This window comes from Paenibacillus sp. FA6 (assembly GCF_051550225.1).
Classification (GTDB): Bacteria; Bacillota; Bacilli; order Paenibacillales; family Paenibacillaceae; genus Paenibacillus_AQ.
This window is the reverse complement of record NZ_CP188820.1, coordinates 1499454-1557124: the sequence shown is the minus strand read 5'-3', so window position 1 is coordinate 1557124 and position 57671 is coordinate 1499454. Positions and strand designations below refer to the sequence as shown.

The window sequence follows — 57671 nt, the reverse complement described above, 5'->3', positions numbered from 1 at the left end:
TTCAATTAAAAAAACAGGAAGAGAAAGAGGAACAAAAACAGATTCGAGATCAAATACGTGAAGAAGCCAAACTTCAAAAGGAAATTGAGGAAACTCGCAAGACAGTCGATAAAGAAAAGAAACATCACTCTAATGCACTTGATAAAGCAAAAAAACAACTGGAAGCATGCGACTCTATAGAAGAACGTACCTCCATTCAAGAAAAAATTGACGAACTAAATCTAAACTTAATAGAAATTGATCGTCAACTTAAAGATATTGATTATCGCGAAGCGAATCAGAGAGCTGGCTATGTTTATGTTATTTCTAATATCGGTGCGTTTGGCGAGAATATATTTAAAATCGGGATGACTAGAAGACTTGATCCATATGATCGTGTATATGAACTAAGTGATGCCTCTGTTCCTTTCAATTTCGATGTGCATGCCATGATATTCTCAGATGACGCACCGAAACTTGAAAATGCGTTACATAATATGTTTGAAGACAGAAAAGTAAATGCAATTAATTATAGAAGGGAGTTTTTTAGAGTCACCCTTGATGAAATCGAAGACGTTATTAAGAAGAATCACGATAAAACCGTAGAATTCATCAAAACTGCAGAAGCAGAACAATATAGAGAATCCTTGTTAATTAGACAACGAAAGTCAGCTGCTACTTTTGAAATAGAACAAGCATATAAGGAAGCGGCTGTTACAGTAGAAAATTATTAAATTAATCCCCCAAGCCAGAAATGGCTTTTCTTTTCACCACAAAACAGAACATACATTCGAAAATCAGAGGTTTTCACCATATATAAGCACTATAAAATGACTGCACTAGAAGAGTTTCTGGAGGATATATATCTTCAATGCAACATTATCGAACCCCATCAAATTACGGTTGATGAGATTTCCCATCGCTTAAATGTTTGGGTTCATTATATGGACATTAGAAGTCGAGCTTTAGAGTCAGTTGCAGGTATGCACAGCATGTTCCTAGATGGTCGAATACCGTCAGAAGAACAACATCTAGAATTCCTGCACGAGCTGTGCCATCTTCTACGTCATGCTGGTAATCAAACGGTACTCCCGGAATTGTTTACTCAAGCTCAAGAGGATGAGGCGAATCTGTTTGTTATGTATGCAGCTATCCCCTTCTCGATGTTTGCAAAACTATCAATTCCAGATCAGCGAGGGGAAGCGATAAACTATATAGCCCGCAAGTTTCAGGTCACTCATGAATTCGCAGAGCAGCGACTGGATCAGATTCAACGTCGCGAATTACAGGGGCTCTTTGATGCCGTAATGAATGAACATGCCCTACACAACGAAGTGGCAGCCACAAGCGAGAATCTTAACAATGGATTGGCTATCTATGCCTACTATGATCCAAACGGAAATTATGATGCACCATCACAAATCATCGTGAATGTTGACCATGATTTGTTAATTAATCAAGAAGAGTTACTCTTCTCTCCTAATGGACCGTTTATACAAATAGAAAAGGGTAATATCCATGACTTCATTGGAAAGCCTATCTTTTCAGATGATATCGAATTTAGAGAGAATCATATCGTTCTAAATCTACGCGGTATCGCTGAACGATACAGGTACAATGCTCGGAGATTAGTGCTCCAATTTAGCGATATAGAAAATGTCATGGATTTTGAAAAGTCATATTTTTAGGAGGAGATCAATGTGGCTAGCTACACTAAAATCCCTGCAAACAACAAGCAGGGGTATAAATGGATATGTACAATTGATGGTCCCCCCGATCCGGTCACGGGCAAGCGCAATCAGATACCTCGCCGAGGGGATACAAAGAAAGAAGCAGAGCAACGCTGTCAGGATGTTTCAAATAAATTGTTAGGACACGGAATCGACAATAAGAAATTTAAGAAGATGACATTCGAAGATGTCGCATGGGATTGGCTTAAAACTTATTCAAAGGGGAACGTGAAGGACAGTACGGTAGACGCAAGGACAACGGAGATAAAGATACTATTACGATACTTTGCTAAAGTTACTATAGATAAGATCACGCATAGACAATATCAAAATTTTATTAATAATTTGGACGATGAGGAATACTCCAGGAATACTATTCTAGGCGTGCACAGTACCGCGAACATGATAATGAAACATGCCATCAAACATAAGATGAGATTAGATAACCCTTGTATCGATGTTGTGATTCCTGTTAAAATGCTAACCGTCGAAGAAATTGAGAGTGCCACTATTGAAGAAGGTTACCTTGAGAAATCAGAGTTGGCTGAGTTTTTATCTGCAACGCTAGAACATGGGGAGCCTCAAGACGTGGAGATATTCTTCACGCTCGCTTTTAGCGGAATGCGCTCGGGAGAACTTTGCGCCTGGAGATGGCCCGATCTGAGTTTTATAACCAATATAGTGCGAATCACCAAGACGATATATAGTCGCACAAATAATATGCGAAAATACAAGTTGACTCCCCCGAAAACCACCGCATCGATTCGTGATTTTGATTTAGATGATAGTATTATGAGACGGCTTGAAAAACACAAGAAGAATCAAGCTGAAGCTAAGCTAATAAATAAAACCTTGTTCTTAGATTACCACGATAATGACTTTGTATTTGCCCGTAAAAATGGGTACCCGTTTTTTCAAGGAAATATACTATCTAAAATGGAGAAAATACTCAAGAAAACAAATATAAAGAAGAGAGCAACCCCTCATATCTTTCGGCATACCCACATTAGTATGCTTGCGGAAGCAGGAGTAGATCTAAAGACCATCATGAAACGGGTTGGACATGACGATGCAAAAACCACCCTAAAGATCTATACACATGTCTCCGATAAAATGAAAAAGAGTACCACAGAAAAGATCAAAACTCACTTTGCAGATATTCTTAATTTTGATTTCTAGCAGAGAATGTGATTTTTATGTGATTTAATCAAATAAGGCTACCTCTCGGAAACCTTATAAACACTGGCATTTCAAGGGTTTTGATGTATTACTTATAAGATTGGTCCAATCTTACAGAAATAAATAGACGATTGTCAAGTTAATCTCTAACCCAGCCATCCTCAATAATTAGTTCTCGAATCACTTTCGCTGGACTTCCTCCCGCCAATACATTGTTAGGAATATCCTTATTCACGGTACTCTTCGCGGCAATGACAGCGTTATCTCCGATCGTAACGCCCGGAAGTATAGTACAATCCGCTCCAATCCAAACATTATTGCCGATGACTATTTTTTTGCTGAGTTCACCTTTGTCCGTAGAATCCAAACGATGGTAATTGCTATCAAAAATGCTCGTTCTTGGACCAATCTTGACATGATCTCCAATGATAATTTCTTTATTAGCCGCGATTCCTACTCCTGCATTAACGTATACATGATCCCCGATGGTTAAGGTAGCACCCTTGGTACTCGTTATTTGAACCGCCCATGGATGTCCTACTATGGAGAGATTCTTTCCAACTCGGATTTCTCCCATTTTATTAACGAATACTTTCCCTCGTATCTTTGACGATATATCACCGAATTTGTAAAACCCTTTAAATTTGTACATTACTCCCTTTAATCCCATATAAACATCTAACCCTTCCAAATAGTTCGCTTTACGAACAGTATAACAGATATTACATAGATTTTCGCATTAATATTATTCGTTTTGAATAACTTTTCAAGAGGAAACGTAGTAGAATACCACAAACATCTGCAAGGTGCACAAGGTCTTGTACGTTGAATTATTTATACACTTACAACACTTTCTTATGTCTATACCAGTATGTATATTGCTCTTTATAGTTTAGTTTGTTATATAATTGGATTGCAGAAATGTTATTCTTAACGACTAATAAATAACTTTTAGTTGCACCGATCGATTTGGCCCAATGTAAAATGTGTAGTATCAATTGTTCTCCATACCCTTTATTTCTGTATTGTTTATCCGTGACAACGTCATATAATCCTACATAATCCCCTTCTACTACACCTAGTCCACAGGCTACTGGAATTGAATTATTATACAATGTAAAATAACCTCCTCTCAACTGAGAACCGGCTATTATCTTCTGAGTAATTAACTTGTTACACTTTGAGAGTCCATTCATTTCTGACATGATTCCGAGCCACTTATCGTTCAATCATTCAGCAATCTCAACATCTTTAACAGATGGCTCTTTAATATCAGTTAAGCTTTCTAATGTTTGTACACTTGAGGGGTCTAGAACGCCATATCCCCTATCCTCCAACGCTTTATCTAACGATTCTGGTACAAAGGGTGTTATCTTAAAAATGACATCTAAGTTAGATCTTGAATAGATCTCTTCACAGTTCATGATTTTCTTCTTTAGATTATCATCGATTCCGTTATATATTGCATTTATGGAATTGGATCTTTTCGTATATACATCAGCAAACCGCAATAGCCAGCCATCTTGAATAAGTGTCTGTAATGCTGGCCAGGCGTTTAATGAGTATTCTTCAATTGTTTTGTTCATTCAAACAAATCTCCCTTAACTTTAATATGCATAAATATACAATATATTTAATATATATTCAATATCTAAATAAAAATATTCATCCTATTCTGCAACTCTTTATAGGAAATTTGGCGACGAATACGTGGTCTTTTTTTTCTCAAAACGGAGATCTAATTTCGAAAAACAAATCCAACTATATTCTTTTGTTTCTAGTTATAATGTTGCTATTCTCAAATAAAAAAGGTGGCCCTTTCTAAAGAGGCCACCTCACTTTGCTTATCATTTCATATTTTTAGGTATTAGCAAATCTTGCACTGTTGTATTGTCGTTGAGCCAATTAGATATAAGATTTTTTGTATACTCCAAATCTTCTGGATCAATATCATAATACCAACACGTAGTACCCCTCACCATGTAACATATAACTTTCAAATGTCGGCTGGTTATCTTTTAAATAGATATTCTCTGAAAGATTAATAATAAAATCCGAGTCCATGTAAGTTGCACAGTTTTCTTGGGAGACATCTCCGTTTACCTTTATATGTTTCCTAATTGTTATAATCCCACAACATGTACAAGATCCATAAGATTTGAAATGTTATATTTCGGCTTAATCCCTTCAGGTAACATGACATTGTGGCGATTGTAAAAACAAAAATCGATTCCTGAATTAAGAGCACCATGATAGTCATCTTGTAGTGAATCCCCTATAAAAAGGACTTCTTTGTTACCAAGTTGGAAGTCATTTAAGGAAATATCAAAAATTTCTTTGTGTGGTTTTCTAATCCCTACTTCATCAGATATGACTAGGCTACTAAACAAATGATCGATATTCCCTGCTTTAAGCCTTTTTCTTTGAGATACACTTATACCATTTGTAATGATCCCTAGAGGATATCTATCTTTAAATATGGACAATATTTGTTCTGCCCCATCCTCGAAATAACAGGTATTGCAGAAATAGTTCCAGTACGTGTCTGATAATTTATTATGTAGTAACTCCTCTAGATTGAGAGAATCTCTAAATGAAAACCTTAATACATCCTCGATGGATTTTATCTCACCACCATTGACAAAATCCACCCAATAACGAAAATTATGACCTGAGAAATCATTCCAAAACAAATCCCATGCCATTACATCATCCATAAAAAGCTGGTGATCATTGCACGTTTTTTTCATGGAATCAACTTCACATGAACTAAAATTTAATAGGGTATTATCCAAGTCAAATATAATGGCCTTATACATCGTTGTTCGCCCACTTTCTTCGTTCATTTCCACAATCTCGTTACATTAGATAATTCCAGTCCTTCAAAATCCATCTTATATATATCCGGCATCGTGGTGGATCCCCAGAAAAAATAATCGTATTCTGCATCGAAGTGGTTCATCATTAAGGTCATGATGTCTCCATGTGTGCCAATTGCAATCCGCTTTCCTTGATAATAATTAAGTATCTTCTCAATAATTTCTACCCCTCTTTTTTGGGCCTGTTGACTTGATTCTCCATTTGGGAAGGTATAGTTGAAGTCTTCGTACACTTTTCTTTTCGCTTCTTTAAAACCCCAATTCGAGAAATCTCCTATCACTCTTTCTCTCAAGTCCTCTTCGATTAAGATATCCGCAAAAAGTTCATCAGCTAGGTTTTGAATCGTTTGTATAGCTCTTTCATATGGGCTTGAGACCCATACGTCAATTCCTTCGTTGATCAACAACTCTTTAACCTTCATTGAATCGAGCATGCCTTTATCGGATAATCCTCTCGAACGCTCTTCCCCCTCAATAAAGGGTGATTCTGCATGTCTTACGAAGTAAATCCTAGTCTGATTCACCATTTCTTAGATCACTACTTTCTTAAATACTAGACTCTCATAAGAATGCCTTTGTTCCGTCTAAGCCCTTTCTTATCTTGAGCATATCAAATAATCGGCCCTCATTATCGATAGCACGTATTTCCAAATCATCGGATACCTTTACATATTGACAATAAATGATCCGGTTTGCGATAGTTGCCTTGATATCCGCTATGTATTCTTTCTGCTATATACACTTCCACTTTGGAGACCGCTTGCTCTGATGTCTCCCACATGAATGTCATACTGTTCTCAGTTGGCCATTGCAAATAGGGTCCCTTCATGATTGTAAACACATTAATCCCTCCGTTCAGGTAAAATATCTCAATCATTGGCATAGTGTGCACTACGGAAGTTAGGGGACTTTGCCATCTATGTATGAAATGGATCCATCCCTTTCTTCAATCCGTGTTTAATTTCCTTTGAGATGTTTAGCCGTATTGGCTACGCCAGTAATAGCAAATAATAACGCGACGAATCCAAAACCATAGGTGAATTTCCAATTACTATGATCTGAGATTACCACGGTAACAACAAAAGCAATTGCCGCCAAAAAATTAAAAATAGCAATGGTCAAATAGTTAATTCCTTTCAAACTAGGCCCCTCCTTTCATAATTATAAAGACAACAATTATTTAGAAACTTCTATTATTATTTAATTGGTAGTTCTATTATATCAATTAGTACAGCAACTGTAATCTCAATTGACAAGTAGAAACGGCTATGCCGTCCTTTTTCAAAGACGGCACCCGTTTCAGCGGAAATATAAGGAATAGAGTATCAAGAATCAATTTCATAATTACGCAACCCGATTTAGCTGCATCGGCGATTATGAAATTGATTCTAGTGAAACTTATACTTTCTTATATTTTAAATAAGAGGACTATTCCCTCGCAGAAGAAACTCTTCTCGTGGGATAGTCCTCTTTTCGTTGTGACACCGCTCACTCAGCGGGTTAGCAAGTACAGAAAGTAAGGAACACTTAGCATCGTCACAATGATGCCCGCTGGAATATCCGCGCCAAAGCTGACTGTGCGAGCAATTGTATCAGCCGCTAGCATGATCAAAGCACCAATAAGAGCCGAAGCTGGAAGAAGAAGCTTATGGTCAGGCCCAACCAACTTGCGTGCTACATGCGGACTGATTAATCCTAAGAAAAAGATGGAACCCCCCACTGCCACACTGCCTGATGCAATAGCGACAGCGGCGATCGCCAACCCAAGAAACTCTTTTTTTACATGAGTACCTACTCCTTTAGCCATTTCGTTGCCAAGGTTTAATACATTAAGGACCAACGATTTGTTCCATATATACAAAAAAAGAAGCAATACCCATGGAGCAAGGAGTGCAATATACCTCCATTCATCTCCCCATAAATAACCAGCTTGCCATTTCTGCGCAAATGAATACTGATCTTCATCCAGCTTTAACGTTAGAAACAAAGTTAATGCGCTAAGACCCACATTCATTGCTGCACCTGTTAGCACTAGCCGTGTTGGAGAAGGGCCGCTTCGTTTCCTGTAGGCAAGAACGTAGATCAGTAATGCCGCCAGCAAGCCACCTATAAAAGCCATAAGTGGGAGAATAAATGCAGAGGATAACCCAGATAGTCCATGAAGTGATATAAATAAAAGGACCATTAGCCCTGAGCCAGCATTTATGCCGAGAATACCTGGATCAGCCAGATCGTTACGAACAAGTCCTTGCAAAACAGTTCCCGAGAGTGCCATTCCCATTCCTACGAGTATGGCAAGCATGATACGTGGTAACCGAAACTCGAACACAACAAGATTTTGCTTATCTGTTCCTTGTCCTAGAAGTACATTCAACACTTCATAGGGGTGAAGGGCCATCTTCCCTATATTCATGCTAAGAAGAACACTAACGGACAGAAGTAGCAGCAAACCCACCAACAATAGCCATCTTTTCCTTCTTATTATTTCATAATTCATTCAAATGCTCTCCCTTCCCTGCGAGAAATGAACAGAAAGAAGGGTACGCCGATGATTGCAAAAATAATGCCAAGTGCCATTTCATTCGGACGATTAATCAGGCGTCCCGTCAGATCCGCGATCAGCATAAAAACGCCACCGTATACAGCCGAGGCTGGAATGATATACCTATAGTCCACTCCAACCATAAACCGCATCATATGCGGTACGATCAAACCAACGAACCCAATGGGACCAACGAGCACAACAGATAGACCTGCCAATATGAGCACAGCAAGCATAGACAGAAGCTTGACGAGTAAGGTTCGCTGTCCTACACCTCTTGCGATCTCCTCACCCAGGCTCAGAATTGTAATCGAGCCAGCCAATCCGATGGATAGTACTAGCCCAGCTAGAAACCAAGGAGCTACCAATGCAAGCTCCTTCCATGTCGCTCCCGCAACACTTCCTGATGTCCAGTAAGCCAACGCTTGTCCAACCTTATATTTAATCGAGATAAATGTACCGATTGCTCCAAAAAGCATCGTAATAGACATACCTGCAAGTACTAAGCGCTGCGGCGTCATGCCCTTTCGGCTAAGAGATGCCGTCAAGATTGTCAGAGTTGCTCCAAATCCGGCTCCGATAAAACATACGAGTAGCAAAGTCGTATACGAGCTCCCAGGGATAAATGCCAAAGCGATCGCCATGGCCAGTGCAGCTCCCGTTGTGATCCCCATGAGTCCAGAATCTGCTAGTGGATTGCGGGTGCTTCCTTGCATAATAGCACCTGCTATCGAAAGGCTTGAGCCAACAATAATATCAGCAATCGTTCGTGGGAATCTCAGAAAGCGAATAATTTGATGTTCGATGAGATTCGAATCAAATGAAAAGATGGCTGTCCATGCCGTTGCTATTTCCATACGTGCTGCGCCGAATGATATGGATGCTGCAGCCGTCAGTAATAGAAGTACGAATCCCACCAGCAGAAAAGTAACAAAATACAGTTTTGGATGCTTGTTTTCTGATGATAAGGGCTGTTTTTTTATACCAATCATGTCGGACTAGCTTTTCGTTGCTGTGGCCAGCAATTGCTCTACGATAAAGTCGAGTTGTTTATCAAGAGAGTAGATGTCACTGTAATAAGATAAGCTAAAGCTGAGTTCAATCATTCTACCTTCTTTTACAGCTGGAATGCTGTTCCAAATCGGATTTCCTGTTAAATCATCCATACCTTCATAAGAAGAACGGAATACATAATCTCCGATATATTCCGGAAGCACCTCCATAGATACGCCATTTCCTGATCCATCTGTTGCTACATCAATTTTTTTCTGAATGATCTCTGGCGCCTGCATACCTAAATATTCATAAATGATCTGGGACCCGCGTCCATATTGCTTGCTAGCTATGACGGTCATTTCTTTTTTGCCGCCTTCGATAATGGTTACCGTTTTGTCCTTCAGACCTGCTGCTGCCAGCTTCTCTTTACTTTCTTCAATCTTCATATTGAAGTTATCGAGAAGTGTCTGCGTTTCCTGCTCTTTATCGAAGGTTTTACCCAGCAAAGAAAGTCTTTCTTCCGTTGTCATTTTTTCATAGGGAACGTAAATGGTTGGTGCAATCTGTTTCAGTGCATTATACGTATCCTCAGAAGGAACAATAATGAGATCTGGATCCAGTGCCATGATTGCTTCTGGATTCGGTTCAAACCAAGTTCCCAACCTCACTATGCTCGCAAGCTCCTTTTCAAATGCAGCTCCTTCGTACACATCGGAGACACCAACAGGCTGAATTCCCATAGCAACGACATCACCTAGCAAGTAGAGTACAACCACCCGTTTAGGATTAGCAGGCACTTCTATGTCCCCTTTGACAGTAGATACGATTCGCGTTTGCGATTCGCTTGCTTGATTATTATCAGCTACGGACGTTGCAGTCACGTTCCCCGATGAAGTTGTAGTGCTTCCATTTGAACTACTGCTATTCGTTCCTCCAGTTGAACAAGCTCCCAAAAGAAGTGTCAAGCTCAGTATTAAGCTCACGGCTAAACCAGATCTAGTATTACTTCTCATTCGTATAGTACCTCCACGTTTATATTGATAATGATTATCATCGTCATTAACAATATAACATCCCATTTCTCCCGTTCCAATGGATAATCCCGATATTCTGAATGGATGATCTTCTGATAGCCGCCGTTGTCGCTCCGCCTTCTGGAAGCGAACCGGTGATAATCCCGTATATTTTTTAAAAATACGACTGAAATAATAGACGTCCGAATAGCCAACCGCCTTTGCTATATCTTGCAGGGTTGCATCCGTACCGACCAGCAATTCAATGGCTTGATTTACTCGTACCTGGATCAAATAATAAATTGGACTAGCTCCAGTCTGCTCCTTAAACCGCATAGACAAATGTCGGGGGCTATAATTCAGCTTATCCGCAATTGATTCTAGCGTGATACTCTCCTGGTAGAACGTATCCATATAACGGATAGCCTGAGATACAAGATCCGGCTTAAGTGTTACGATCTGCTGGGCCTCAAGCTGCCGTAGCAGCTCATAAATAAACTGGTAAAAGAGCCCCTTGATATGAAGTTTATCCAGATTATTTGAACCTTCCCATATCTGTCCCATCGAGGTCAAGTAGCGAATTAGCAGAACCGGCTCATCGGGTCGGAAGCCGTATTGTAGCGAGAATGGATTGTACTGATGCATTAGCCTCGCAAGCTCCTTCCTACTAGGAAAGACATACACTGCTCTGTAGAATAAAAGATAGTATTCGAATTCTTCCTTCGCCTCTATATCTAATCGCATTCCCTTGCCTCCATGTAGCACATGAAACTGCCTTGCTTCATGCCTAACCCCATCCAATTGGAGGCTGGCCGAGCCGCGTACACCATAAATAAAGCTACTAGCCGGCAAAAGATATGTATCCAGAAGTTCACCCTGATTCATGATGTTGTGACGTATATCCAGTATTTTTATAGCTGCATGATTCCATAATAATATATGATCTTCCAATTTCATTGCTATATCATCTCCTATCCGTCTTCCCGAAACAGTTCAATCGTACAAACGGGCAAAAGTAAGTAAAGGCTATACGATCCACTCATTATAAATGATAACCATTCTCATTGACAGTTAAATATATTAACTACATAATTAGACCTAGACAAAGTAACTTTATATAGAAAGCGGCTATAGAGATTCATATTTTCGCTATAAGCCTGATCATCACTTAGGATAATTGAAGAACGCCCATGAAGATCTGACGTTAAGTTTCCCGCAGTAAAGAATGACCATGTGTACATATGGCCAGAGGACCGTTCGTGGTATTATGACCCCATCGCTGTTCTGTCCCAGACGGAGGAACTGGTAGACTGGCTTACACACGAGAAGTAAGGTACACAAAGATATTCATGAATTAGAACTTGAAAGAGAAACAAAGAACCATCAGGGTGGTCCTGACGGTTCTTTGTCCTCTTCTATTCTATAATCCGGACTCAATTCCCTTATTCTTCTCAACAAAGCGCTCATTATGAGAAGATACATATGCCACCTTAGGAGCCTCAGGATCAATATATAATTTAGCACTATTCAAAGCCAATGCTCCATCGACGAAAGTTCCAGCAATCAGTCTTACTTTACTAGCATGACTAACAAAGTCTCCTGCAGCAAATATTCCCGGAATGTTCGTCTCCATCTTCTCATTTACCACAAGTACATCATCTTTAATATGAAGTCCCCATTCAAGAATTGGACCGTAATCACATCTCATCCCATGATTGATAATGACGTGATCAACATCAAGTCTGACGGTTTCCTCTGTCTCCATATGCGTAACTGTAACCTGATCAATCGATGTTCCATTCCCATGTAACTGAGTCAATGCGTATGGTGTACGTACATCTACAGAGGACTGCTTCATCTTATGTACATTCATTTCATGCCCACCGAATTTATCCCGACGATGTACTACCACGACGCTTGCAGCGATTGGTTCTAATTCATTCGCCCAGTCAACAGCTGAATTTCCCCCTCCTGAAATAAGAACACGTTTCCCACGAAACATCTCTAGCTCTTGGACTGTATAGTGTAAATTTGTTACCTCATACCGATCCGAACCTTCGATATCTAACTTCTGCATTGTCAGAATACCATAACCAACCGTTAGAATAACCGTTCGAGTCAGATGTGTCTCCCCAGTTGCGGCAGTCAACAGAAAATTCCCATCAGCTTGCTTATGGAGTTTCGTTATCTGCTGGTTTAAGCATACTGTTGGGTCAAAAGTTCTTGCTTGCGCATCCAGCTGTGAGATCAACTTTTCACCTTTAATAGGTGTAATCCCTCCAACGTCCCAGATGATTTTCTCAGGATATATAAGTATACGTCCCCCGAGCTCAGACCCGTAATCAATCAATTTTGTTTTTAAATCGCGCATTCCGCTATAGAAAGCGGTATACATTCCTGCGGGACCACCACCAATAATGGTAACATCAAATATCTCTAATTCGCTTGTCATGACATCTCCTCCAGTATGAATAAATGATCTATAAGCTTTTTTACTATACCTTCCTGCTAAATAATCATCTAAACTGCGAGAACTCAACTAGTTCACTTTTTTTATTGAGTAACCGCATCAATGTCTTCTTATCCAATCATCATGATACTGATAATCATTATCATTATCATTATCAATGTTACCTATATTATCTTTAATTCACAGTCTTGGCAATGGACTATCTCGCACATTTTCTTTTTCATGTTGCAGGTCATTCCATTTACATATTACAAACTAAAAAAGCCACTAATGTGGCTTTCCTTTTACTTAATTGGATAGATATATAGCGTTATTCTGGCCATCCCATACGACTTCAATTCCGGACAATTCTAGTATATTCCGCAGCGGAAGCATCACTGTCGTACCTTGATATCTTGATGGCGTAATCGTGATATCGTTTCCGTTAACCGTTGCTTTGTCTGTGAGTGGCTTATGGGTAATCGTGCGATCTCCAATAGAGATCGTTGCCATCTGATTCTGATTATTCCACTGTACAGTGGCTCCCAACAATTCTAAACACTCTCGCAGCGGAATGTAAATACGAGAATCTACCATCTCAAGCGAGTTCTTTAATTTCTGTTCCACACCATTAATAATCACTTTTCCCTCAAATACCTTAGAACCTAATGGGTATCCGTTCTTCACAGCTATTTCTTCGAACGTTAAGTCAGATGTAGTGATAATAGCATAAGAGTTTACTTTCACTTGAGTAAATAGCCAATGAACCTCATCATTGTGCATCCGAATACAACCGGCACTTACATACTTTCCGATTGAGTTCTCATTACTATTGCCATGAATCGCATACGTCGTTCCTTGTGTCCCATTCACCTCAAGCCCAATCCATCGATCCCCTAGTGGATTCCGAGGATCTCCACCCGCAATTTTTTCCTTGTAATAAGGTCTATTCTTGATTTTGTTCACAATTCTGAATTTACCTTCAGGGGTTAGACTTGGGCTTTTACCCGTACCAACAGCAAATTCCTTTACCAATTTCCCATCTTTGAAATAAGCCAATTTGTTCGTCTTCTTGTTCACCACGATCAAGTCCGTATTTACCTGATCGGCATTCGCCTGCTCAGCAAATAAGGGCATCGCAATGAGTAGAAATACAACCGTGAGTACAATATAGCGTTGAATAGAATGAAGCAGTTTGCAAAACCTCCTTTATAACAAATATATTAATGAGATGAATGTCCTACGACATATAAATGAACGAACAATCTTTTTTTATATAAGCCCTTTCCTACTTTATCGTCATAACCTCAATATAAATGGAGATACTACTTCCATATTTTCAAATGGAGGTGTCAAGATTGACTACAAAGGAAAATACGCTGTCTATTGTTGCTCTGGGCGGCGTGAATGAAATCGGGAAAAATATGTACATGCTTCAATATGGTGACGATATCATCGTTATTGACTGTGGCTCCAAGTTTCCTGATGAGAGCTTATTGGGTATTGACCTAATCATTCCTGATATCTCTTATTTACTGGAGAATAGCGACAAAGTTAAAGCCCTCATTGTCACCCACGGACACGAAGATCACATCGGGGGAATTCCTTATATTCTCAAACAGTTGAATATCCCTATCTATGGAACACGCTTAACTCTGGGATTAATTCAAATTAAACTCAAAGAACATGGTCTTCTCAAGAGTACAAAACTAATCACAATCGATTCTGAATCAAGCTTTAATTTAGGCAAGATAGGTTTAAGTTTCTTTAGAATAAATCACAGCATCCCTGATTGTGTCGGTATCGTATTCAATACCCCAGAAGGCACTGTTGTACATACAGGAGATTTCAAATTCGATTTAACACCTGTAAATGAACAGCATCCAGATCTATACAGGTTGGCAAGCATTGGTAACAATGGTGTCTTGGCTCTTTTGTCTGAGAGCACCAATGCGGAACGTCCCGGGTTTACCCCATCTGAACGTCTCGTAGGCGCACACATCGAAGAGGCATTTATGAAAGCCCAGCAGAAAATATTCATTTCCACCTTTGCTTCCAACGTTCACCGTCTACAGCAAGTCATTGATGCGGCGGTAAAAACAAATAGGAAAGTAGCATTACTGGGTAGAAGCATGATTAATGTCGTAACCATTGCTACAGAACTAGATTATTTACAAATTCCTGAAGGTATGTTAGTTGATGCCAATGAAGTTAGCAAAATGCCTCCACATGAAATAGTTATACTCTGTACTGGAAGCCAAGGGGAACCCATGGCCGCTTTATCGCGTATAGCCAGTTCCAACCATAGACAAGTAGAAATTCTGCCTGGTGATACGGTTATTCTAGCTGCTACATCCATCCCTGGTAATGAACGCAATGTATCAAGAATCGTAGATAATCTATTTCAACTGAAAGCCAACGTCATTTATGGATCAGGAGCGGCAACGGGAATGCATGTATCCGGTCATGCTAGTCAGGAAGAAATGAAGTTAATGCTTGCTTTTATGAAGCCGAAATACTTTATTCCTATTCATGGTGAATTCCGCATGCTTCATCAGCACCGTTTATTAGCTGAAACGATGGGTGTAGCCAAGGATAACATCTTTATTGTTAATAATGGTGATGTTGTCGATATTCGAAACCAAGAAGCTCATCAATCTCGAAAAATTACGAACGGGAATACCCTTGTTGACGGGTTAGGTATCGGTGATGTAGGGACTATCGTCTTACGTGATCGAAAGTTACTATCCGAAGATGGCATTCTTATTGTGGTCATCACACTCAGTAAAATGGACGGTAAAATCTTATCTGGTCCTGATGTTATTTCGCGGGGTTTCGTGTACGTTCGTGAATCAGAGAAATTGCTAGACGAAGTAAGTCGCATTACAGTAACAACCATCAATCAATTACAAGAAAAGAACATTACGCAATGGGGTATTTATAAACACACCATTAAAGAATCGGTTGGAAATTACTTGTATACTCATACTAAAAGGAGACCCATCATCCTTCCCCTTATTATGCAGGTCTGAGTGGGGTGGTATCGGGAGATCATTGAATTAGGGAGGTGAATGAATTGGATTTATTCAAGAGTCAAGAATCGTTGACAACTGTTGAATGGGTTTTGAGAGCCATCGTTAGCTTTGTCTTTTTGCTACTTGTAACGAAAGTAATGGGACAACGTTCCATTTCTCAATTAAGGTTCCTCGACTTCATCATTGCCCTGACACTCGGCAATATTATCGCCCATCCACTTTCAGATGAGAGATTAGGTGTAAAAGGTTCTATGCTCACTACCGTCACTCTCATCATTTTATATGTTGCAGCGACGTGGTTGAGCTTAAAATGGCCGTTATTCAGACGATATCTCGATCCGCTGCCGATTACACTCATTAGAAATGGACAAATCCAATTTCATAACCTTTCAAAAGCAAGAATTTCTATTGATTTTCTGTTTTGTGAGCTCCGAAAAGAAAAAGTAGTGAATATAGAATATGTATCCCTCGCAGTATGGGAACCGGGAGGAACCATTTCCGTGTTCATGGATACCCAATACCAACCGCTTACCCCAGCAGATATGAAGCTTGAGACCCAACCGTTTACCCTCGCAAGACCGATTATCATTGAAGGAAAAGCCAATGCATCCCTTCTTAAAGAAATCGGGAAAGACCATAACTGGCTCACAAAGAAGATATCACCTGCTTATTCAGAAATCCGAGATGTCATATTAGCGACTGTTGACGACAACGAAAATGTGCAGGTATACACTATCCCTAATGAGTCATGAAGTTTTATCGAAAATGACCACTTCCCTATCTATTCTAGGGAAATGGTCATTTTCACTTACTTTAAATCAATTGTTTCCCTTCTCATTGTGGATACATCAACTCAAGTAATCTCGCAATGATAACAGCACCCTGAGCTCTTGTAGTTGTTTCCTTCGGCTCGAAGTACCCATCTTGCATACCGACGATAAGACCTCTACGTTGCATGAAGGCAACAGCTTCTACCGCATAAGAAGAGATCTGTCCTTGATCCGTGAATGGTGTTATCTTCTTCTGTTGCTCTGGAAGTTCTAGATCCAAATGCAGAATGACTTGATGAAGCATAACAGCCATATCTTCTCTAGTGATACGCTCGTTGATACCGAAGCTTCCGTCCGACTTGCCCTGCACAATATTTAGCTGCTGAGCACTTGCTACGGCTTCGTTATACCATGCTCCTACCTTTACATCACTAAATTGATTTACTGCTTCCGTATCTATTAAATCCGTAGCTTTGATTAGCATTTGAACGAATTCTACTCTGGATAGGTCGTTCTGGGGATGGAAGAGTTCACCACCTACTCCTTGTACGATTCCCTTAGATGCCAACTGTTCAATCGCATCCACTGCCCATAATAAATGTCCAGTATCGCTGAACGAACGTTGCACATAGGCTGCAGCATATTTACTGAAATGCTTCGCTTGGAAGGAAATGCTGTTAGATACAGCATCATATTTAGCGCTCTTCACCACTTCTAACTGCCCGTTATCATTGATGAAATATACGATAACATGGTTTGTATTCTGTCCAGACTGCAATTTAAAGGGTAAGTTCACCTTAACTTTGGTCCCTTGCCATTCTAATGCTTTCCCATCCAAACTCATGCGGAAATCATAGACAGGCTGATCTCCAATAGCCTCTCTAACGGATTGGGATAGCTTACTTAATTCAGTCTTTTCAACGGATAATTGAAGCTTTGATGACGCTCCTACTGATAATCCTCCAACGAGTACGTCTGCTGAAATGATCACAATTACTCCGTTTATTTCCAGACTGATCATCTCTACCTTATGCAGCTGTAACTCTGCTAACCATTGGGCTGGAAGTTGAACAGTAACCTGATTAGCTTCTGCTGGCGATTCGACACGAATACCCACTTGCTGTTCAGTTGTACTCTTCATTAACTTCCGCAACATATCTAAGCTCAATGAAATATTCAACTTCCCATTTTTCACTTGGTTTGCTTTTACTATTAACGTTGATCCTTCTATCGACTCCACTATCGTTTCAAGCGTCTTAGCTGGAACCGATTCCGTTGGTGTTAATATAACCGTTGGGACTGATGGTGATGGTGTCGGATCTGGGTTAGGTTCTGGATTAGGTTCTGGAACACCATTTACACTCAGGCTAAACTGAGCTGAAGCCCCACCATCTACAGCGATCGCACTAATAATCGCCCGTCCCGGCCCTATTGCATTCACCGTAACTGAAGTGATACCCGTATCTTGTTCATATACGACATCCGTTACTGTTGCAATTTGCTTATTATCAGATTCAAAAATAATTGTTTTATCAATCGACGCATCAGGTTGTACCCATGCATTTAGGATGATGGACTGACCAACTTCTAGCACACCCGCAGATTTGTCTAACTCAACAATCGTTGGAGACACGCCTACAATTAGATTACTGAGCGCAGCTTCTAAATCTGATATTAAAGTGTATACTTCGTCCTGTGTAGCTTCTTTGTTATTGTTCACGCTCATTGCAGCTGTTAACGTAGCCTCCACGCGCGACCAGCTTAATTGAGTATACGGTGTATAATCCATCATCTGCACGGTCGCTACCATGGTAGCAAGCTTCGTTTTATCTGCCATATATACACCATAAGCTGCGAACTCACTAATTCCAACCCAATCGGTTGGACCGTCAGTAATCGTCACTTTGATATATCTAGCTTCTGTATAATCCGATAGATTATGAGCCGGTGTTGTCGTCGTAATGACATCACTTGTCGTATCTATGATGGTAGAATAATTCACATCATCATCGGATATTGCAATCGTATACTTAATTCCTCCGCCCCAGAGTAGCATCTCTATTTTCTTCAAATAAACCGGGACTCCCATATCTAACTTCCACCAACTCATATGCCCTTGATCTGTTCCCCATGAGGTTGTTGTGTTATGATCAATAGCTCCTTCTGGAGCGTTCGATTTACCCCCGCCATTTCCAGCATTACTTGAAGCTGACGTGGTCTTCCCCAGTGATAGCTCTGTCAATAGCACCAATCTATTCACTGCGGATTGTAGCTCAGCTAAGGCTTTATCCACTTGAGATTGTATAGCGTTTGGGTTCTCGTTAACTACGCTCGCTTCAGCAAGCGCAGCAATTAATTTAGACCAGCTAGTTGCAGTATATCCCGAAGACTTATACGTCTTTACGGTTGATATAAACTCCGCTAGCCTAGATTTATCGACGTTAGATACCCCTTGTATCGCTGTCTGTAACGCTCCAATAGCAAGGTTCACATCGGTCTGAGTCGCTCTAGAATTGTCATTCATAGCCCTTGCAGCTACTAATGCTTTCTCCACCACCGCCCATGTCACCGCTGTCCAATCATTCGGATTAAGCTGTTCGGCTTCGGCTATTACCGCTATGAGCTGCGTTTTATCCGCTGCAATAACTTCCAATTGGTCAATGACCGCCTGAAGAATATCCGCTGCACTGTCAACTTCAGATTGCGTTACTCCATTAACTCCGTATGCCTTGGAATATACTTGTTCTGCTGTAATGATGCTTGGTTGGAGTGTTGCCCAACTATCTGGAGTGAAATCTGTCGCAATCAACCCCTTGGCATTTCCGATCACTGCGGCGAGCTCCATCCGATCCGTCGGTATAGCTGCCAATCCTAGTTTAAATACATCCAACGAATCTAAAGCATATCCCTTATATCCATAGCCTCCATTCGCAGGATATTCATCATAATCAAACATCGATTGATTCTCCCATGCATCTCCTTCCTCATCAATCCAGCCTACATTTGCTGGAATCCAAGCTGGTTCCCAGTAGAAGAATCCTGCACCTTTTCCATTTGGAACATGACGTAGTGCATCCATAACGGCTTTCATAGCATCATATTGCCCTTGCACGGTCGCTGGAAATGTCGCACCGCCAATTAATTTAGAGTCGTCGTTAAGCACATTCTCATGGGCATCCCCATTCTTATAAGAAAACGGATAGGATGTTTCTGCGATGACGACGTCTTTGTCGAATTCCGCCGAAATTCGGTCCATCGTATTCTGAACATCGGCATACGTTCCATGCCAGAAAGGATAATAGGATAAACCAATCACATCGTAGTCCACATTCCGACTCTTCAGTTCACTGAAATACCAGTGGAACAGATCATATTTACCACCTTCAGCTAAATGAATCATAATTTGGATCTGATCACCACCAGGAACCTGTCTGACTCCTGCCACACCACTCTTAAGAAGCCTTGCGTTCTCATCAAAGTTAGGAGTTGACTTCAAGCCATTTAATAGACCGCTATTAATTTCATTCCCTATCTGAACCATGTCCGGCATAGCACCTTCAGCTTGCAACTCGCTGATTATTTCATAGGTATAATCATGAACCGCCTGATTCAATTGATCTTGAGTATAATCTGCCCAAGCTACCGGTCGAATCTGCTGTCCAGGGTGCGCCCATTCATCTGAGTAATGAAAGTCCAGAAGAAGCTTCATCCCTTTTTCTTTGACACGCTTGGATAGCCTTATAACATCCTCTTTATTGCTATAATATTGATCTTGATAATAATTCGTCTTGGTAGGATTATTCCAAAGACGTACGCGAACATAATTCACTCCACGGTCTTTTAGAATATCCAGCAGATCCCTTTCGGCTCCATTACCATCATAGTACTTACCACCGTTGTCTTCGATCGCTGTTAGCGTTGATATGTCCACTCCACGGATCATTTCGTCATCGAAAGCATCCACTGTAACTTGAGCAGAAGGCTGTATGGAAGCCCCTGTTACCGTTCCTGCCACAAGAAATGTCCCCGCAGAAATAATCTGATCCAATGAAATAGTTTCCCAAATCACATGTACCACCCCGTCAGTACCATCGTTATAATGTGCCGTGATCTCACTCGGAAGAGTCGGTTCTGCACCTATTAAAGTCAAAATGTTGACCGCATCATAACTAATAATATCGGTTGGGTCTTTCAACCTCGCTTCTTTCCAAATTTTCCATTCATTTATTCCCGCCCAGTATCCAGTCCCACTGTAACTATCGATGGTTACCCGAACATAACGAGCCTGATTAGCGGATGCAGTATGGCTCACTTTCATATTCTGTGTGCTATTTGCTGTCTGATCCACCCATGTTGTCCATGTTGTATTATCGGGCGATGTCTCGATATGGTACTTCACAAGAACATCATCCTTCCACTCAATATCTGTTCCAGATAGATCATACGATTGACCGAAATCAACCATAAGCCAGTGACCATCATCCGAATTCGTTACACTCCATTTGCTATATATATCTCCATCTACAGCATTCTCTTTCAATCCGCCCCACTGCGTATCCTCATCACTTGCTGTAATGAACGCGCCCAACGCAACATTCGTCTTTGCTTCTGCTGCTTCGACACGAGGTTGAATGACAAATTGCGATAATAATAGAACGATCACTAATAGCAAACTTACTCTTCTGCTCGCATCCCTCATTGAACGATATTCCCCCTTAATGGTTATATACATGTTATCTCTCATACATTGTAGGCGTTATCAGTCCGGGGTTGGAAGAATACAAACACAACATAATTGCTGTTTATTTAACCTTTTTGGCCTAGAAGATCTTTTAGGATATTTACAAATTAATAGGTAATGCTAACTACATCCAATTATGGATAACTCCATAAGATGTTTGCCTTGATTATGGACATTCAAATAATTAGTCTATACTTAAGATTGCTAGTTCTTTTCCAATCATAAATACTTTAAAATCCATAAATAATAGGGGCAGATAGCAATTATGATCTTTCACATCACTTACTTATCCGATGGATTGAAGGTAAAAGGTTACCTTAGCTTACCGCATGGGTATGACCTACCTACCTCAGAGTTGGAGTCCTTCATTGCTCAATCATATGGTTCAATGAAGCTTCCAGTAACAGAATTGGCTAGCTCTATTCATCCAGCACTTCAAGATCTTCGTTCTCGACAATGGCCTGTCTTGATTTATTGTCGTGGAGGCGTCGGTAAAGTCGGACGAGTCAAGACAGACTGGCTTGAGCAATTCTCAAATTACGGACATATCATATTTGCTCCTACCTATCGAGGAAATGAGGGTGGAGATGGTCGTGACGAATTCGGCGGCAGCGATCAAGAGGATGTTCTATCCGCTTATCGTCTTCTAGAGGGTCTTCCTTTTGTAGATGAGAATCGAATTTCTGTGATGGGCTTCTCTCGTGGCTCAATTAATGCTACACATACCGCAACACAAATACCTAAAGTACATAAATTAATCCATTGGGGCGGTGTATCCGACCTTACCCAAACCTATGAAGAACGAGTAGATCTCCGTAAAATGTTGAAACGCGTCGTTGGTGGCTCCCCCAATAAAATACCTGAATCCTATCAATTGCGCTCTCCTATCTTCATGGCGGACAAAATTCAGTGTCCCGTGCTTATTATGCATGGCACCCAAGATACCCAAGTCGATTTCAGTCACGGGCTCAATATGTACAACAAGCTTGTAGAGGCAGGAGTACCCACTGAGTTCCATCCATATGACGGGCACGACCACCATCTTCCACTCGATACACATTTAGTCGCCATTAAACGAATGTTTCAGTGGATTGAACAGTAGGTTTGCTATATGAAAACATACGTTCGATTATCTGTTGACATTTTCCATATTAAAGGATAGACTAAGTTTAAATTTAACATGTTAGCGAGCGAAGCACCTCGCAAGATTAGGCGTATTAGCCTTTCTTGGAGGTGCTTTTTCTGCGCTATAAATTTTATGGAATGGAGTTGAATTTATTTATGAATAACGCAATGGTTAGAGGAATTCGAAGTTCAATATTAATCATTCTTGGTCTATTGGTTATGTTCCAAAGTAATGTCTCACAAGTGAGTGCAGCAGATCATTGGGATAATGCATTGAGTCATGTTAACAATATTTACGATGATTTGACAGTTCTTAAGGTGGATATTTCGTCTAAAAAAAAACTTATTCAAGAGCAACGTGCAATGAATAATGATGCATTGAAGCAAGTGAACGTAAAGATCAATAACATCGACCTAGAATTAATAAACAGACTGCAAATCCAATATGATCAGACTTTACGTAAGCATTCTCCTGTTTTAGAACAATACACAGCATTAAGTAAACAAGCTACTGCAGCTAAGCAGAATAAAGATAAGAAACTCGCTGATATACTGGATCTAAAGCGCAATAAGATGCTAACTTCTGTGTTAGTTGCTCGTTCCGACGTGAAAGCTACCAAAGATACACTTGCTTCCGCCAAAAAGCAGCGTTCCATAAAGTTGAAGAAGATTAAGGAGGTACTTGCTCCTGTACAGAATTACAAAAAAATGATTACTGCGGAGAACAAAACAATAGCTACTACAAAACAATCTTATTCAGCAGCAGAGAAACGTTATAAAGCAAGTGTCAAGCAAGGCAATGCCATTACAGCCGCTGAAGATATCACGCTTATGTATAATGAAATGCAAGTCATTCAAACTTCTCAACAACATATATACGTCTGGGAGAAGCAAATTTCACAGATCATACTACTGATCGAGTCCCAGATTCCCAAGTAACGATTATCGTTAAGAGGTTGTTCAAAAATCCGACTTTTTGAACTCTCACATTAGGTACAAATGTACAAACAAAGAAAAGGACCACTTCTGTGGTCTTTTCTAATTAATTCGATATATTAATGGAATTATTTCTGTATAATATAATAATAACTAATACAATGTACATAAAAATTGGAGTGAATAGGAATGAAATCAATATGTATTTTTGCTGGATCTAATCTTGGAGAGCGTCCGGACTATCAAATCAAGGCTGCTGAGCTTGGTAATTACATGGCTCAAGAGCAATATCGTTTAATCTATGGTGGATCCAATATGGGGCTGATGGGTGTGATTGCGAATACCGTTATGGCACAAGGTGGCGAAGTGATTGGCGTCATGCCCAAAGGATTATTTAAGGGAGAAATCGTGCATCAACAACTAACTGAATTCATTGAAGTTGAAGGTATGCACGAGCGCAAAGCTATGATGGGTAAATTAGCAGATGGGTTTATTGCTTTGCCTGGTGGATTCGGAACGTATGAAGAGCTATTCGAGGTTCTATGCTGGTCACAGATTGGAATACACCATAAGCCGATTGGGATATTAAATATTTGCGGTTACTTCGATCCACTGTTGAACATGATTAATTATGGTGTTCAGGAGGGTTTCGCTAACCAATCAAATCTGAGTCTAATTAACGTATCTAGTGATCCAATTGACCTTATCCAACGTATGGAGAGTTATGTTCCACAAGTGATGGAGAATAAATGGAAACAGCTTGATTAAACAGCAAGCTCATTAAATCGTCGATCTAATACGGGCTTCATCCAGTCTGCATATATGACTTTCACTCTTTAGTTGATACGTTGCTCATCGCACAAAGATAAGAGGTACCCGCTAGGGTACCTCTTATCTCGCTCTTGCTTCAACTGTTCGGATATTAGCAGTAAGATGATTACTTATTTTGTTTGCTATTGCATCAGCAATTTCAACAAAACCGTAACAGCCTCAGCTCTAGTTGTATTGCCATTCGGGACAAATTTGTTTGTAGCTCTGCCTTCTATAAGACCAAGCTTCTTCAGTTCTGCCGCTGCGCCTTTTGCCCACAACGGAATGTCTTTGTCGTCCGCGAAGCCGGTTACAGCATCCATTTCTTTCGATAGACCGAGAACATTTGCCACCATAGTCGCCATCTCCGTACGGGTAATGGTCATATCCGGGCGGAAGCTACCATCGGCGTAGCCTTTAATAATGCCTGTTTTTACAGCTTGCGCTACTTCTTTTTTCGCCCAATTCCCGATCTTTGTTGTATCTGTGAAAGTCAACTCCGCTCCCGTTTCTTGAAGCTTCAGCGTATTGATCAGCATGACCGTAAATTCAGCACGAGTCACGGCAGCACCAGGATTAAACGTTCCATCCGGATATCCAGTAACAATTCCATTTTCAATCGCCTTTTTGATGTTTGCCTCAGCCCAGTGTCCAGAGATGTCACTTAAGTTAATCTCCGGTCCCGTGCCTGTAGATACATCGGGAGCTTGACCTACAGCGAATACTGCATATTTTGTAAAATGATTTGTCTCAATCGTAATGTAATGACCATTTATCTTGCCACCGATTTCCACCCATTCCTTCTTCATTTCGTCAAAGTAAAATACTACTGCCCTTTGGTTGTCCTTCAAGGCTGACGGATTGAAAGCAAAAGTCAGCGTGACGGGTTTACTGAAATTCTCCGAGAAATTTTTCATAATCTCAAAGACCGGGCTGGCTAAAACATCCTGATCCGATAAAAGATTTTGTATCTCCAGCAATTTTTCTATCGTTAATTTCAATTCTTTATTTGTTGCATTGGCCGGAATAGAAATCGTGACTTCTTCTCCCAAACTAACCTTTCCAGTTTTACCTGAAGGAAGAGTCAGTTTACCATTCGTTGAGGTAATTATACTATTCGTCAAACCGCCTCCATTATTTGAACCTGAACCTGAACTTGATCCCGAGCCTGAGCCTGAATCACCACTTTTATTGCGCGTCACTTTAATCATATACGTCTTCGAATTTCCCGCTTCTGTAACAACTATCGTGATTATCCTCTCTGTTCCTGCTGTTAGTGCAATGGCCTCTGAGGCTGTACCACTAACGACTACCGTTCCGTCTATCGTTATTGTTCCACTTCCTGTAGGTGTAACAGTGATGCTAGTTACTCCATTTTCCACCGTTATTCCGTTGTAAGTATAAGTTCCTCCTTCAAAGGTATAGTTAGCAGCGTATCCGCTTATCACTATATTCTGCAAGTCGGCGGTTACTGGTGGATTTGGAGTGATTACTACCAGTAATTCCAGTAATTCATTTAATGCTGTCACTGCAGTATCTACGTCATCTTGTGTTGCATTGTTGTTGTCTAATACTGCTTGTGCTATTACAATTTCAGCATTCAATAATGCGATAGATTCAGCTGAGTAAACATCGATTTTTGCTGCTTCATCAATCGCTAATGTAATTGTAGTTTCTAATGCAGTTTTATTCACTTGATTCCCATCTGAAGAATTTGGTACATCTGCTTTATACATTGTTAAATGGTCCAAGTTCACATTACCAATGCTGTCATTATCAATACGATAACTGATTACATTTGCACCTGCTATTAATTCCAAACGTTCAGAAGCCGTAAACCATTCATCCCAGTTGATTTCTGTTTTATCTGGTGCAATGGTTTTTACATATATCCCATTTACGAATACATTGATTTTTGCTCTTCCAGGCAATTGCACCTTAGAATTATCTGTATATTCGCCACCGACTTTCACACCATAAGCATATCTCACACCTATGATATAATCACCGCCTTCTTCTGCATCAACAACAAAACTTGCTTCAGTACCAGATTTGTTTGGCAAGTTAATATAACCAGTTCCTTGATAGCCTTTAGCAGTTGCACCTTTTGTAATACCACCATAATGAATAGCATCTTCTGCTTGATACATATCTCCCTGTCCCAAATCACCAGAAGGATAACTCTGCCATTCACCTGGAGAAACAGGACTGCCAAAGTTAGGCGTTCCATCTTCATTCCAATCAAATTTCTTAATATTTACTTGACGCCACGAGTTACGTTCAGTCCCTTTATATACACGTGAATGATAAATCATCCAGTCTTCCTTACCATCTGCTGATTTTACAAAACCTGCTCTAGCAGGACCAGACACATCACGGGTAGAAACGAAAACATCATCTGTACGAGTCCAAGAATCTTCGTTCAAGAAATCTCCATCTGTATTCATAAAATAAGATAAACGATAACCATCTGATTGATAGTCACCTTCTGACATTGTGACAAACACTTTTCCATCTTTTTGTAATACACGTGGACCTTCCCCACCACCGACTTTATTTAAGAAAGAACGATCATTTGTAATCGTATAAGGGTTATCCATTTTAACAATTGCCGGACCGATTGGTTCTCCAGAGCCTAGAGTACCCCAAATAGCATATATTTCTTCGTTATATTCGAATACTGTAAAGTCGTTTGCTTGTTTGTACTCACCATTTTCACCAGCATATAAGACACCTTTATACACATATTCCCCTTGCGGATCATCAGTGACACCTTCCAGTACCACTGGCATATGTCTATACCCATACTCATCTACGTCAGCACAGTAATAAATATACCATTTGCCCTGCAAGAAGAAGATCTCCGGAGCAAAGATGCGTGTTTGTGTTCCTTGCGAATCAAATACCATTACCTTTTCACCTTGGTCTGTCAGGGTACGGGATTTGGATACATACACTTTATTGTTAGAATCTAAATTACTTGAAGATACATAGTAATAAAATCCGTCTTGATAAGCTACAAATGGGTCTTGTCCTTGATATAGTGGATTGTTAAATTTTTCGGACACTGAAGAACTTGTGACTCCCATTTCTTTCATAAACTCGGCACGAGCAATAGATAAAGGCTCAACCGCAACTGTTAATTCATCTACTTTTTCTTGCTCACTAACCTCTTTGTCGTCAATCGTGGCAAGTAAGTCCTCTGCAACTCGTTGTATTTCTTTGAAGTTGTTCAAAACGCTTTCTGTTACTTTGTCAGCAAAGTTTTCTGTTAAATAATTTATTTTTTGCAGCTCTGCCTTTACATCAAACTTTTTATTTTGAATAATACGTTTGAATGACGGATAAAGTGCTGATTCTGGAACGACTTCTCTGTTCTGGTTTGCACTTTCCCATTCCAAACGGAGCCATGCACCGCCCCAGCCTTGTAAATATTCTATTTCGATCTCATATGGCACTCCTGCTTCCAATGAGATAATTTCACTGGATTTTGGAATTTCATACTTTAGCTCCCAAAAATCAAGAATCATTTTCCCGTCAACCCATAGCCTGAATCCATCATCACCTTCCATATGGAAAGTATAATCCTCTGTAAATTCTGGTACTATAGTACCTGTAAATCGTGCCGTATTATAATCGCCTGTACCTGAAAATTGATTGAAAATCCCTAAAAAACCATCACCATTTAAATTTCCAACCATTTTTGCCCCTTTAAATTTAGCCTCGTCGAAATCAAATATACTAATATCATTTCGATCACCGCTCGGTTTCATTTTAAAGAATTCGCCCATCAATCCGTGACCATCCATCGTTGGATCTGCTGCATGCACATCCATAGGTATGTTAATCATGCCTGCAAAGAGGATGATTGCCATAAGTATTCCTAATACTCTTTTCATAATGTTTCCTCCTTATCTTACTGTCTGCTTCAAGGTTAACAGCTTTTATAAATTATATATTTGTAATATCCCGATCTTTTTTATAACTTTCTATCCTTTTTTTCTGGCTTGTGGGAATAGTACACACCACATATGTGATGTACTGTGATGACCAAACTTATATATTATAATCAAAACACTAAAGAGACCTTACTAATGTAAGGTCTCTAAGCGCGTAATTGTTCGGTTGGGTAGCGAATTTCATGAATCTCACGATATCATTCTATCCGTGGTCAGATATTCTATCTGTAGCAACAGTACTGCTACAATGCCAATGAAGCTATGGAGACTAACGAATGTAGATCTAATTGCTAATATAGCTAACCGCATGGAACTCCGGCCTGCTGATCTACATAGAAAGAACCCAACAACATATTTAAATCTTGAAAGTAAAGCTTCACATTATTCGACATAATCTCCATCGCATTGTGATTCAGATCAATCACTTGTTCTTTCATCGAACTGGATGTAGATTGATACGCAATAAGATTAGATAATACAAATGGAACCACGGTTGCGAACAGCATACCGATCAGCAATTTGCTAAATATACTCCGTTTAAGCCAACCCATATACTCCTCCTAAATTAGAAAGACATCTGCTACTCCTGTTATTGTTGTAAATCCTACACAACAACACACGGTATAAACAGATGCAAACATCACCATTGATATGTTCTATAGAATCAACATCATAACTTCAAACTCTAGGTGATCTACCTTCATTTGTGCTCTCATCTGTTCTTTAATAGTATCACTAATTTTGCTTATATATCCTGTCTTGTGTAAAGGGCGGATCAACGAGAAAGATTCTAGCTCATTATGTATCAACTTCTTGGGAAATATCAATGTCGATCCTTAAATATATTTAATCTTACTGCCAACCTCCAGTTGCTACATACGTCAACGCGTTAAAACAAGTACTTGCATCACTTCACATCTCATGCATATAATGATCTAAATTTCATGTACATTACAGACCATGATGGAGATAAGTAATCGAATGCAACCTAACAGGGACGGTACGCCACAGATTGAGAGCGAACCGACAGGAATTGCACAGATGAATTCACTCCAGAGTCGATTTCCTGAACCGCACCCGGGTTGCAGTAAGGAAGTCCGGCACACGCCGTTATCGTGTTGAGTGAGAACCAGAACATTTTGGCTGTCTAACGAGGGTGGTACCGCGGATTTATTTCCGTCCCTCGAGAGACAGCCTTTTACTATTTTATATGGAGGTTATGGAGAAATGAATGAACAATTAGAGCAATTAAGAAATGAGCTAAACGAGGTAAATAGTGAACTATTGGAGTTATTGAATAAAAGAGCACGTATTAGTCAAGAGATTGGACTTATTAAGGAAAAACAAGGGGTACCCAAGTTTAATCCAATTCGTGAGAAAGAAATGCTAGAGCAAATTGTGACCAATAATCAGGGTCCATTCAACAACAGTACGATTAAACACTTGTTCAAAGAAATATTTAAAGCTTCGCTTGGCGTCCAAGAGACAGAACATAAGCGTACGTTACTGGTCAGCCGTAAACAACACCAATCCAATACGGTTATCCCCCTAAAAGGAAATACCATTGTCGGAAATGGCTCCCCAATTATGGTGGCTGGTCCCTGCTCTGTTGAATCGATGGAACAATTACGCACTGTTGCAGCCGCCCTCAAAGCGGCAGGTGTTACGGTCATGCGTGGGGGTGCGTTTAAACCCCGTACTTCTCCGTACGATTTCCAAGGTCTAGGTATAGATGGACTAAGAATGCTTAAGGAAGTTGGCGATGAGTTCGGACTTTCTATTATTAGTGAGATTGTCCACCCTGCCCATATGGAGATCGCAGCCGAGACGATTGATGTTATTCAGATTGGTGCTCGTAATATGCATAATTTCGAGCTATTGAAAGCCGCTGGGGAAGCCAAAATTCCCGTTCTACTGAAACGTGGACTTGCCGCAACGCTTGATGAATTCATTCATGCTGCAGAATATATTCTTTACCATGGTAACTCACAAGTGATGCTCATCGAACGAGGAATTCGGACCTATGAGAGAGCGACACGTAACACCCTGGATATTTCAGCAGTGCCATTGTTGAAACAAGAAACACACTTACCTGTCTTAGTAGATGTAACACACTCTACAGGTCGTAAAGATATTTTCCTTCCTTGCGCCAAGGCAGCTCTTGCTGCAGGGGCCGATGGAATTATGGTCGAAGTACATCCCGATCCGCAAACTGCTCTATCTGATGCGGATCAACAGTTAGATATTCCACAATTCAACGACTTCTGGAGTGGACTTCTAGGATCAGGTTTGTTTAATCCATCTAAATAATAAATAACCAGGCGTCCTAACGGACTGCCTGGTATGTTCATTCAGAACTATAATTCAATCTTCTCACTCATCATCCGAGAACAACATATCGAAATATCGTTCACGATGATTCAGGAAATCTCGAGTCAAACTGTAGTGTTCCGTCTCTTCGTATTCAATAGGATCAATAGAGCTTTCCGAAAAATGTAGAATTTGAGCATTCGGGTACGCCATAAGCATCGGGGAATGCGTCGCAATAATGAATTGAGCCTGTCCATTCTGTTCCATCTCCCGAATCAACCTCATAAAGGCTAACTGACTCTGCGGCGACAAGGCCGACTCTGGCTCATCTAACAAGTATAGCCCCTTCTTATCGAGCCGATTGTTAAAAAACGTTAGAAATGCTTGACCGTGAGATCGTTCATTTAAGGACTTCCCACCGTACGGACCATAAGCAGACTCACCAATAAAAGGATCATCTGCTAGCTCATCGATATAGTTCGCAAACGCATCAAATGTCTCAGCACGGAAGTAAAAGCCGCTATTCACCTTAGGCATCCAGCTTAATTTCATGATAGATGCGAGCGATACATTATCCTTTTCCTTCTGGATAACAAGATCTTTTCCCCCAATAATACTGAAACCACAACAAAGTCCAATGGATTCCAACAATGTGGATTTACCTGAACCATTCTCTCCTGTTAGAAAGGTCACGTTACTCTCTAAGTTTAAGCTTCTCAAGCTACGTAGCGCAGGGATCTGAAATGGAAATTGGTGTTCATCTTCATGCGATAAGTTATCCCAATCTAGATTTATCTTCTTTAGAAAAGGCATAGTACCTCCCCTTTCAAGTTCAAATAAAGAATCCCCCCACAAAAGTAGGAGGAATGTCATCATGTACAGTCAAGTAGAAACGGCTTCGCCGTCCTTTTTCAAGGACGATGCCCGTTTCAGCGGAAATATAAGGATTAGAGTATCAAGTGAAACTTATACTTCCTTATATTTTTAAATATAAAATTCGTCCGGAATTCTCCCGAATTTCCTTTTATGATATAGGAGCGGTTCTTTATTGTCACTTTGAATATCTATGATTTCACCTATCAAAATAGTGTGATCTCCCGCTTCAATCGTTTTAAACGTCTTACATTGCATCACGCCAGAAGCTCCGGCAATAATCGGAAGATTATGTTCGGATAGCTTCCATTCACAACTTCCGAATCGATCAATATCTCTACTTGCAAATAGGGAACAAATATCGCCTTGATCACCAGATAGTACGTGTACAGCGAATTTGTCTGTCTTTATAAAAGTCTCGTAAGTTGAAACTCTTTTGTCGATTGACCATAAGATAAGTAGTGGATCTAACGATACAGATGCAAATGAATTAACTGTAAGTCCTAGAGGAACTCCTTGTTCATTCACTGTTGTTACGACGGTCACTCCGGTAGGGTAATTCCCCATTACTTCTTTGAAGCGTGATACATTCGTGCTGTTATCCATATTTAAATCCACCTTTCAACGTATAGAGGTAGTTCAAAAAGTCATCTTTTGATCACGAAGATTACCAAGAAGCTTACTCGACATCGAATATTGAATTCAGCCGATCCTTCCGGTGCTGAAAATCCGACTTTTTGAACTCGAACTTATATACAATAGTCATTTATTTATCAATTATAACTCAAACAACAAATAAAGACTCGAAATTTTAACAAAACATTAAAATAGGAAAATCAACCGACAACAACCTGGGCTCAAAACCATCATAAGCGCTTGACAAAAACTTATGTAGGAAATCGCTGCGATGACAGATTGTTCTTACGATCGCGGTTGAAATCCGAGGGTAAAGCATATGCTTCCGAAGTAGCTTTCCTTAGGAAATCTTGTTGGCGAACGCTACCGCTTCTTCAGAACAATTCCGTCACCCGTGCTACTTCGTGCTTGATCCAATCCCTCTTATTAGGGGCTTAAGATCACGGAATCAGAAGGAGACAATCGTCTTATCTACTTGTTTAGATTAGTGTCATCTTCCTGCGAAAGCGCAGGTTTTTCTTTCGAAACCAATGATATAGTGAAGATGCCTGCAATCATGCAGATATTTAATCATAAATAGTTGGGTTTGTCCCTTTAATAGGCTATAAGATGTATTATCGTAGGAATATGGAGTGAATCGATAGATAAAGCAGAAAAAGGATGTGCAATTGCAGGCTTTATACCTTTCGACGTTAGCTCTAGAGAACAGCACTGGTTTTGAGGCTGAGTCATAATCTTACCGTTTGATTTTTCTTTGAAAAGGCATCCACCAATTCATTCGCCCGAGAAGTGTCATTAATGAAGGAACAAGGATCAATCGAATGATCGTAGCATCGATGAATATAGCTGCTGCAATTCCGATTCCGAGTTGCTTCACCCCTACGACATCTGCGAAGGCGAATGGCAAGGTGACAGCAATCATAATAGCAGCAGCCGAAGTGATGATCCGACCGGTTGAAGTTAATCCTGACGTAACGGCAACGAGGTGATCACTCGTACGTTCGTATACTTCTGACATTCGGGATAACAGGAACACACCATAGTCCATACTGATTCCAAATACGAGACCAAATACAAAGACCGGAATCATAACCGCAATAGGACTAGCCTCTAATCCAAGTCTTCCTTTTTCAAATATAAAGACAAGAATACCGAACGCTGCACCTAGACTTAATAGATTCATCACAATGGCTTTAAGTGGAATAAGAATGGACCGGAACGCAATGCATAGAACAATAAAGTTCGTCACTCCAATAAATAATAGAATAGAACCAATATGACTTGAGATCTCATCGAATATCTCCTGCTGATACTTTGCCTCTCCCCCAACGATCAGTGGTAGTTCCGCCGAAGCACCTTCCTCCTCTAAATTCCGTAACCAATCCGAAGCGATCTTCGAACCGACCGCACCCTGTATAGTCATCCGAAAGAGCATTCTATTATCCCTTAGCACGGATTGTAATTCCGGTTCCATCTTGTTCATAAAAAAGGGATTCTGAAGTATACGAAGTGATTGTTGCTCCGATAACTTCGGAAGGTGATCAAACACAGATTCAATCTTAATCACTCCCGGATCTTGGTTCAGATGCTTCACCCATTGATAGGCATGGAGCCAATCTTCGGTTGTGAATGTGGGATTCCTTCCTTCTGCGATCACAACAACCTCTGAACTGGAAGTCGAAGTAAATTGAGCTTTATACACTTCCATCGCTGTTCGTGACTCATATCCCCTAGGGAGTGAGGTAGCATCCGGTATGCTTATGACCATATGACGTAATGGTAAGAGACAACTCAACAACACGATAGAAGCAAGCAGTACCGATAAGAAAGGTCTTTTCATAATGGCGAGTGACCAACGATCCCAGAAGCCTAGTGTTTTGAACTTCTCGGATTTCTGTTTTTTAGGAACTATTCTTTTAGCAACAATAAATGGAGCGAGGATACTAAGTAGCGCCGGGAGTAACGTTAAGTTAAGTAAGAGAGATATGATTAGAACAACCATTGCACCCCATGCGACGGTTGTAAAGATGGGTAAATGAATGAACTGAATCGCTACTAGCCCTAGAAATACACATGCTCCCGAGAATACCACGGCTCGTCCGGCTGTACTCATCGACGTTATTAATGTCTGCTCTACATTGCTTCCATGAAGTTCCTCCTGAAATCGACTGATGATCATAAGTGCAAAATCAATACTCAGCGCCAATCCAACCATAGGAATCACACTTAACACAAAATTGGAGAGATCCATCACTGTGCCGAATAAAGCCATGATCCCTAGTGTGCCTACAACACCAATAATCCCTATCACAAGCGGAAGCAATGCAAATAAGACTCCTCTGAACGCAAATAACAGTATCACGAATGCTATCGGCAAGCCGATCAATTCCGCTGTCTGCAATCCTTGGCGACTCGCTTGATTCACATCGTATTGAATAACGGATTTCCCTGTCACACCCACCGAAATATGCGATGAAATAGGAGTTTTCTGTCTAATCTGTTCTATTACAGGTCCGATCTGGTAGGCGTGCTGACGAAATCCAATAAGTGCATAAGCTACATTCTCTTCGAGCATCCCTTCCCTTTCAAACGGAGATACTTGTGAAGAAAGACCATCGATGTTCCCCATACTCAATAGGACACTCTCAATATACTGATGAAACTGCTGTGTTGTTACCGATGTTTCTTTTTCAAAAACAAGCATAATAGGCTCATCAGGTATTCCAAATTCTGAAGATAGTATTTTTTGAACATATGTAGAACTCCCGTCAGATACTAACCCATGGCCTCTGAGTACCGCTGGTAGTTCAGCAGCATAAGTACCAAAGACGACAAAGAATACCGTCCACAACACAATGATCCATGTTGAGAAGCGATGTGAAAGAATAGCAAGCATGCGGTATCCCATAAGCAAGCCTCTCCTATATGAAAATAGTTAACCTTTATAAAGGAAGTTCAAAATGTCATCTTTTGAACTCTCACGTATATGATTTCAATCGGGTAGCCTTAACGAGATACTTTCCAATGGGCGGGCAGATCCTTACTACGGTTGGGAACCAGCGCGTAATCCTAGGCATCGAACACAATACATGCGCAATCCTTCCACGTCTGATAAGACCACTAAATTCATGCTCAATCGCTTGAGTATATTCTTCTTGCCATCGAGAGAGTGATATCTCTCCACGCAGATAACGATCAGCGAAAGCACAACAAAGGATGGACGAACGCAATGCAATCGACATGCCATCTCCGCAGAGCGGCGGAATCACCACTGCTGCATCCCCTAGATGTGGAATGACATGCCATGCTAGCGGATGATGTGACAGATGGACTGGAGCGATAGACACTTGTGTACCCTCAACTGGGACAGCATGTTTCATTCTCTCAACCAACTGATGATTCTCTTTTGAAGCTGATTCAAGTATGACAGGTATTGTCGTTCCCGCGCCCTTGACGACTCCTTTTTCCAATAACGCAGCCACATTCGAATAACCATTCTCAACAGGAGAAATCCCAATATACCCACCTTTCACGAAATATAACTCCGTAACGGATTCAGGTTGTATTCCCGAATAATGGGATTTGATTCCGACGTAGGAAGGCTTACTCGAATCCAATGGATAAGGTTCATTGAACATATTAGAATGACGATGTGAGCCCCAAGCAGCATAAACTGTGCGAGCTTGAATGACCTCAACTTCGCCATGCCGCTTCATTTTGACCTCATATCCCTCTTCATTTTGCTTGATAGATGTCACTGTAACTCCTGTCCGTACGTTTGCACCTGCATGAATAATCGCTTCATGGAGTGCAGAGTCCAGTGTATAGCGACTTATTCCCCATGCCGTACCTGGTAAAGGAACTTCTACTGAACCTCCATGTTCGAATATAAGTCTCGCTTTCGATATCAGCTGCGGCTGTAATGATTCCATAACGGCATCCAATCCAAGCTTACTAAGCATCTCTTGAGATTCTGGAGATAGAAATTCACCACAAGTTTTGTGGCGGGGGAACGATTGCCGATCTAACAAGACCGTTCTCCATCCCAGATCCGCTAATTGTTTGGCAAGACTGCATCCAGCAATTCCTCCGCCTATAACGACAGCATCCATTATTTGTTTCATCCACTCTCACTCCGATCTTCATTCTGTATAGAACCCTGAGGAATGACAACAGCATATCGAAATAAAGGTCGCCATGAATAGATAAGTTGTGGGATACCTATGGCTTCTCTTAACACAATCCAATCCGTAGCACGAAACCCTTTAGCTACAGATAGAGGGGCATCATGTCTAATATAACGGTTCGTGGATACCACCCGACTGACTATCCATACAGCTAACCATGCTATCCATTGCCTGTGAATATCGTTAATAACAACGCCAAGCTTGGACGCTTTATGCATATAGGATACGACTTTATGTAGCTCATCTCCCGTAAAATGATGGATAAATTGTGATCCAGTCACAATATCAGCACAGGCCTCGGATAAGTGCTTCACATCAACTAATCGTACCGATACCCGCGGTTCATCGTGAAAGAATTGACGTGCCTCTTCACACGCTTCTTCCGTAACATCGACTAATTGGATCGTAATATCAATGCCATTCTTATCTGCCCATCTAAGAATGTGTCTGTTCACATCTCCTGAACCCGCACCCACGTCAAGAATAGATAAGTCGCTCGGACGATCCGCGAGAATCCATAACTTCTTAATACCATAGATTGTAGGACTCGCAGCTCCAAAAATCTGATTCAACATCCTTAAATCACGTAGTGCTTCATGCAGATCTTCTCCACCCATACTGAAATCATCCATTAGTTCTGGGTCTTCCGCTCTCTTCTGTAACTTCTTAGGAATGGACATGTTCTATCATCCGTTCTTGTAGAATGGTCGCAGGAATATACGTAAACTTTAGTAGTTCTGCCGTTAACCCGGGACCGAAGGCTAACGCTACGCCACTTGAAGATTCTACTTGGCGAGTTAGCAGATCCTCACGCATCGCTTTTAGTACGAATAGAATTGTAGCAGAAGACAAATTACCATAGTCATGTAGAATACTTCGACTAAACTGAACCTGAGCATCGCTTAATTCGAACATCTGTTGTACGATATCAACAATTCCTCTGCCCCCAGGGTGTATCGCCCATAAGCTAGGAGCCTTGTCTCCATCTAAGAGTGATTCCATTTCCGAAGTTAGATAACGACCTAACAATTTAGGGATATTCGTTGATAAATAGAGATCGAATCCGTAATTGCCAACCTCCCATATCATTTCTTCACTACAGTCAGGTAAAAGAACCGAATGGCCGTCTTTCAATTGAAACAAACCTTTACTGTTCTTATCAGCGCTTCCAATAATGCATGCAGAAGCCCCATCCCCGAAGAACGACGCACCAAATAAAGCCTCTCGATCGCTTGAAGGCTGGAAATGAAGTGTACACAATTCCACACAGACTATTAATATTTGAGCGTTTGATTGTCCTTCCACCAATGTTCTAGCCAGTTGGATCGCTTTCAATCCCGCTGCACATCCTTGAAACGTTAATGGAATTCGCTGCACACGAGGAGACAGCCCCATTTCCTTGACAAGAACAGCATCCAGCCCGGGAAGGAATTGTCCCGTACAACTTACCGTTATGAGATGGGTGATCTGTGAACCATCGACCTCTCCATCAAGCATGGCATCCTTCGCCGCTTGTAGGCCTAAGGGAATGGATTCTCTTTTATATATTGCCATCCGTTCTGCGGTGGAAGGAACATCATCCAGTCCTTCAGATGGTAAATAGCGGCTTCTTGATCCATGTCCAATGAGATTAGGTTCACATGTATACCGGGTGGCGACACCACATTGTTTAAATATTCTCCTAGCCCACCGCACTGAATTAGGAGAATCTTGTAATGCTTCCTCTAGTTTATCTAGTACTTCGCCTTGTTCAATTCTGTTAGCTGGGAGAGCCGTACCTATCCCAAGTATAGATATGTTAGGAAATATTGAATCCATCATTAGTTCCATCAACCCCTTGTCCAAATTTTGTGCCGACATTACGTAATGGAACAAGTCTATTCTTCAAACAGCCTGTATATGCATGATTCTCCCAGTATCATCAATAATGATCGCAACATACAGCATGTTTCTAACCATTAAACACCCACTCCCCTTTACAACCCTTTCCTTTCACGGTAACTTTATATAAAGGCGAGAAGCCTAATCGTAACTGCACATGTTATATAGATTGAAGAAATAATAAGCGAGCGAGGGGATAACTTTGAAGCACAATATCAATACAGAACCACTCGAGATCGCGATAAAAACTCTTGAGTCTGGCAAACGTATACTGATCATGACTGCTGTTCAAGCAGAAAAGGATGCTGTCGTACGTGGTCTTCGGGATTCTAGTCAATTCGATGTACGAATCGCAGGAGTCGGCTCAGCCGTTGCTGCTGCAAATACAGCTACTGCGCTTGCCTTAGCCGACTATAGTCTCGTCATTAGCGCTGGCATTGGTGGTGGGTTTGTTGGACAAGCAGAGCTTGGCTCTATTGTTGTAGCAAGTGAGATTATAGCTGCAGATTTAGGCGCAGAGACAGCTGAAGGTTTCTGTAGCGTTGATGAACTAGGCTTTGGGTCTTCTCGAGTACAAGTAGAATCTAATCTAGTCAACCTAGTAACCAATGCTCTTCATCGAGCAGGTCTTTCCGTTCATACGGGACCGATTCTTACCGTTTCCACAGTGACAGGTACCTCTGAGAGTGCAGTTGCACTAGACAAGCGTGTACCTGGAGCTACCGCAGAAGCTATGGAAGGTTATGGTGTAGCTGTAGCAGCACAAATTCATAACGTGCCTGTTCTCGAACTAAGAACGATATCCAATGTTGTGGGTCCACGTGATCGAGCAGCGTGGAAGATGAAAGAAGCATTTGAGGCTCTTGAAGCCGCAAGTTCAATTTTACTGGAGGTGTTAACATGAAGATTGCCTTTTCACCGTGTCCTAATGACACTTTTATATACCACGCTTGGGTTCATGGTTTACTCCCCGGTGCACCCGAGTTGGAAGTTACATACGCGGATATTGATATTACGAACAAGCTTGCGCAAGGAAGCGACGGACCTGACATTCTCAAAATATCATACGGAGCTTTACCATGGGTGTCCGATGAATATGCGTTACTTCCATGTGGTGGGGCGCTTGGACGCGGTTGTGGTCCATTAGTACTCACATCGGGCCGTAATGATATCACGAATAATCCTGCCTCACTAGCAGGTCGACGTGTTGCTGTGCCTAGTGAGCGTTCAACCGCTTATTTATTGTTCCGTCTATGGGCAGCGCAGAACATACCCGGTGGAATCGGCGAGATTGTTGTCATGCCATTTGACCAGATCATGCCTGCCGTGCGAGATGGCTTGATCGATGCCGGACTCGTCATTCATGAAGCACGCTTTACCTATCCAGAGTATGGTTTGTCGCTAATGACCGATTTAGGCAGTTGGTGGGAAGAAGATACACAGCTCCCCATCCCATTAGGAGCGATTATTGCTCGTAAATCATTGGATTTAACGCGAATTTCACAGTGGATTCGTGATTCGATTGAATATGCTTGGGCTCATCCCAATGTATCGCAACAATACATTCTTCAGCACTCTCAGGAGCTATCTCCTGAAGTCGCACAAGCCCATATTGATTTGTATGTGAATGAATTCAGTGCAAATCTAGGTAATGATGGTTACAATGCCATCAAAGCATTACTTAACCGAGCTTATGAAGAAGGTATTATACCCAAGACTGATTTCGATTCCCTTCTTTGGCAGGGCTAACCGCCTATTACATCGGTGATTCGCCATTCTTGAGTAAGGAATACATATAGAGGCCGAGGGGAATCCCCTCGGCCTCTATTTTATTTATTTACTGTATTCAGTAGCAGATACTATTTTCCGATTCATTCATTCAATGCCTTTACCAACGCTTCAAGATTCTTCTTCATAACTGAAATGTAATCCATATTATTCTGAGTCTCTTCTTTCGTTAACCCTTCTAACGGGTTCAATACGTCTGTTGTAGCACCAATCTCTTTAGCAATTGTTTCCGCTACTTTAGGATCTGCTAGCGTTTCGAAGAATATCGTTGTCACATTATGTTCTTTAGCAAATTTCACGATACCCACCATCTCATCTGGGGACGGTTCTTGTTCAGGAGAAAGGCCAGAAATCGCAACTTGAGTTAAATGATACTCTTTGGCTAAGTATCCAAATGCAGCGTGTTGAGTTACAAAGTCTTTTGTCTTAATGTCCTTTAAACCCATTTTGAATTCTTCATCCAATTGTTGTAGTTGTGCTATATATACTGCTGCATTTTTCTTGTAATCTTCTTCATTTGCAGGATCAGCTTTTACAAAACCTTCAAGAATAGCAGTTACTTCTTTCTGAGCAAGAACCGGACTCAACCAAACATGCGGGTCCAGTCCATTCCCGTGATCATGAGCTTCCTCTTCTGCGTGGACTTCCCCTTCCTCATGCTCATGAGCACCCTCTTCTGCATGAACTTCTCCTTCCTCATGTTCATGAGCTTCCCCTTCTCCGTGATCATGTGCATGTGCCTCGCCTTCCATGAGATCAATACCATGACTCGCCTCAATCACAATACGCTTTTCATTAGAAGCACTTTCAATTGCCTTTGCTGCCCACTCCTCAACGATACCGTTATATACGAATATATCCGCATCTGATACTAATGCCATATCTTTCGCACTTGGCTCCCAATCATGGGGCTCCGTTCCAGCAGGGACAAGAAGAACAACCTCGGCATGATCCCCTGCGACTTGCTTACTGAATTCATACATCGGATAAAATGAAGTTACGACCTTCAATTTCTGTTCCGATTGAGTGGTTTCCTTAGGTGTTGATGCATTATTAGCTACATTGGTCGACACCACATCATTTTTTCCACACCCTGTTATGATTATTGCTGATACGGCTACGAATGCTAGAGACTTTTTAAACCATGAATTCATTTTATTTTCCCCTTTATAATCAATTTATTTGTATTACAATCTTTCTTTAATGAATTGCGGCATTGATTTACTTCCGAGTTTCATAACTAGTTTCTTCACCATTATCCCTGCAATAAGTATCAATAATAGCAATAGCGCAATGGTTCCTCCTGGTGGTGTGCCCAGTTCATAAGATGCGGTTAAACCTGAGAATACCCCTACCAATCCTATCGCCATCGAGATGAGGATCGCTGCATGGAAGCTAGGTGCAATCCGAATAGCTAAGGAAGCGGGAAGAACAATTAAAGATGACACTAGAAGAACCCCAACAATTGGCATAGCTGCTGCAACAACCATTCCCGTCAGCACACTAAATCCTAATGATATCCAATGAACCGGCAGACCTGCTGACTGCGCCGTCTCTTCATTAAAAGTGATTTGGTATAGTGGTCGACGAAACAGATAAAAGAAAGCTCCACCGATCAATGCTACGAATAACATAAGCCATAGTTCTGTTTGATTTACCGCAACTACTGAACCAAACAAATAGGATGTGAAGCTTTTATTTACACCTGGATTGAGACTCATAAGTACTACAGCCGCGGATAATCCGCCGATCATAATGATAGCTATCGAAATTTCACTATATGTCTTGTAGAATTTCCTGACATATTCCACAGCAACAGCGCCAATGACTGCAACGAAGAAACCAGTCAAGGTAGGATTGATATTCAGATAAGCACCCGCTGCAACACCTGCTAATGAAACATGTGAGAGCATATCCGCCATCAATGCCTGACGCCTTAACATAAGGTATACACCCAATACAGAAGCTATCAAGGCAATGAGCCCACCGGCACAAAATGCCCGCTGCATGAAGTCATAGTGCAGCATTTCCATCCCCCTTCCTCCTTTCGCTCAAGCTCTATGATTCGATCCAAATAATCCTTCACTTCTGACAATCCATGAGTAACCATAACAACGGTCTTGCCATGTTCTTTCACCTCATGGTGCATCAACTCATAGAATCCGAATCGGCTCTCCTGATCCATTCCGGTTGTTGGCTCATCCAGAATGAGTATGTCAGATTCTTGAGCGAGTGCTCTTGCGATACAAATGCGCTGCTTCTGTCCACCAGATAGCTCGCCGATTTTACGATACCGAAGTTCCCACATGCCTACTTGGCGTAGTGCCTTTTCAGTCCATTCATGGTCTTCTGCATTTAACCTTTTCAACCAAGAACCTCTGACATATCTTCCAGATCCGACAAACTCCAATATTGTACTAGGAAAGCCAGCATTAAAAGCAGCAATTTGTTGTGGCACGTACCCAACAACAAGCTTCTTCCCTTCAGAATTTTTAGAAGAAAGGTGAACTTTCCCTTTCCATGGCTCCAATAATCCAAGTACAAGTTTAAGCAATGTTGTTTTGGCCGCACCATTGGGACCCGTTACAGCGACAAATTCTCCGGAATACAACTCAATACTTGCTTCCTCTAGGCAAGGAACATCACTATATCCAAATTCAACATGTTCTAAAGAAGCTAATAGCATAACTAAGTCTTCCTTTCTAATAGATTCTGAATAGCCCTCTTTATAAAGAGTAATTATTACGATTATAAAAGAAATAAAAAAACGAATTAAAAACCCTTCTCTACTAATCGTAATTATTACACTTAGTGAAGTTTATCAGGAACCCTCTTATTAGTCAATACAAAATTCCTTATTCGTTGAAGCTTACATGTATGAATAAGTACATTTCAAAACGGAATCACATCATCACACAAAAAAAAGAAGCCCCTTTAAAAAGAGCTTCTTCGTAATTACAATATGAATCAACCATTGACGGTTTCTTTTTGACATTCCTCACATAATCCATAAACTTCGAATCGATGGTTAACAATTTTGAAAGAACCAGGTAACTTCAGCGATTGCTCCATTGGACAATAATCGAACGTTAATGTCTTCTCACAATTGACACAGATTAAATGATGGTGATGATGTGTTGAACAGCTTGCTTTAAATTTCAAACCGCCATCCATAGAGTAGAATTGCTCCAACGCGCCCATTTCGCTCAATAAACGTAAATTACGATAAACCGTATCGAAGCTTACACTTGGATATGGAATCGTCATCTGATCATATACCTCTTTTGGAGATAAATATCCATTAGCATCGGTAAATATTTCGGCTAATTTTCTACGTTGTTCCGTAATCCGCCAGCCGCTTGTCGCCATCACATCGATCATTTGTTTAACTCTCGATGCTTTAGTATCCTCATGCACTGTCATGACATTCATTCCTTTCTTAAGTGAATCTCTTCCGATAGCCACATTTCCTGCATAATTCCTCCACAACTTCTCTCCGCGAGAAGCCATCATAAAGATTGTTCGCTCTCTCGCTCTCCACAATCTCAGAGAATGGCGTTTGATTGATATTCCCTAGATTGATTACACCTTCACCATCCAAACAACAAGGTATGACCGTTCCATCTACAAGAATACCCGCTTGATTACGCAGACCATGGCAGAATCCTTTCCCGTGGTCTTCCTCTTCTTTCAAATCAGGCCACTTAAATTCATGATCTTGATTGAGATAGATTTGTTTGGCAATTTTCACACCACTACCCGGAGCGACCTTTTCTTCAATTTTAAAATCAAGATTGAATTCCGTCTCAATCCATTCGAGAATTTGGCGATTTCTGTTCCGTTCAAGGTTAGTGATGTTATCTTCTGTTAAATTCCAAAGTCTGAGTGATACCAGAACATCTGATTTCTCCACAGCTTCTTTGGCAAAAGTAAGGACTGACGCTACATACTCTTCCTTATTCGTCGAACCTTCATGACCATCAAAGCTATGTAACGAGAAATTCAGCTGACGTAGGGCTGGTTTCATCATAATTTTATGCTTCGCCTTATGGAGAAGTGTTCCGTTCGTCGTAATATTAACTTTGAATCCTCTCTCATGACTTAAATCCAAGAGCTGATCAATTTTGGGATGAAGCAGCGGCTCACCCTTTACATGGAAATATATATAATCCGTATGAGGCTTGATTTCATCTAATATTTTGGTAAACGCATCAATTTTAATAAAATTAGCTTGTCGCTTCGTCTGAGGACAAAAGGTACACGCCAAATTACACACACTAGTAATCTCAATATAAAACTTCTTGAATTTCTTCATGTTGAGGCGCTCCATCCTATTCTATAAGTAACACACACCAAAAATTCTAACGTAGAAGCTTAGGATAAGCAACCTTGAACTAGTATCTCTTATACATTCCAACAGACTTAGGTTGAGTGTATTCAAACCCAAACTTCTTATATAATCGATCGGCCGGGACTTCTGCAATCAAACTTACATAGGAATCCTTAAATGCGTTCCGGTCTAAATATTTCATAATTTCGAACATAATTAGCTTACCCAGACCTTTTCCTTGATGAGTAGGATCCACTGCAATATCTACAATTTGATAAAAGCACCCACCATCGCCGATAATTCTTCCCATCCCAATAAGTTCATTCGACTGTCTCAACGTAATGTTAAAGATCGAATTGGTCAATGCTATCACTGCTCCTGCTTTATCTCTAGCGCTCAAACCTGCTATCACCCTTAATTCATTATACTCATCAGGCATGGGTGGTTCATATACTATATCTATCGTGGTATTCATATCATTTCTTCCTCTTCTTCAATTATTTCTGGAATAGGATCATACCATTCTGTCGTGTTCTTAAACCACTCAAATAGATTCATAACGATAACTTTCAGGATAGCGTAACCAGGAACTGCTAGTATAACACCAAGAATTCCGAATAATTTACCAAATACAATAATAACAAAAATAATCGTAATTGGATGGATTTTCAATGTCTTTCCCATGATTTGTGGAGATATGAATTTCCCTTCGATTAATTGAACGATAGTCCATACCGCGACCATTTTGATCACCATGATCGGTGACGTTACTAATGCAATGATGATGGCAGGTGTGATGGCAATCGTAGGTCCTAAATAAGGTACCATACTTGTAAAAGCCGCAATAATAGCAAGCACCACAGGATAATCAATTCCAATAATAAGATAACCGAAATACAGTAGAATCCCAATGCAGAAACTAACAATAATCTGTCCACGAATATATGAACTAATCTGATGGCTCATTTCGCTTAGAACTTTGGATGTGTGTGGGCGTACTTTCGTTGGTAGAAACTTAAGCATATACTGTGGCAGTTTCTTTCCATCCTTCAATAAGTACACCAGAATAAATGGGGCAATAATAAATGCTAATATAAATTCCGTTACTGCTCCTACAACTGTGCCAATCCCTTTAAACGTATTATTGAATAATGAAGCAGCTTTCGATGAGATCTCACCCATGAGATCGGGTAGATTGAATCCAGAGTTGTTCTGAATCTGAGAGAATAAGTCACTGCCAATCCAGTTCTCAAATATGAGCTGAATTTCTTCACTGTACAAAGGTACATTTTCAACAAATCCCGTTACTTGATTACGAATGACAGGAATAATCTCAACAATCAGAATCGTCAATAGACCAATTATGAGTGCGTAGAGGATAAGTATTGAATAACTACGCTTAATCTTTCTACGTTCCATAAAATCTACGAGTGGGTTGAGTAAATAATATGCTATTGTAGCTAGTATTATAGGTACAGCCACGGTACTCAGTATTGTTGTAATCGGCGTAAATATATAGGTTATCTTACTAAATACCAAGATGATTAACCCAATCATTAGTGTTATGAAAAGAAACATCAACTTTTTTTGTTGGAGCAGTATAACAGATCGTTTCTTTATCCCATTCGGTATTTGTTTCATATGATTTATCATTTCCTTTATTTATGGATTGAAAGTAAGATCATTATCTTCTGACTCAGAATCAAACTAGTTCTTGACAATAACGTGTGTAGGAAAACGCTGCGCTGACGGATTGTCCTTACGATCGCTGTTACCCTCCGATTTCTTGATTATATACCGCTTTAGCGGTTGAAATCAGAGGGCAAGCATATGCTTTCGAAGTAGCTTTCCTACGGAAAGCTTGTAGCCGAACGCTACCGCTTCTTCAGGACAATTCCGTCATCTGTGCTGCTTCGTACTTCTCCATTTCATTCGACTCAATCCCGTTGCAGGCTTTATACCATACGGCGGTTGTGTTGAGCCTATCTTCTTTTACGATTCATCTCTATTAACATCAACTATACTTTTCTGCTTTTCTCACATCATTATATACTTACTTCTATTATAACCACAATCTCAATCATCCGCAGTTGTCGCTGCACCTAGTAATCAACAGATCACTGAGGCATAACAAAAATGTACCCTATAGAATAGACGTTTCTAAAATGTCTATTCTATAGGGCACATATTAAAAATCACCCGGTTCATAAAGCATCCACATACTATTTAGCTTCTAAATAATGATGACTAACAAGATTCATACGGAAAGGTTGGAAGTAGAATGAATGAATTTGAAAATTGGCATAATGCTAGAGCTGTTGCCGTTCAACATACCTATTCTCCTTGATTAATCGATTTCCTTATATTTGCCTGGTGTTATGCCTTCATACTTTTTAAATACGCGGATAAAGGTTGCTACATCATTATACCCTGCAAGTTTAGACGTTTCTACAATTGTCTCGTTGCTTATTTTAAATAATCGCTTTGCCTTTTCGATTCTGAACTTATGAATACAATCCAGCAGTCCATCACCCGTATGGGTTTTGAACAACTTGGACAAGTAGCTTCCCTTTAATTCAAAGTGCTCACCGATAGCATTCACATTCAAGTTCGGATCACTATAGTTTTGCTCGATATATTCAGTCACTTTGGCTGTTAGGACCCGCAGTGACAATTCTCGATCCTGCATCACGTTGGCTGAACGCTTAGACTCAGCGGCCTCGCATACTTCCTGGAGCAACGCCTTGAGTCGCTCTTGCATACCATAAACCGTATCGCAAGCCATAATCTCTTCCATCCATTTGGCATTACGCTCCATCATGCCATTCTCCTGACCGTCTAGTTCATTCATCGTCTTGAGCATGGTGGCCGCTACGTTGAATAACAGGGTTTTAGTCAGTGCTAAAGATTTGATCTGCTGATTGAAATTTCGTTCAAAGATTTCATCCATATTGGACGTTGCATGCTCGAAATGACCCGCTTTCATAAAATTAATCAGTTGTTGCTCCGCCTGTAGTGGATAATAGAAATCCGTAGGCACATCTTCCGACTTAACTATATCCTCATAGGAAATAATCCCCTGCTTGCCAAGCACCATTTTGTACTCCATAGCATCTATCGCTTCCTGATAGCACTTCGATATACCATGCCAAGAAGAATGCTTGCCGCTGAGCGAGACCGTCAGCTCCATTTCATATCGCACTAGAAACTCCTGAGCCTCTGCAGCAATGGCATTTAAATCATGCGTAACATCCTCACTATTAAGATTAATGTTAATAAGACATACCATCATATCATTGGTTTCGGTAACATAACCGATATGCCCATGCTTATCTGCAAGCTCCTCTAGCACGTTATAGATAATAAACTGAATGAGTTTTTCGCGCTCATTAATATCAATACCGGGTAGTTTGGCGTAGAGGCTGTCCTCATTCTCGACCATGAACAGCATGACAGCAAACATATCGGAATGCAGCTTCATCTGGAACGATTCGAAGGCCTCCTCATATGAAATCAGGGAATCCTGTCTTCCCTTCATCAAACGATTGAGCAGATTGGAGCGAAGCACCTGCTGATGCTTCTGCAGCTGCATCACGACCTCATCCTTCTCATTTCGAGTGTTCATAACAGCTTGCTTTATGAGTCGGAGCTCATTCCACTCCAGTCGATCCTGGGGCGATTTCTTGTCCATTAGGGTTTGCACCAGTTCCTGAATAGGAGAATAGTTGCGACGCAAGAAAAACCAGGTCAGAATCGTTGCGCTAACTAGACTGATAATAATACTGATATAAGCAAAGCTTCTAACGAATTCTGCCTTTTTCCAGTACACGCTATTAGGAATAATTACAGCATACTTTAGATCCGATATTTCAGAACGTACAAAAAGCAACTTCGAATTACCTCGATCAGGTAAATCCAAGCTTACATGACCCTCCTTTAAAAAAGGGTTCAGCATCTTGTTTACTTCAGGATCAACTGATCGATTGGATACAAGAATATCATTCTCTTCATTCAAAATAAGAAGCTGTCCTTCACTTAGTCCAGAAATGTTTTCTATAGCATTCTGAAATCGATCTATATCGATCATGACAATTGACATCCCTGCCTCATTGCCGTCGAGACGCTTTGGAAGCCTTGTTACATAGGCGATAGATGTCTGTGCCTGCCCATCATTCATACGGGGCCAGACAATAAACTTATTCGTTCCCATCCCATTTACAGCTTGTTCCCACTCGCTGTATGTCATGCTGCCTGTGTCGTGCAATGTACTAAAGGCAGTCTCCATATCACGTATATTGCCCGGACGAATAACCGATTTCTCTTGCTGCCAATACACATAACATTCGTCTATTGTTGCATAGGAAGTTTTAAACATTGCAAAATCCTTGGCAACCTTATAAGCCAAAAAAGGAATCTCATTAGCCGGGTTATTGGAATACAACAGTGTCTGAAGCTGCATATTCCAGCTCATTTCCGTATTCAAACGCTTCATCAGATCAACTTGATTATCTATCGTATATCTCATTTGCTTTAACAGAGAGTCGTTGGCACGATGAATCTCACTAGCTAATGTAGAACTTGCTTGGGAATATATCATTAAACTGATCATGATGGGAATAATTAGAACAACACTGTAAGAAACGATCCATGTTACAATAATACTCTTTCGCTTTTGCCACAAATACTGAAAGTTCCTCACAATCCCATCACCTGTGTACTTGACATGATTTTCAATACAGATATTGTAACAATTAATAACGAAATAGTGAAGTATACAAAATCTCTACTTACATTAAAAAATTCGACGTGTCCATCCATTCAGCTTAGCAAAAGCTTCGGCGAAATAATAATCACCATAGATCAAAGATACGTTCACATTCTGACCTGCAGGCTTATGTCCGGTACCTTCACGTAAAATTGCCTCATGCTGAGAGTTATCCCATGTACCGCAATGATCAGACAAAGCATACAGCATCTCAACAGCTACCGTTTTGTATTGACGTGCTTCATGCTCCGGCAGCAATGCAGCAAGCTCTAGTAAACCGGAAGCAGCGATAGCACCTGCTGACGTATCCCGCGGCTCTTGCTCAGGAGAGCCTTGTGTACGGAAATCCCATAGCGGAATACGATCTGCTGGCAAGTGCGCAATAAAGAAATGTGCCACACGCTGTGCCGCCTTTAAGTATTTATTATCTTTTGTAATACGATACGTATTGGCCATGCCATACAGTGCCCATGCGGCGCCTCTGCTCCATGCAGAATCCGGTGCTTCACCTTGACCACCTAACACCTCAATAACCTCACCTGTCAATGGATCAAAGGATACGATATGGTTGACAGAACCATCCTCACGTATGAATTTATCAACAATTGTATCGGCATGTAGCTTTGCTAACTCCGAAAATCTTGGATCTCCCACTTCTTCTGCTGCCCAGAACAGCAATGAAATGTTCATTGCTGAATCAACGATCGACCAACCGTGCTTATCGCCATTCCATGCTCGAATATAACGTCCATTCACGTTGAAGCGTCCCGCTAGGAAGTTAGCGGCAGCCAAGCCTTTGCGTCGACCATCTTGATCACCAGTCAGCATATATTTGAACACAGCTGTTGGTAAAAACTGAAAGCCTACATCGTGATCGAAAGAGTTGATTTCAAGCATTTTACGTTCTAGGCGATCATCCCATTCCCATGCGCTTTTCTTAAAGGTTTCGTCGCCAGTCATATCATAAGCCAGCCAGAGCATGCCCGGCCAAAAGCCAGAAGTCCACCAGTCGATACGCATATCGTCATACTTTCCGTCCGCACCAGCGACATGCGGAGACTTCTCCCCGATTTGTGCATTCATGCTTTTAATTTTTCCAGCAATTTTCTCCCACATTACCGCATCTTTTTCCAGTATATCTGCCATGTGGTTTCCCCTCTTTCTCATCTATTTCAAGTCTGATCTTAACCTTTTACAGAACCTACCATAACACCTTTTACGAAGAAACGTTGTACAAATGGATATACGCACAAGATTGGAATCGTCGCAACCATAATCGTTGCATACTTAATCGTTTCACCAATCTGGTGACGTTCTCCCGCTGCTGCTCCTGCTGACAAGCTGTCTGTAGAGTTGGATATCAAAATTTCACGTAAAATCAACTGCAATGGGAATAGACTTCTGTCCTTAAGGAAGATGGAAGCATAGAACCAGCCATTCCATTTATCTACGGCATAGTAAAGAATCATTACCGCAATGACTGGCATGGATAGTGGAATGATGATTCGGAACATAATTGTAAAGTGGTTTGCACCATCAATTTTTGCCGATTCCTCCAAACTTTCTGGGATACCCGCAAATGAAGTACGCATAATAATCAGGTTAAAGGTACTCATCGCAAACGGAAGGATCGTTGCCCATAGAGAATCTAGCAAACCTACCCCTTTTACAACAAGGAATAGCGGAATAAGTCCACCACCGAAGAACATTGTGAAGACAATCAGGAACATGATCAAGTTATTCCACATGACATTTTTTCTGGATAGAACATACGCACCAAGTGCTGTCATGAACAGATTGACAATAACGCCGAACACAACGATAAAGATCGTGTTTTTGTAGCCTATCGCAATACTTGGATATTTCAAAACAGTCTTATAAGCTTCCAAGCTGAAACCAAGCGGCCTCCACAAAAACTGCTTATTAACAATCAATTTTCCCGCATCACTAAGTGAAGCGAGAAATACATAAAGCAACGGGTATAACGTGACAACAACAAGACCAGCTAAAATAGCATAGATGACTACCATAACCACTTTATCTACGAAGTTTGTTTTAATATTCATATTCCCTCACCTCACCACAAGCTATTTTTACTCAATTTTTTGCTGACATAGTTCGCTGTAATTAGTAAACATAAGTTAATGACAGAGTTAAATAAACCTACTGCGGCACTGTAGCTCCACCCGAACTCTAGGAGACCTTTACGATATACGAATGACGAAATAACATCAGCGGTTTCATAAGTAACCGAGTTGTATAGCAAAATTATTTTTTCAAAGCCAACATTCATCATGTTACCCATTCTTAGAATGAACATGATAGTAATGGTAGGAAGAATTCCTGGAATTGTAATGAAGAACATCTGCTTAAATCTTCCGGCACCATCTATACGTGCCGCCTCATATTGGTCAAGATCAATACTCATAAGTGCAGCAATATAAATGATGGATTCCCATCCTATTCTTTGCCAAATTTCAGATATTACGTAAATGGTTCGGAATAGCTCCGGCCTTTGAAGCATTGCCTGACCATCGTATCCAAGCGAAACAAGCATTCCATTAATCAAACCGTCCGAATTTGTAAAGTCGGTAATGATCCCACAGATGACAACTAATGAAATAAAGTATGGCATGTATGTAATCGTCTGTACTACACGTTTGAACATGCGATGACGTACTTCATTAATCAGCAAAGCCAAAATAATAGGTGCAGGGAACTCAAAGACTAGTGTATACAAGCTAATCAAAAGTGTGTTTTTCAAAATACGTACAAAATAATAACTGTCAAAGAAATCGATAAAGTGTTTTAAGCCTACCCAGTCACTTCCCATAATCCCTTTAATCGGGCTGTAATCTTTAAAAGCAATAATGGCTCCATACATGGGTGCATAATGGAATACCGCATAATAAATTAAAACGGGAAGAATCATGATATAAAGATATTTGTTTAACAAAAAGTCACGTGCTATACGACGGCTTAAAGATGGACGAATCGCCTTCATGTTAGAACTCACCTCTTCTTATTAAGAGAGGGCTGTTCGCCCTCTCAACAATCAGTTATTACCGGTTCTTGAAGCGCTCTAGTGCAGCATTTTGAATTTCAATTGCTCGATCAAGCTTTAATTGCTTCATTTTTTGAACGTAGCTATCAACTTGATCAATCTGTTCAACACCTAGAATAATCTTCAGGGTCATTTCATCAACCAATGTATTGATATCATTCATAATCGTTGCATACTCCGAACTTTCATCTGGTGTAGGCGTAATTGGAGGCATGCTGTATTTCGCTGCATCTGTATTTTTCCATATATCCACAGCATCTTTTTGTGTATCTAGCGCAAAGAATTGTTCAGCATAACGTTTGTCTTGAACGAATGGACCATTGTAGCTTGCACGAGTATACATTGAAATTGCTTGCGCAGGTGCCAAATTATCAGGGTTATTCAAAAGAAGATCTGTGTATTTCGGATAACCATTTTCCATGTTGTAGCTTGTGCCTTCAGTACCAAAGTTGAAGAACATGTGACCTTCTTCGCTATAGCCATAATCAAGCATTTTAACTGCAAGAACTGGATCGGTAGCTTTCGTTGTAATTGCAACTGTACCTTCTGATGCATAAGCTTGGTTCATCTGGCCAAATTTAGGTTTGTCACCTTTATTCAATACAGGGTATGGAGCTGCAACAAGAACAGCGTTTGGATCATTTGATTCTACAAGCGGCTGCCATTTACCAATACCCCCGCCAGCGTTACCAACTGTAGCACCAGTTGCTCCAGCTGCCATGTTGCTATCCATTGATTTTGTGTCCGCAGTTGCAGCGTTTTTATCAATTAGACCTTCTGCATACCATTCACGCATTTGTCTCAGATAATCCTTATAGCCAGCCTCAGCAGGACCGAATTTAACGTTTCCCTCTTCTTGATAGAAGCCCCGGGTAACACCGAATGCACCACTAATTGCACCGTTTCCAGAATCATTGAAGAATCTCGGTTTACTATTAAATGCAAGAGCTGCAGTTGCGCCTTTCTTCTCTTTAAATGCTCTTAGCATCGTTGTCCAGTCATCAATTGTTTCTGGAACGGGTAGACCCAGCTCATCCAGCCAATCTTTACGAACGATTGGACCCTGGAATACACGAAGGTACTCGTCATAACGAACGAATGGGAATACATAGTAGTTACCTTCATCGGTTTTCACCATCTTATCAATCTCCGGATTATCTTGAAGGAATTTCTTAAGGTTGGGTGCGTGCTTATCAATCAAATCGTTCAATTTGATAATATAGCCGTCCTTAATCGCTCTTTCAGGACCACCAGGAAAATCTCCAATAAAGTTATACTCAATCAGGTCAGGCAGTTCTCCGCCTGCAAGAAGCATATTCATTGACTCTTTAACTTGACCAGTTGGAGGGGCAGTAAACTCCAGGTCTACGCCAGTTACCTTTTGCCACTCTTCGAAAAATGGAACATCTTCATGTGAAGCTTTCACGCCAACTAGGTTACCGTTTATTTCCCCCCAGTAAGATATCGTTTTATCCGTCTTAATAGGATATGTCGTTGCTTCATTAGTTTCTGTCTCGTTTGAAGCTCCTTCTTGATTCGTTGGCGCAGGTTTATTGTCACCTCCGGATGAGCATCCTGCAAGCAGTGAGCTTACAAGCACAATCGTTATTAAAGAAGTCCAAATCCTCTTCATTGCCTAACCCCCATTTTATAGTTTGTTTGAGATTCATTTCTCTACTGTAGCTTAATGGACATTTGACTAGGCGGATATAAGCAATAGCTCCAAATTGATGTTGATTTCCTAATCGTACATTGGCTTTTTCTACAACAACATAGATAAAAAAATTAAATAGACAAAAAAAAGACCGTAACAACGGGCTTTTTCAAAGTATCCTTTAATCAATACCTTAATCCTCATTAAGACAGCACGTGGGCTCTAACCCAGCTATCAAGGCCATTGCTTACGATTTTGGAAGCACGGCGTTTGCCTCTAGGCTGCAATTCAACCCGTCTAGAATAATGCTTGCTAGATTTGATCTTCGTCTATAATCTTCCAGCATGATTTTTTGAACATCCTCTATAAGGAGGCCATACGTAAATCTTTCGTGAACCACAGTCGATAGCTCAACAAACCTAGTATAATACTAGTAATCGCTGCTGATGCAGTAAAGGCAAACACAATTAAGATCTGATAACGTACAGCTTCTACTGGATCAGCACCCGCCACGATCATTCCGGTCATCATCCCAGGTAATTGGACAATTCCAACCGTCTTCATCCCATCAATGGTTGGAATCATGCTAGATTTGATCGATCTCTTGAGTGAATCTTGAATGGCTTGTCTCGCACTTGCACCCAAACATAATAAGGTCTCCACTTCACCTTTGTTAGACTCAACCTCGCGCTTCATATGATTTAGGAATAGACCCGATACAACCATCGCATTACCAATCGTCATACCACTGATTGGGATAATATATTGTGGTGTTGCTTCTATTATATGTAACCCTAAGAGTAAGACCATCATTAGAACTTCTGTACAACCAATAGAAAGCGCTATGCGCCAGCGTATTCCAGGTAATCCTTTACCGCGTTTACCAGCATTCCAGGCTGCGACCGTTATCATGACTGAAATAATCAATAGCATAAACATAGGATGTTTAGATTGAAAAACAAACATTAAGACATATCCTACTATTAGTAGTTGAATTGCCGATCGGATCGTCCCAATCGCAATATCCTTCTCTAAATCGAGCTTCTGCCACATGGAGACTAGCATTGTGATCATGACAAATATAAGCGTGAAGCTAAGAGCTATATAGGACATTAACTTTCCTCCTGTGGAACTAGTTGTAAATAACTTCGTGCGCTATCTGTGATTGGATTGTCGAAGAAGTCACGGCAATCGCTATCCTCCAACAGAGATCCTCCCGCAATATACCATACCCTTTGATTTAGTCTCTGCGCTTGTTGAAGATCATGCGTTATCCAAATACAGGCTACCCCTTCTTGCTCTCGCCAATCTTGCAACAGCTTTTCTACCGCTAGCTTACTCTGCATATCTAACGAAGCCGTAACCTCATCTAGCAGTAGAATTTCCGATCTTAGCATCAGTGAACGAACAAGGGCAACTCTTTGTTTCTCTCCTCCCGATAATTCAGACGATTTCTTTCCCCAATCAAGATCATCTAGATTTAGAGACGACATAAGCTGCTTTGCCAAGTTATAATCAAAGTCTATTTTGTGAAGTTTACTCACGGTTCTCAGATTATCTTCTACACTTCCAGGAAGCATATAAGACTGTTGGGACACATAGCTGATTTTCTTCCTCCATTCTATAGGTCCAACCTCTAAACATGAACGTCCGTGGAGTCGGACCTCACCATCATCCTGTGCCTCCATGCGGCATAAAATCCGTAGAAGCGTACTTTTACCTTGTCCAGATCCGCCAAGAAGTGTGATGGTTTCCGGATTGCAAATTTGCGATGTAAATGCATTTAAAATGGGTTGATCTCCGTATCTTTTACTCAATTGATCCATTTCCAATATGCTCGTCAAAGTCAATTACCCTCCATATGTATACAGTAATATACTATTGTACCGACATAAATGGAAAGAAGCCAAAATCCTCTCTTGAAGGGTTTGGCTTCTTTCCATTATATTAATATGACTTATTTCTTAGATTTAAATATTTCCCCGATAGCACCAAGACTGCCAAGAATCTCAACAGCATTCGAAGGAATAAATACTTTATTAGCAGGTCCTTTAGAAATCTCAGTCAGAGCTTCGAAAGAACGATACGCAAGAACATTCTCGTCAAGACCAGCTTCACGAATCAATTCTATACGGTTCTTCTCTGCCTGTGCAACTGCTAAAATAGCCTTTGCTTGACCAATAGCTTCTAGCTCCTGAGCCTGACCTAATCCTTCAGCTTCACGGATACGCGCTTCTTTATCCCCTTCAGCTTTCAGGATTTTACTTTGCTTATCACCTTCGGCACGTAGAATCATGTCCTGCTTAGCAGCTTCTGCTTCAAGAACGATGGCACGTTTACTACGTTCAGCCTTCATCTGTTTATCCATCGCTTCTTGGATATCTCTTGGCGGCTGAATATCAATAACTTCAACCCGCTCAATCCGTACGCCCCACTTCTCTGTCGCTTCATCCAAGGCTACACGGATCTCCAACGATATCTTCTCACGTCCAGATAACGTTTCATCCAATTCCATCTTACCGATAATCTGCCGCATCGTTGCAGTAGATATGTTACGTACACCATACACATAGTCTGATATCCCGTATGTAGCTTGATCCGGTCCAACGACTTGATAGAATATTATGGTATCAATTTCCACTTGCACGTTATCTTTGGTAATGACCGTTTGCGGAGGCACATTCGCCTGTTGAATACGCAAATCGTGATATACCCGTACATGATCAATAACTGGAATAAGAATATTTAGTCCCGGGTTTAACAAACGATGAAACTTACCCAGTCGTTCTACTACACCAACTCGTTGTTGTGGTACGATTTTGATAGTCAATGAGATAAACACAACGACAATAACTAGAATAATAAGAGCAACTACATAACCATAACCCATTAAGAAACCCCTTCCCATTTTTGGACTTCTAAGACGGTGGTACCACGGTGTACAATAATGACAATTTCATCTTTGTGCAACGGCTGATCTGAGGAAGCACTCCAAGTTTCGTTGCCGATCTTAACGATGCCATTCTTACCTACGTCGATGCCTTCAATCACAATTCCTTGCTTGCCGACTAATTCGTCAATAATATCTGTGAATCCATCGGATTTACGCATGAATCTTGTCAAAGGTTTCGTGAAGAAAGTCAACACCAAAGCTACAATACAACCAGCTAATACTTGAACGAAGAATAAGTCAGGTACTACCAAAGCAATAAGCGCTGCCGCAATCGCCCCGATCCCAACCCATAACAGGTAAAAAGTTAATGTCAGCATCTCGATGACAAACAGTATGATTCCGATGACGAGCCAGATTGCCCATAGTTCCATTGATCTCACCACCTTTTGCTGGATTATATGGAACCCAACAAACAATTATTACCCGCATTTGTAAGAAAACGCGCTTTCAATAGTTGTTATTACCTCTTATTGGTTCCTATCCTTAGTATACCTTATGTTTACAGTCCGTTGTGTTTATTTATTGTGAAATTAATAACTCATAGAGGTTGTTCAAAAAGTCATCTTTTGATCACGAAGTATTCCAAGATGCGTATTCGACATCGAAGATTGAATTCAGCCAGTCCAAGCGTATGCTTTCGAAGTATGTTTCCTTCGGAAACATTTCAGGTGCTCACGTAGGTACTGCCTACGCTCCGCTCCTCACTCCCTTGCTTCATTCAATCTTCTCGGTGCTGAAAATCTGACTTTTTGAACTCGAACTCATAAATAAAAGGGCTTAACACACACGGGTTTAGATACCGTTACGCTTTCCCCTGTATATTGTAATCTACCCGACTCTTGATTCACTCGGAATACAGTAAGATTGTCCGTATCTCGATTGGCTACAATAAGATAGTCACCTTTAGGAGTGAATTCGAAATGACGAGGATGTGCTCCTTCTACGGATACATGCTCTACGAGTGTCAGCTTGCCCGTCACTTCATCAAATGCATACACCACCATACTATCATGACCACGATTGGAACCATATACAAATTTGCCATCTTGAGAAATCAATATTTCTGCACAACCATTGTCCCCTACAA

The 57671-nt window shown here is 40.8% G+C and carries 49 protein-coding genes and 1 other annotated feature (2 of these 50 cut by a window edge); of the genes, 11 read left to right on the top strand and 38 right to left on the bottom strand.

Going from position 1 to position 57671, the window contains the following annotated elements:
• The 3 genes from ACP8HI_RS07125 to ACP8HI_RS07115 all read left to right on the top strand — a co-directional run.
• Nucleotides 1-713, top strand: partial view of a DUF4041 domain-containing protein gene (locus ACP8HI_RS07125; RefSeq protein ID WP_438351735.1) — the 3' portion only. Its footprint begins 646 nt before the window's first position; the window shows 713 of its 1359 coding nt (coding positions 647-1359); its start codon lies off the left edge, out of view; its stop codon occupies nt 711-713.
• A 96-nt stretch (nt 714-809) separates the two neighbouring features.
• Nucleotides 810-1667 (top strand): ImmA/IrrE family metallo-endopeptidase, encoded by an 858-nt coding sequence (locus tag ACP8HI_RS07120; RefSeq protein WP_438350420.1) that lies wholly within the window; start codon nt 810-812, stop codon nt 1665-1667.
• Nucleotides 1668-1679: 12 nt separating this feature from the next.
• Nucleotides 1680-2888 (top strand): tyrosine-type recombinase/integrase, encoded by a 1209-nt coding sequence (locus ACP8HI_RS07115; protein ID WP_438350419.1) that lies wholly within the window; start codon nt 1680-1682, stop codon nt 2886-2888.
• A 139-nt stretch (nt 2889-3027) separates the two neighbouring features.
• Here the strand turns inward: ACP8HI_RS07115 and ACP8HI_RS07110 are convergent, their stop codons facing one another.
• The 12 genes from ACP8HI_RS07110 to ACP8HI_RS07055 all read right to left on the bottom strand — a co-directional run bounded on the left by ACP8HI_RS07110 (nt 3028) and on the right by ACP8HI_RS07055 (nt 13904).
• Nucleotides 3028-3540, bottom strand: coding sequence for an acyltransferase (locus ACP8HI_RS07110; RefSeq protein ID WP_438350418.1), 513 nt, complete (start codon nt 3538-3540; stop codon nt 3028-3030).
• A gap of 190 nt (nt 3541-3730) precedes the next feature.
• Nucleotides 3731-4084, bottom strand: coding sequence for a GNAT family N-acetyltransferase (locus ACP8HI_RS07105; protein ID WP_438351734.1), 354 nt, complete (start codon nt 4082-4084; stop codon nt 3731-3733).
• A 33-nt stretch (nt 4085-4117) separates the two neighbouring features.
• Entirely contained in the window at nt 4118-4474 is a 357-nt protein-coding gene (locus ACP8HI_RS07100; protein ID WP_438350417.1) for a hypothetical protein, read from the bottom strand.
• 537 nt (nt 4475-5011) lie between these two features.
• Nucleotides 5012-5734: an HAD family hydrolase gene (locus tag ACP8HI_RS07095; protein WP_438350416.1), complete on the bottom strand. Its 723-nt coding sequence runs from the start codon at nt 5732-5734 to the stop codon at nt 5012-5014.
• Complete coding sequence (locus ACP8HI_RS07090; protein ID WP_438350415.1) at nt 5731-6294, bottom strand: histidine phosphatase family protein; 564 nt, start codon at nt 6292-6294, stop codon at nt 5731-5733. The genes ACP8HI_RS07095 and ACP8HI_RS07090 overlap by 4 nt, the downstream gene beginning before the upstream one ends.
• A gap of 125 nt (nt 6295-6419) precedes the next feature.
• Nucleotides 6420-6608, bottom strand: coding sequence for a hypothetical protein (locus ACP8HI_RS07085; protein ID WP_438350414.1), 189 nt, complete (start codon nt 6606-6608; stop codon nt 6420-6422).
• Nucleotides 6609-6724: 116 nt separating this feature from the next.
• Nucleotides 6725-6907: a hypothetical protein gene (locus ACP8HI_RS07080; RefSeq protein WP_438350413.1), complete on the bottom strand. Its 183-nt coding sequence runs from the start codon at nt 6905-6907 to the stop codon at nt 6725-6727.
• A 352-nt stretch (nt 6908-7259) separates the two neighbouring features.
• On the bottom strand, nt 7260-8264 hold the full coding sequence (locus tag ACP8HI_RS07075) for a FecCD family ABC transporter permease (protein WP_438350412.1): 1005 nt from the start codon (nt 8262-8264) through the stop codon (nt 7260-7262).
• Complete coding sequence (locus ACP8HI_RS07070; RefSeq protein ID WP_438350411.1) at nt 8261-9301, bottom strand: FecCD family ABC transporter permease; 1041 nt, start codon at nt 9299-9301, stop codon at nt 8261-8263. Before ACP8HI_RS07070 ends, ACP8HI_RS07075 begins: the two co-directional genes overlap by 4 nt.
• Nucleotides 9302-9307: 6 nt before the next feature.
• Nucleotides 9308-11275 carry an AraC family transcriptional regulator gene (locus ACP8HI_RS07065; RefSeq protein ID WP_438350410.1) on the bottom strand — a complete coding sequence of 656 codons (1968 nt, stop codon included), beginning with the start codon at nt 11273-11275 and terminating at the stop codon, nt 9308-9310.
• A 463-nt stretch (nt 11276-11738) separates the two neighbouring features.
• Entirely contained in the window at nt 11739-12770 is a 1032-nt protein-coding gene (locus ACP8HI_RS07060; RefSeq protein WP_438350409.1) for an NAD(P)/FAD-dependent oxidoreductase, read from the bottom strand.
• Between the two features lie 306 nt (nt 12771-13076).
• Nucleotides 13077-13904, bottom strand: coding sequence for a L,D-transpeptidase family protein (locus ACP8HI_RS07055; RefSeq protein WP_438350408.1), 828 nt, complete (start codon nt 13902-13904; stop codon nt 13077-13079).
• A 221-nt stretch (nt 13905-14125) separates the two neighbouring features.
• Here ACP8HI_RS07055 and ACP8HI_RS07050 point away from each other — a divergent pair, with 221 nt between their 5' ends.
• Both ACP8HI_RS07050 and ACP8HI_RS07045 read left to right on the top strand, forming a co-directional pair.
• Nucleotides 14126-15799 (top strand): ribonuclease J, encoded by a 1674-nt coding sequence (locus ACP8HI_RS07050; RefSeq protein WP_438350407.1) that lies wholly within the window; start codon nt 14126-14128, stop codon nt 15797-15799.
• Nucleotides 15800-15843: 44 nt separating this feature from the next.
• Nucleotides 15844-16554, top strand: a complete 711-nt coding sequence (locus ACP8HI_RS07045; RefSeq protein ID WP_438350406.1) for a DUF421 domain-containing protein — start codon at nt 15844-15846, stop codon at nt 16552-16554.
• Between the two features lie 82 nt (nt 16555-16636).
• On the opposite strand, the gene ACP8HI_RS07040 is transcribed toward ACP8HI_RS07045, so the two are convergent.
• Nucleotides 16637-21271, bottom strand: coding sequence for a glycosyl hydrolase 53 family protein (locus ACP8HI_RS07040; protein ID WP_438350405.1), 4635 nt, complete (start codon nt 21269-21271; stop codon nt 16637-16639).
• A 307-nt stretch (nt 21272-21578) separates the two neighbouring features.
• Between ACP8HI_RS07040 and ACP8HI_RS07035 the strand changes: the two genes are divergently transcribed.
• The 3 genes from ACP8HI_RS07035 to ACP8HI_RS07025 all read left to right on the top strand — a co-directional run bounded on the left by ACP8HI_RS07035 (nt 21579) and on the right by ACP8HI_RS07025 (nt 24142).
• Nucleotides 21579-22415, top strand: coding sequence for an alpha/beta hydrolase family protein (locus ACP8HI_RS07035; protein ID WP_438350404.1), 837 nt, complete (start codon nt 21579-21581; stop codon nt 22413-22415).
• A gap of 191 nt (nt 22416-22606) precedes the next feature.
• The gene (locus ACP8HI_RS07030; protein WP_438350403.1) at nt 22607-23377 is read left to right on the top strand and encodes a hypothetical protein; all 771 of its coding nucleotides are present in this window, start codon (nt 22607-22609) and stop codon (nt 23375-23377) included.
• Between the two features lie 186 nt (nt 23378-23563).
• On the top strand, nt 23564-24142 hold the full coding sequence (locus tag ACP8HI_RS07025; RefSeq protein ID WP_438350402.1) for a TIGR00730 family Rossman fold protein: 579 nt from the start codon (nt 23564-23566) through the stop codon (nt 24140-24142).
• A 185-nt stretch (nt 24143-24327) separates the two neighbouring features.
• Here ACP8HI_RS07025 and ACP8HI_RS07020 read toward each other — a convergent pair whose 3' ends face one another.
• Both ACP8HI_RS07020 and ACP8HI_RS07015 read right to left on the bottom strand, forming a co-directional pair.
• A complete protein-coding gene (locus tag ACP8HI_RS07020; protein WP_438350401.1) occupies nt 24328-28083 on the bottom strand; it encodes an S-layer homology domain-containing protein in 3756 nt (1251 codons plus the stop codon).
• Between the two features lie 359 nt (nt 28084-28442).
• Nucleotides 28443-28694, bottom strand: coding sequence for a hypothetical protein (locus tag ACP8HI_RS07015; RefSeq protein WP_438350400.1), 252 nt, complete (start codon nt 28692-28694; stop codon nt 28443-28445).
• Between the two features lie 400 nt (nt 28695-29094).
• Nucleotides 29095-29330 (top strand) — a binding site (T-box leader).
• A gap of 40 nt (nt 29331-29370) precedes the next feature.
• On the opposite strand from ACP8HI_RS07015, the gene ACP8HI_RS07010 reads away from it, so the two are divergent.
• On the top strand, nt 29371-30453 hold the full coding sequence (locus ACP8HI_RS07010) for a bifunctional 3-deoxy-7-phosphoheptulonate synthase/chorismate mutase (RefSeq protein ID WP_438350399.1): 1083 nt from the start codon (nt 29371-29373) through the stop codon (nt 30451-30453).
• A 63-nt stretch (nt 30454-30516) separates the two neighbouring features.
• Here the strand turns inward: ACP8HI_RS07010 and ACP8HI_RS07005 are convergent, their stop codons facing one another.
• The 6 genes from ACP8HI_RS07005 to ACP8HI_RS06980 all read right to left on the bottom strand — a co-directional run bounded on the left by ACP8HI_RS07005 (nt 30517) and on the right by ACP8HI_RS06980 (nt 37967).
• Entirely contained in the window at nt 30517-31266 is a 750-nt protein-coding gene (locus ACP8HI_RS07005) for an AAA family ATPase (protein WP_438350398.1), read from the bottom strand.
• Nucleotides 31267-31437: 171 nt separating this feature from the next.
• The gene (locus ACP8HI_RS07000; protein ID WP_438350397.1) at nt 31438-31932 is read right to left on the bottom strand and encodes a flavin reductase family protein; all 495 of its coding nucleotides are present in this window, start codon (nt 31930-31932) and stop codon (nt 31438-31440) included.
• Nucleotides 31933-32698: 766 nt separating this feature from the next.
• On the bottom strand, nt 32699-34870 hold the full coding sequence (locus ACP8HI_RS06995; protein WP_438350396.1) for an MMPL family transporter: 2172 nt from the start codon (nt 34868-34870) through the stop codon (nt 32699-32701).
• A gap of 70 nt (nt 34871-34940) precedes the next feature.
• Entirely contained in the window at nt 34941-36086 is a 1146-nt protein-coding gene (locus ACP8HI_RS06990; protein WP_438350395.1) for an NAD(P)/FAD-dependent oxidoreductase, read from the bottom strand.
• Entirely contained in the window at nt 36083-36829 is a 747-nt protein-coding gene (locus tag ACP8HI_RS06985; protein WP_438350394.1) for a methyltransferase domain-containing protein, read from the bottom strand. The genes ACP8HI_RS06990 and ACP8HI_RS06985 overlap by 4 nt, the downstream gene beginning before the upstream one ends.
• Entirely contained in the window at nt 36816-37967 is a 1152-nt protein-coding gene (locus tag ACP8HI_RS06980) for a type III polyketide synthase (RefSeq protein ID WP_438351733.1), read from the bottom strand. The genes ACP8HI_RS06985 and ACP8HI_RS06980 overlap by 14 nt, the downstream gene beginning before the upstream one ends.
• Before the next feature lie 304 nt (nt 37968-38271).
• Between ACP8HI_RS06980 and ACP8HI_RS06975 the strand changes: the two genes are divergently transcribed.
• Nucleotides 38272-38934, top strand: coding sequence for a futalosine hydrolase (locus ACP8HI_RS06975; protein WP_438351732.1), 663 nt, complete (start codon nt 38272-38274; stop codon nt 38932-38934).
• Nucleotides 38931-39779: a 1,4-dihydroxy-6-naphthoate synthase gene (locus ACP8HI_RS06970; protein WP_438350393.1), complete on the top strand. Its 849-nt coding sequence runs from the start codon at nt 38931-38933 to the stop codon at nt 39777-39779. The genes ACP8HI_RS06975 and ACP8HI_RS06970 overlap by 4 nt, the downstream gene beginning before the upstream one ends.
• A gap of 122 nt (nt 39780-39901) precedes the next feature.
• On the opposite strand, the gene ACP8HI_RS06965 is transcribed toward ACP8HI_RS06970, so the two are convergent.
• From ACP8HI_RS06965 to ACP8HI_RS06885, 17 genes are all read right to left on the bottom strand, one after another.
• Nucleotides 39902-40972, bottom strand: a complete 1071-nt coding sequence (locus ACP8HI_RS06965; protein ID WP_438350392.1) for a metal ABC transporter substrate-binding protein — start codon at nt 40970-40972, stop codon at nt 39902-39904.
• Nucleotides 40973-41005: 33 nt separating this feature from the next.
• Nucleotides 41006-41851, bottom strand: a complete 846-nt coding sequence (locus tag ACP8HI_RS06960; protein WP_438350391.1) for a metal ABC transporter permease — start codon at nt 41849-41851, stop codon at nt 41006-41008.
• Nucleotides 41788-42504 carry a metal ABC transporter ATP-binding protein gene (locus ACP8HI_RS06955; protein ID WP_438350390.1) on the bottom strand — a complete coding sequence of 239 codons (717 nt, stop codon included), beginning with the start codon at nt 42502-42504 and terminating at the stop codon, nt 41788-41790. Before ACP8HI_RS06955 ends, ACP8HI_RS06960 begins: the two co-directional genes overlap by 64 nt.
• Nucleotides 42505-42785: 281 nt before the next feature.
• Nucleotides 42786-43241 carry a Fur family transcriptional regulator gene (locus ACP8HI_RS06950; RefSeq protein WP_438351731.1) on the bottom strand — a complete coding sequence of 152 codons (456 nt, stop codon included), beginning with the start codon at nt 43239-43241 and terminating at the stop codon, nt 42786-42788.
• Between the two features lie 16 nt (nt 43242-43257).
• Entirely contained in the window at nt 43258-44133 is an 876-nt protein-coding gene (locus tag ACP8HI_RS06945; RefSeq protein ID WP_438350389.1) for a radical SAM/SPASM domain-containing protein, read from the bottom strand.
• 79 nt (nt 44134-44212) lie between these two features.
• Nucleotides 44213-44623, bottom strand: coding sequence for a GNAT family N-acetyltransferase (locus tag ACP8HI_RS06940; RefSeq protein WP_438350388.1), 411 nt, complete (start codon nt 44621-44623; stop codon nt 44213-44215).
• Nucleotides 44620-45801 (bottom strand): AI-2E family transporter, encoded by a 1182-nt coding sequence (locus ACP8HI_RS06935; protein ID WP_438350387.1) that lies wholly within the window; start codon nt 45799-45801, stop codon nt 44620-44622. Before ACP8HI_RS06935 ends, ACP8HI_RS06940 begins: the two co-directional genes overlap by 4 nt.
• Nucleotides 45802-46495: 694 nt before the next feature.
• Entirely contained in the window at nt 46496-48847 is a 2352-nt protein-coding gene (locus ACP8HI_RS06930; protein ID WP_438350386.1) for a helix-turn-helix domain-containing protein, read from the bottom strand.
• Between the two features lie 93 nt (nt 48848-48940).
• Nucleotides 48941-50059 carry a glycoside hydrolase family 88 protein gene (locus ACP8HI_RS06925; protein WP_438350385.1) on the bottom strand — a complete coding sequence of 373 codons (1119 nt, stop codon included), beginning with the start codon at nt 50057-50059 and terminating at the stop codon, nt 48941-48943.
• 38 nt (nt 50060-50097) lie between these two features.
• Complete coding sequence (locus ACP8HI_RS06920) at nt 50098-50979, bottom strand: carbohydrate ABC transporter permease (RefSeq protein ID WP_438350384.1); 882 nt, start codon at nt 50977-50979, stop codon at nt 50098-50100.
• 11 nt (nt 50980-50990) lie between these two features.
• Complete coding sequence (locus ACP8HI_RS06915; protein ID WP_438350383.1) at nt 50991-51917, bottom strand: ABC transporter permease; 927 nt, start codon at nt 51915-51917, stop codon at nt 50991-50993.
• A 58-nt stretch (nt 51918-51975) separates the two neighbouring features.
• Nucleotides 51976-53610 carry an extracellular solute-binding protein gene (locus tag ACP8HI_RS06910; protein WP_438350382.1) on the bottom strand — a complete coding sequence of 545 codons (1635 nt, stop codon included), beginning with the start codon at nt 53608-53610 and terminating at the stop codon, nt 51976-51978.
• 384 nt (nt 53611-53994) lie between these two features.
• Complete coding sequence (locus ACP8HI_RS06905) at nt 53995-54744, bottom strand: ABC transporter permease (RefSeq protein WP_438350381.1); 750 nt, start codon at nt 54742-54744, stop codon at nt 53995-53997.
• Nucleotides 54744-55475, bottom strand: a complete 732-nt coding sequence (locus ACP8HI_RS06900; protein WP_438350380.1) for an ABC transporter ATP-binding protein — start codon at nt 55473-55475, stop codon at nt 54744-54746. The genes ACP8HI_RS06905 and ACP8HI_RS06900 overlap by 1 nt, the downstream gene beginning before the upstream one ends.
• 113 nt (nt 55476-55588) lie before the next feature.
• Nucleotides 55589-56521, bottom strand: a complete 933-nt coding sequence (locus tag ACP8HI_RS06895; protein ID WP_438350379.1) for an SPFH domain-containing protein — start codon at nt 56519-56521, stop codon at nt 55589-55591.
• Complete coding sequence (locus tag ACP8HI_RS06890) at nt 56521-56955, bottom strand: NfeD family protein (protein ID WP_438350378.1); 435 nt, start codon at nt 56953-56955, stop codon at nt 56521-56523. The genes ACP8HI_RS06895 and ACP8HI_RS06890 overlap by 1 nt, the downstream gene beginning before the upstream one ends.
• Before the next feature lie 390 nt (nt 56956-57345).
• Nucleotides 57346-57671, bottom strand: partial view of a lactonase family protein gene (locus tag ACP8HI_RS06885; protein WP_438350377.1) — the 3' end only. Its footprint extends 757 nt past the window's final position; 326 of the gene's 1083 nt are visible here — the last part of the coding sequence; its start codon lies beyond the right edge, outside the window — the gene reads right to left on this strand; it ends in the stop codon at nt 57346-57348.

What these genes read in the sequence shown, in the direction of transcription:
- ACP8HI_RS06970 (WP_438350393.1), top strand. Translation starts at nt 38,931, where the DNA reads ATGAAGATTGCCTTTTCACCGTGTCCTAATGACACTTTTATATACCAC.
- ACP8HI_RS07015 (WP_438350400.1), bottom strand. Translation starts at nt 28,694, where the DNA reads ATGGGTTGGCTTAAACGGAGTATATTTAGCAAATTGCTGATCGGTATG.
- ACP8HI_RS06960 (WP_438350391.1), bottom strand. Translation starts at nt 41,851, where the DNA reads ATGGAAATGCTGCACTATGACTTCATGCAGCGGGCATTTTGTGCCGGT.
- ACP8HI_RS07100 (WP_438350417.1), bottom strand. Translation starts at nt 4,474, where the DNA reads ATGAACAAAACAATTGAAGAATACTCATTAAACGCCTGGCCAGCATTA.
- ACP8HI_RS06950 (WP_438351731.1), bottom strand. Translation starts at nt 43,241, where the DNA reads ATGACAGTGCATGAGGATACTAAAGCATCGAGAGTTAAACAAATGATC.
- ACP8HI_RS07090 (WP_438350415.1), bottom strand. Translation starts at nt 6,294, where the DNA reads ATGGTGAATCAGACTAGGATTTACTTCGTAAGACATGCAGAATCACCC.
- ACP8HI_RS06915 (WP_438350383.1), bottom strand. Translation starts at nt 51,917, where the DNA reads ATGAAGGCGATTCGTCCATCTTTAAGCCGTCGTATAGCACGTGACTTT.
- ACP8HI_RS07035 (WP_438350404.1), top strand. Translation starts at nt 21,579, where the DNA reads ATGATCTTTCACATCACTTACTTATCCGATGGATTGAAGGTAAAAGGT.
- ACP8HI_RS06985 (WP_438350394.1), bottom strand. Translation starts at nt 36,829, where the DNA reads ATGTCCATTCCTAAGAAGTTACAGAAGAGAGCGGAAGACCCAGAACTA.
- ACP8HI_RS06995 (WP_438350396.1), bottom strand. Translation starts at nt 34,870, where the DNA reads ATGGGATACCGCATGCTTGCTATTCTTTCACATCGCTTCTCAACATGG.
- ACP8HI_RS07110 (WP_438350418.1), bottom strand. Translation starts at nt 3,540, where the DNA reads ATGTACAAATTTAAAGGGTTTTACAAATTCGGTGATATATCGTCAAAG.
- ACP8HI_RS06945 (WP_438350389.1), bottom strand. Translation starts at nt 44,133, where the DNA reads ATGAAGAAATTCAAGAAGTTTTATATTGAGATTACTAGTGTGTGTAAT.
- ACP8HI_RS07020 (WP_438350401.1), bottom strand. Translation starts at nt 28,083, where the DNA reads ATGAAAAGAGTATTAGGAATACTTATGGCAATCATCCTCTTTGCAGGC.
- ACP8HI_RS06990 (WP_438350395.1), bottom strand. Translation starts at nt 36,086, where the DNA reads ATGAAACAAATAATGGATGCTGTCGTTATAGGCGGAGGAATTGCTGGA.
- ACP8HI_RS06920 (WP_438350384.1), bottom strand. Translation starts at nt 50,979, where the DNA reads ATGAATATTAAAACAAACTTCGTAGATAAAGTGGTTATGGTAGTCATC.
- ACP8HI_RS07030 (WP_438350403.1), top strand. Translation starts at nt 22,607, where the DNA reads ATGGTTAGAGGAATTCGAAGTTCAATATTAATCATTCTTGGTCTATTG.
- ACP8HI_RS07025 (WP_438350402.1), top strand. Translation starts at nt 23,564, where the DNA reads ATGAAATCAATATGTATTTTTGCTGGATCTAATCTTGGAGAGCGTCCG.
- ACP8HI_RS06925 (WP_438350385.1), bottom strand. Translation starts at nt 50,059, where the DNA reads ATGGCAGATATACTGGAAAAAGATGCGGTAATGTGGGAGAAAATTGCT.
- ACP8HI_RS06955 (WP_438350390.1), bottom strand. Translation starts at nt 42,504, where the DNA reads ATGCTATTAGCTTCTTTAGAACATGTTGAATTTGGATATAGTGATGTT.
- ACP8HI_RS06890 (WP_438350378.1), bottom strand. Translation starts at nt 56,955, where the DNA reads ATGGAACTATGGGCAATCTGGCTCGTCATCGGAATCATACTGTTTGTC.
- ACP8HI_RS07095 (WP_438350416.1), bottom strand. Translation starts at nt 5,734, where the DNA reads ATGAACGAAGAAAGTGGGCGAACAACGATGTATAAGGCCATTATATTT.
- ACP8HI_RS07040 (WP_438350405.1), bottom strand. Translation starts at nt 21,271, where the DNA reads ATGAGGGATGCGAGCAGAAGAGTAAGTTTGCTATTAGTGATCGTTCTA.
- ACP8HI_RS06940 (WP_438350388.1), bottom strand. Translation starts at nt 44,623, where the DNA reads ATGAATACCACGATAGATATAGTATATGAACCACCCATGCCTGATGAG.
- ACP8HI_RS07105 (WP_438351734.1), bottom strand. Translation starts at nt 4,084, where the DNA reads ATGAATGGACTCTCAAAGTGTAACAAGTTAATTACTCAGAAGATAATA.
- ACP8HI_RS06980 (WP_438351733.1), bottom strand. Translation starts at nt 37,967, where the DNA reads ATGGATTCAATATTTCCTAACATATCTATACTTGGGATAGGTACGGCT.
- ACP8HI_RS06935 (WP_438350387.1), bottom strand. Translation starts at nt 45,801, where the DNA reads ATGATAAATCATATGAAACAAATACCGAATGGGATAAAGAAACGATCT.
- ACP8HI_RS06905 (WP_438350381.1), bottom strand. Translation starts at nt 54,744, where the DNA reads ATGTCCTATATAGCTCTTAGCTTCACGCTTATATTTGTCATGATCACA.
- ACP8HI_RS07005 (WP_438350398.1), bottom strand. Translation starts at nt 31,266, where the DNA reads ATGCCTTTTCTAAAGAAGATAAATCTAGATTGGGATAACTTATCGCAT.
- ACP8HI_RS07075 (WP_438350412.1), bottom strand. Translation starts at nt 8,264, where the DNA reads ATGAATTATGAAATAATAAGAAGGAAAAGATGGCTATTGTTGGTGGGT.
- ACP8HI_RS07060 (WP_438350409.1), bottom strand. Translation starts at nt 12,770, where the DNA reads ATGACAAGCGAATTAGAGATATTTGATGTTACCATTATTGGTGGTGGT.
- ACP8HI_RS06965 (WP_438350392.1), bottom strand. Translation starts at nt 40,972, where the DNA reads ATGAATTCATGGTTTAAAAAGTCTCTAGCATTCGTAGCCGTATCAGCA.
- ACP8HI_RS07070 (WP_438350411.1), bottom strand. Translation starts at nt 9,301, where the DNA reads ATGATTGGTATAAAAAAACAGCCCTTATCATCAGAAAACAAGCATCCA.
- ACP8HI_RS06895 (WP_438350379.1), bottom strand. Translation starts at nt 56,521, where the DNA reads ATGGGTTATGGTTATGTAGTTGCTCTTATTATTCTAGTTATTGTCGTT.
- ACP8HI_RS07055 (WP_438350408.1), bottom strand. Translation starts at nt 13,904, where the DNA reads ATGCCCTTATTTGCTGAGCAGGCGAATGCCGATCAGGTAAATACGGAC.
- ACP8HI_RS07120 (WP_438350420.1), top strand. Translation starts at nt 810, where the DNA reads ATGACTGCACTAGAAGAGTTTCTGGAGGATATATATCTTCAATGCAAC.
- ACP8HI_RS07065 (WP_438350410.1), bottom strand. Translation starts at nt 11,275, where the DNA reads ATGAAATTGGAAGATCATATATTATTATGGAATCATGCAGCTATAAAA.
- ACP8HI_RS07010 (WP_438350399.1), top strand. Translation starts at nt 29,371, where the DNA reads ATGAATGAACAATTAGAGCAATTAAGAAATGAGCTAAACGAGGTAAAT.
- ACP8HI_RS07000 (WP_438350397.1), bottom strand. Translation starts at nt 31,932, where the DNA reads ATGGATAACAGCACGAATGTATCACGCTTCAAAGAAGTAATGGGGAAT.
- ACP8HI_RS06910 (WP_438350382.1), bottom strand. Translation starts at nt 53,610, where the DNA reads ATGAAGAGGATTTGGACTTCTTTAATAACGATTGTGCTTGTAAGCTCA.